Genomic DNA, 45,801 nt, shown 5'->3' on the forward strand with positions numbered 1-45,801 from the left:
ATGGAGCGGTTCGTATGGCGGCCGCTGGAGGATCATACCGAGCGCAATATCCCCAACGTCGTTCGCGTCTTCGGGTCGGTGATTATCTACAGCTTTGCATCCTTCGGCGTCATCGCCTTTGTCTATGATCAGCAATTGACCAGCCTGCTGGCGTCAACCGGCCTTCTTGCCATGATTGTCGGTTTGGCCATCCAGTCCAACATCTCGAATATATTCTCGGGCATCGTCATCAACATGGAGCGTCCGTTCAATGTCGGCGACTGGATCAAGATCGCCGACATGGATGAAGGCAGGGTGGTGGACATCACCTGGCGGACCACCAGGGTAAAAACCACCAACGGATACGTCATCAGCATACCGAACGGCCAGGTCTCGGAATCCCATATCCATAACTACAATTCCTTTGATTGCATGCGTCTGGAACTTTCGATCTATCTTGACGCCTTTCATTCGCCGGCGCCGACGGCCAAGGTCATGGAGGCGGGACTGGCGGTCGTCGGCGATATACTGGACGAGCCGGAGCGGAATGTTCGGTTTAATTCGATCGAATGGAACCACGGGAAGTGGATCGCCAAATACAATATTTCATTCTGGATCGATGATTACGGCATGCGCGAAGACATATCAGAAGACGTCATGGAGAAAATCCATGACGAATTGAGAAAGAACGGCATCGCGCCCGCGCAAATACAGGGAAGCGAAGAACCGGGAAACAACATTCCGCGACAAATAAAGGGAACGAAGGGAGCAAGCTGATGAAATGCCGTGAACTGATCGACATGGAGAAGCGGCAATTGAAAATTGCCACTCGTGAATTGCTGGACGAATTCGACAGCCTCCAGGACGTGGCCAACAAGTGCCGCATGGGCGCGGCGCGACTTTCCCAGTTTCAGAATTTTGATGCGCCGGCATTCATGCCGATTGATGTTATCTTTATCCTGGAACGCGCCGTCGGCAAGCCCATTGTGACTTCGACCGTTTCCAAGATGCACGGCGCCTGTTGGTCCATGCCGAACGGCGACGCCGCCTCGGAAGTCATGGACCTGCCTGCGGCCATGGGGGAGTTGACGACGTTCATCAAGGCGGCGATGTTAAAGGACAGCCCGGGCGGGATGAAATTCACGGAAACGGAAAAACGCAGGTATCACGAGCTGCGGGCGCACCTGGAAAAGGAGCTGCGGGAAGTGGATTTGGCTGTTGAAAACGATCAAAGTCTGCATTTCCCCGGCTTATGAATTAACGCGCTTTATATCCTGGCCATATTGCTTTTTATGATTTGGGTGATTTTGACGGACAGTCGGTCTTCGGCCACCGTTACTTCGCCGCGAGCGATCAACTGATCATTGGCAAAAAGTTCGATGTCCTCGGTCACCATCCGGTCAAGCTGGACAACGGCGCCTCGGCCAAGCTTCAACAGTTGGCTCACCGGCATGAAGGCGGAACCCAAAACAGCGATAACGTCTATGGATACGCCGTATACCGCCCCTTGTTCTTCGCTTGCGTCAGCCATCGGCGTCTCCTTGATCCGAATGTTAACTCTTTCCCCTCCTTGCCAAGGAGGGGTCAGGGGAGGTTGCCGCCGATACCCCCTCCACCTCCCCCTTGAAGCAAGGGGGAGGATTCTTCAGAGTCATTAATATATCACGTTTTGATCAGTAGTTAAAAGCGGTACAAATCATGTCGAGCATTTCCGAACGCCTGTCTCTTGGGTTCTCCTGCATCGGTCATTTGTATTCCCATTTATTCGCGCCCGTTTTTTATGTCGCCGCCCTGACGCTTGAGGGCGATCTGTCGCTAACTCATGGCCGGGTCGTGACTCTTGTCGTGGCCGGCAATTTGCTTTTCGGCGTGGCGGCGCCGCTGGCCGGATGGCTCGGCGACCGCTGGAGTTCCACCGGCATGATGGGGCTGTTTTTTATCGGCGCCGGCCTGGGCATGGTGATGACCGGCTTTTCTTCTTCACCCTTTCAGATCGCCATGTGGCTGACGTTTACCGGGCTGTTCGCTTCTATCTACCATCCGGTAGGCATCGCTTTTTTGATACGAAATTCAGTCAACCGGGGGTTCATGCTCGGCGTCAACGGCGTATTCGGAGGCGTCGGTCCGGGTATAGCCGCGTTAAGCGCCGGCATGCTCATAGAGTTCTTTGACTGGCGGGCCGCTTTCATCGTTCCCGGCGCCGTCATTCTGCTGACGGGGGCGGCTTTTTACGTTCTTCTGGCCCGAGGGATTATTGTCGAGAGTAAAATTGACCGCCGGCAGGACCCACCGAAATCACGGCAGGAGATGGTGCGGGTCTTTCTTGTTTTGACGGTGACAATGTTATGCACAGGAGTCATTTATCAGGCGACCCAGCCGGCCATGCCCAAGCTCTTCCTTGAGCGCATGGGCGATCTCGCCGACGGCGGCGTCCTTGCCGCGTCAACGCTGGTGGCGGTCGTCTATCTATTCGCCGGCGTCATGCAGGTGGCGGCCGGAATAATGGCCGACAGATACCGTCTCAAGGTCATTTACATACTGACCTTTGTCCTTCAGGCGCCGCTTCTGTTTTTCGCCGCCGGCCTGAGCGGGACGGCGCTGGTCGTGGTCACGCTGGTCATGGTTACGATCAACGTCGGCTCGCTGCCCGCTGAAAACAGTTTATTGGCCCGCTACGCTCCCGGCAAATGGCGGGGCCTGGCTTTCGGCATGAAATTCATCCTGGCCTTCGGCGTCAGCAGCATCGGAGTGATGATGGAAGGAGCGCTTTACGATATGACCGGCGGCTTTAACCGTCTGTTCGAGGCGCTTGCCGCCATTGCCGTGGTCGGCATCGCCGCCGGGCTACTTTTACCGGATGAGAGAGAGACCCCCGCCTAACGCTCGGCGATGGATAATACCAGCGGCCATAAAGAGTGACTCTGAAAAATCCTCCCCTTACGAAGGGAGGTCAGGAGGGGTTTTGTTTTTACCTCCCGACGCATCGGCTGCAAGGAAACGCCGTTTTTAAATTTGATATCCGTGTTCATCGGTGTTTATCCGTGGCTTTCTCATTTTATACCAATTCGCTTTCTATAGATCAGCATTAGAAGACGAAGTAGTATAACTCACGCGAAGACGCTAAGACGCCAAGAAAGGCAAAATGAAGAATGGGTCTAAACTTTGCGCCTTTGCGTCTTGGCGTGAGATTGTTTTTGATATTAATTTATAGAAGACAAATTGATATTAGTCAGCCACGGATGCACACTGATAAACGCAGATAGTGATTACATAAAAGACGCTTTTTCAGCAACCTCCCCCTGCCCCCTCCTTGGTAAGGAGGGGAAAGCGCAGGGGCCGCCACGGGTCAGTAATTAAGGCCGATGGCATAAGCAGTATGCACAGGATAAAAATGAGGGAAAAATCCTGAATATCCTGTCTATCCATGTTTGAAATATTTGCCTCGAAAACAGCGCAATCATCCGTCCTTGATGGACCCGAAGGCCTTTTCGTGGGCGTCGAAGGCGGCCTCCATCTTTTCAGTAGCTTCCCGGTGGTCCTGCATATCGCCGCCGATCTGGGTCAGCTCCAGTTCCAGAGCCTCCATCAATAACCGGGCGATCATCTTTTTTTGCTCATCGCAAGCTATCCTGTGAGCGGCTATGGTTGCATCGCTCAGGCGTCGGCTAAACATGGCGGACCTCGTTGTTTCAGTCGAAGATATCAATACGCATAACTATACACCGCTTCGCCGCCCCGGCCAAGGCAAAGCGCGACACAGGGTAGATTGCCGCCTTGTCTAAAACGGCGGAAGCGGTCATGATCGCGGCGCCTGTTAACGGTTTAGGGTCATCATGAAGCCAATCATCGTCGGCATATCGGGGGCCAGCGGCGCGATTTACGGCGTCGAAACATTGAAGGCCCTTAACAGCCTGGGCTGTCCGGCCCATCTGGTGATCAGCGAGGCGGGAGCGCTTACCCTGGCCTATGAGACCGGGCTTGGCATAGACGAAGTGAACGCCCTGGCGACCAAGGTTTACAACGTCAAGGACGTGGGCGCGGCCATCGCCGGCGGCTCTTTCCGCACGGCGGGGATGATTATCGCGCCGTGCTCCATCAAAACGCTGTCGGCCATCGCCAATTCATACGCCGACAACCTGCTGGCCCGCGCCGCCGACGTTACCATTAAGGAAAGGCGTCCGCTGGTGCTGATGGTGCGCGAGACGCCGCTGCACCAGGGACATCTGGAACTGATGGCCAGGGCCGCCGGCCTCGGCGCCCTGATCATGCCTCCCGTGCCGGCTTTCTACGCCAAGCCCCAATCCATCGCCGATATCGTTCGCCACACCGTCGGCCGGGCGCTTGATCTCCTGGGCGTTGAAAATCGGATGACGGAACCTTGGCAGGGTATTTAAGCGTTAACGAACCGGTCGCCGTATTCAGCGTGGGCGGCGGTGTGCCAAGGCTCCTCGACCGGCCACCACCACAGTTTTTCCATGGCGCTGCCCGGATAAGCCTCGACGGCCTTCTTCTTTTTTTTCTTGTCTCCCTGAAACGTGGCGGCGCCGGCGGCGCAGGATGAATAGCCGGTCATGTCGGCGAGCCGGGCGCCGTTCCTGGGCGAATATTGAAATTTCAGGAATTCATAAGCCTGATCGATATTCCCGGCACCGACAGGAATGGAAAGACCGGCCAGCCAGCCGAGCGCTCCCTCCATCGGAGCCATGAAGGCAATGGGATCGCCCTTGCCCGCCAGTCTGGTCGGCGGGCCGTTCCAGGTCTGCCCCAGCACAACGCCGTTGTTCTTGAAACCGTTGATCTGGGATTCGGCGTCTTCCCAGAACATCTTGACCCACGACTTGCGCTTCACCGCGAAGCCGATGATTTCGTCCCAGATGCGCCGCATGCTATCTTCGTCCTTGTAGCAATCCAGCATCCGGTTGGAAGGAACCTTATCGACGCGGTCCAGATAAAGCCCGAGGGCCAACAGCATGGGAATCGGGCTGCCCATGATCTTGCCCTTCATCTCGGGCGTCCACAGATCGCCGTAGGTCAAATCTTTGGCGTCCCTGGACCACTTGTCGGTGCGCCACGCCAATCCCTCGGTTCCCCATACGAAGGGCAACAGATGGACCTTGCCGCCCCACATTCCCGCCGACAGGGCCATGTCGAACATTCGCAGGTCGATGCGGTCCACGGGAACCTTTTCCATGTCCCACGGCTGCAATAATCCGTGTGTTCTCCAATAGCCCATGCGCCTGGACAAAGGGCTGATCAGGTCGAAGCCATGGCCCTTGAATGCCTTGATTCTGTGGAAGAGTTCTTCGTCGGAACCGTAAAGTGTCTGTTTGATATTGATGCCCGTCGCCTTGGTGAAGGCGCCGGAAACGGAGTCAGGCAGAAAGTCCGACCACATCATAATTTTGAGTTCGCCGGAGGAGGAGAAGGCGTCCCTGACAATCCATGGCCCGACGCCGGCGATTGCGCCGGCGGCGACGGCCCCCTTCAGAAGGGTGCGTCGGGTAAATGTCCGCGCCGCCCTGACGGTCGCCTTGGTGGAAAGCCTGTGCCCGGAAACCTTCATCTTCGCAGCCCTTTATGGGTCTTGCCGCCTAATTACTTCCGGTTCAAGTAAAATTCAAGTAAAAAAGGCTGAATTTAATGAGTTTTGGCCCTAATTCTTCTCCGGCGTCCACGCCTTTACGCGCCCGGTGACTTCCTCAACCACGTTCGGGGGCAGTTTTTTAAGCAGGACATTACGGTTTTCCTCGGCGGTTTTGTCTCCCTGATCGGCGGCCAAGGTTATCCAGAACAATGCCTCGGCTTCGTTCTTTTCGACCCCGTCACCCTTGGCGTAACGATTTCCGGCGTAGTTCTGCGCCTTGGCGTAGCCCTGTTTGGCGGCTTTCAGGAACCACCGGGCGGCGGCCTCCTTGTCGACGGGACCGGCGATGCCGTCGCGGCTGATCTTGCCCATGTTGTACTGGGCCTTGTCAAAGCCCTGATTAGCGGCCATTTCGATCCACTTGCGGCCCAATGCTTCGTCCATTTTTACGCCGTGGGCGTGCAGATACATCTTGCCCAGCGAATACTGGGAACGGCTGAGACCAAGTTCGGCGGCGCGAGTCATCCATTCCAGGGCTTTTTTGTGCTCGTTCTCATCGCCGCTGCCGAACAGATAGCCGCCGGCCAGATTGTGCAGAGCCATGGGGAGGTTTTTCTCGGCGGCCTTGAGCCACCATGTTTTGGCCGTCGCCTTGTCTTGTTCAACCCCGTGCCCCCGGTCGTACATGACGCCTATGTTGTACTGGGCGCGGGCGTCGCCGGAATCGGCGAGGGGCTTCCATATCTTCAATGCGGTCGTGAAATCGGTTTGCTGATAGGCGGCGTTGCCTTCCTCGAAGGTTCCGGCCCATGACGCGCCGACGCCGGCAAAGGTCAGAGCCAGAGTCAGGCACGCGGCATTCAGAAATTTCCGCTTGAAATTCAATTTTTTCATATTCCTCCCTCCCCTTAACCGGCCATTGCCGGGAATTTGGAATTACGCATTTTCAGCATCTCGATCAGACCATTGACACCTTGTCGATTAAGAAGGGACTCGAATTCACGTTTCTGGGTTATCAGCATGGAGATGCCCTCAACGTCGATATCGACGATCTTGTACTGGTCATTGACCTTGCGTATGCGCCAGGCGCAGTTGACAGGCTTGCCGCCGTTCGGCTGGTTGATGCGGGTGCGGACGAAGATGTCCTTCTTTCCGCTATCGACGGCGTTGAGGACCTCAAATTCCTGGTCCTTGTAGCCGCCGAGACGGGTCGAATATGACCTCAGTGTCCACTCGCTGAACAGCGTTTGGTATTCGCTCTGCTGTTCCGCGCTCATCTTCTCCCAGTGGGCGCCGACCACATAGCGACCGATGGTATCCATGGCAAAGCCGGCGGACAGCAAAGCGCGTAACCGGGCTTCGCGGGTTTCGAGCGGCTTTTTATCGTCACGCAGCACCATGATTGCCTGTTCAGCCAGACTGCGAACGAACAGCTCCGCCTCTTTCTCATCGGCGGCGGCCGGCGAAATCATGAATAAAACCGCCAGACAGGCCGGAGCCAAAGGCGTAAAGCGCTTAAAAAATTTCACGGATACCTCCAATTTTTGTCCGGTCGGGCCGATAGCCCCCCATATGTCCCGCTTATAACATAATATGCCTTGGAGCGCATCAGGATTGATTAGGTTTTTGGATTGCTTCTAATATAATAGGATGTATAAATCGGTGCGGATGTTCGGGTTTAATTTTAGCGGATGGAGATAAAGCTCGTGTCGGAACATTTCCCGAAGCGGTTGTTCAGTGCTGAAATTCACCGGATGAAATCCCGGGGGCATGTCCTCGGCGCCGGCGCCGGCGCCGTTGTTTCAAACGACAAGGGCGCTATTGAGCGCCATAATCAACTGATGGAGGCCATCAACAGCCTTGGCAATAAAATTTCCGGCATGGGCGAAGTCAGCACGACGGTGGTGGGCGACTTCAAGCGTGAAATCCATGAGGCCGCCGGCCTCAGGCAGCAATTGCAGGAGATGTCCAACGCCATTCTTCAGACCAAGAAGGAAATTGCCGCCTTCGGCCATATCGGAGAGGATGACGATCATATCATCACCATGACCAGTCAATTGGACGCCGTGGTGGCGGATACCGAAAAGGCGACCAATGTCATTCTGTCTGCGGCGGAGAGCATTGACTGTCAGGCGGAAAGGATTCGCGGCCATGTCAAAGATGAAGAAGAGGCCGGATGGGTGGATGAGATCAGGGATCAGGTGGTCAAGGTTTTTGAAGCCTGTAACTTTCAGGACATCACCGGCCAGCGCATTAACAAGGTGGTTACTACCTTGAAGTTCATTGATGAACGGGTGACGATGATGATCGATATCCTTGGCGGGAAGAGTGAGTTCGACGGCCTTCCCCCGCCCGATGAACTGCCGAAGGACGAGGACCAGAAGCTGCTTAACGGCCCACAACTGGATGAAGCAAAAAAGATATCCCAGAACGAAATAGACAATCTTTTTAATTAGATCTGGCCGACCTTATGTTCCTTGCGGGATTTGGCGATCTTGGCGTCGATCTCGGCGTCCATTTTCTTTTTCCTTTCCGCCGCCGCTTTGTCATCAGCCGCCGCCTTGGTGGCGGCGGTCATCTGGGCCGCTTTGGCGGCGCGTATCTTGTCCACCCCGGCTTTATAGGCCGCCCGGTTATGCTCGATTTTTTTCTGAAAAATCACATAGGTCAGTTGGGAGCCGAAATAGGCCAAGGCCGGGGCGGACACCAAGGTTATGGCCCAAAAGATAAAATGGGACATGGTGATTTTTCCGAAAAGCACCGCGTGGAAATAAACCGCGAAAACAAGCACGAATCCCCATCCCAACAGAAGCAGCCGGAAGGATATCCGCTCTTTCAGCGGAACTTCTTTTCGCGGCTTTCCTTGAGCGAGAATGATGCTGTAAAGCAGTCCGCCGCAAAAATTGCTGAGAAGAAAAATAATGCCCAGGTTGGCTATTATGAATTCGTATCTGTGGAATCCAAACAGTTCCCTTACAGATTCAACGACAATATTCATGGCCCACCATAGTATTCTGTCCATGAAATTTGCAAGTACAAATTTCGGTATCGGGACGCTATATGTAGAGACCGGAATAATATCAGATCGCGGACCTTTCGGCCATGGCGTCGTGTATTTCCTTGATGATTGAGCGGATGTCGTAACTGTAGGTCCAATCGGGATAATGCGATTGAAAACGCCGCACGTCGCTGATCCACCAGATGTGGTCGCCGGCGCGGTTGCTCTCGGCGTAGCTCCAGTTCATCGGCCGCCCGGTCAGTTCCTCGCAAATCCTGATCGCTTCGATCATTGAGCAGTTGGAATGGCGCGAGCCGCCGATATTGTAAATTTCAGCCGAACGCGGCTTTTGGAAGACGCGCCAGAAGGCGTTGACCAGATCGAAGGAATGGATGTTGTCGCGGACCTGCTTGCCCTTGTAACCGAACACGGTATAGGCGTCGCCGGTAACGGCGCACTTGACCAGATAGTTGAGAAAACCGTGCAACTGCGCTCCGGAATGATTGGGTCCGGTGAGACAGCCGCCCCGGAAGCAGGCGGTCTTCATGCCGAAGTAGCGACCGTATTCCTGCACCATCAGGTCGGATGCCGCCTTGGATACCCCGAACAACGAGTGCATGGAATTGTCGATGCTCATGCCCTCGTCGATGCCGTGCAGGGCGTAGGCGTGCGTAGACGCCAACTCCCAGCGGGTCTCCATCTCCACCAGCGGCAAGCGGTTGGGGGTGTCGCCATAGACCTTGTTGGTGCTGCAATGGATGAAGGGGGCGTCCGGGCAGTGCTTGCGCGTCGCCTCCAGCAGAGCCAAGGCGCCGTTGGCGTTGACGGTAAAATCGGTGTGGGGATCGCTTGCCGCCCAGTCGTGCGACGGCTGCGCCGCCGTATGGATCACCACCTTGATCGCCTTGCCCAGGCCGGCGAACAAAGCCTCGATCGCCGCAACGTCGCGAATGTCGATGTTCTCGTGACGATAGTTTTTCATATCCGCCTGAAGGCGTTCCAGAGACCGGGCGGTGCTGGCGCCTGCGCCGAAAAACACCCGGCGCATGTCGTTGTCGATGCCGACCACGTCCATGCCCTTCGCATGGAAAAAACGGACGGCTTCGGAGCCGATGAGGCCGGCTGAACCGGTGATGACGGCGATGCTCATAAAATGGACCTTATCATTTCCCGCCGAGATCAGGCAGCCTGGAGAAGCCGAAGTTGGTCATGCGGGCAAAGCGCCACAGCACCCGGACATACCCCCCGCCGGAAGCCAGCACCTTGAATGACGAATGTCCCATATCGAAGGTGCGGTTGATCCACGAAATGGGAACTTCGCGCACTTCCCGCCCAAGCAGCGCCGATTGCAATCCTATTTCGGCGTTGGCGGCGAACCATGGCTCGCTGATGACCAAGCGGCGGGCGATGTCGGCGCTCATGATCCTGAGGTTGTTCGTAATGTCACGGCGTCCGAAACGGAAAATCAGATTGACCAGCAGGTGAAAACAGCGATTGGCGACGATTTTGCCGAACGGATAGTTGATCAGGACGCTGAGCTGCGAAAAACGACTGCCGAATACTACGTCGGCTCCTTCGGCGACGGCATCCATCATATCTTCCATTTCCGGCAGCAGATGCTGAAAATCGCAGTCCATCGACATGACATAACGTCCGGTTGCCGCCATAAAGCCGTCACGCAGGGCGCGACCGACGCCGTTAGGCGGCGAACGGTGAATCGGCGTGATGCGAGGGTCCGCCGCCGCCAGACGGTCAATCGCCTCGCGGGTGGAATCGCTGCTGTTGTCGTTGACCAGCACGATCTGATGAATGTAATCGCCGAAATATGTGCGCAATCCCTCGACCAGCGGGGGAATGTTCATTTCCTCGTTGTGACAGGGAACGATGAACGAAATCGCTCCCATCAGGTCTTTGTGCCGACATAGCGACACCGGGGCGCGAGGAACGATGCGCGGCGGTTTTTGCGCATGAAGTATGATGCGTCCGGCCAGGTTTTGCACCAGCGGAGCGTTTTCCAGTAAAACGGACAGATTATGCATAAACCGGGCGGCCATTGGCGTCGGCGCCAGCGGCGAATAGACAAAATCCGTAAAACGCGAGGAAACCCGGATGAAGCCGATTTCGGAATAAAGCTCGGAAAGCTGCGTCCGGTCCAGCAACGACTGCATATTCCGCAAGCCGAAAATCCGGCGGAAAGCGTTGCGGATCGTGTAGAGAAAATTCCAGGAATTGGACTCGAAGAAGACGGTTCGCCCGCCTTCTTCAAGCAGGTTGAACACTTGTTCAATGAGGGCGCACACGTTACGGCGATCAAGGACGCCGTCGGCGATGATGTAGCGGAAGGTTCGCCCTTCCAGGGCGCCGGGCAACCTGCTTACCGCCAGGGTCTCCACTCCGGGAATGACCGTTGCCGCAGGAGCGGCGGTGATGCTTGTGATCGGATTGCGTCCGCGTGTCATTTTTACAAGCGCGCGCGTAAATATGCCGCCCCCTCCGCCGATCTCCAGAATTGACTCGCCGGGCAGCAGATGCACCAGATGACGGAAGGAATGAGCCTGCCACGATGATCGCTCGGTAGCGATCGGATCACGCTTTTCGCGGTAGTTATCGCGAAATCGTTCACGCTGTAAAAGAATTGCCAGGGTAGGCGAAAGCTCCGTCATCGTACATGTCGGGGAGCGACAACGCTCTGTCCGTCCTCTGAAAAAAGCAATTACGATGATCCTGATTGTGCGGCGCTTCTTCGTAACCGAAAAACACCCCCCGGTCAAATTGACATCCGATGCCTATACGTCTTAACAACAGCGGTTGGTCTTACCGTTGGCGCCGTAACGATTCTCCTGGCGTTCCCTGAAGAACTCCTCGCGGGACATGACCGGCCGGTCGGCGTGACGGGCAAGGCGGTGGCGGACATAGGCGTCGTAATCAGGCAGTCCCACCATCAGAAGCAGGGTTTCCTTGATGTAACTGATCAGGGTCTTCTTGGTCTCAGGCAAGGCCCGCCTCCATCGCCTCTTCGGCCTCGATCACGGTCGGCTCGTCGCTGGTCAGCGACTTGCGCACCGCCAGGACGCCGTGAACCAGAAGGGACGCCGTCACCACGATGAAGACCCCGGTCAGGACGGCGTCGACATGATCGTTGAAGATCACCCGGCGCATCTGGTCGAGGCTCGTGGTCGGGGCCAATATCTCGCCTTCGGCCAAGGCGTCGCTGAACCTGCGGGCGTGGGCCAAAAAGCCGATGGCCGGGTTGTTGTGAAATATCTTCTCCAGGCCGGCGGTGGTGGTGCAGACCACCAGCCAGGCCGCCGGCGCCATCGTCACCCAGGCGTAACGCTGCCGTTTCATCTTGAACAGCACGACGGTGCAGGTGATCAGGGCGATGCCCGCCAGCATCTGGTTGGACATGCCGAACAGCGGCCACAGCGTATTGATTCCGCCGAACGGATCGGTCACGCCGGAGTAGAGGAAATATCCCCACATGGCGACCACGCTGCCGGTAGCGGTCAGGTTGTTGGCCCATGATCGGGTGTTGCGGAACGAGGGCGCCGCCGCGCCTACCATATCCTGCAACATGAACCGGCAGACCCTGGTGCCGGCGTCCAGGGCGGTGAGGATGAACATGGCCTCGAACAGGATGGCGAAATGATACCAGAAAGCCATCATCGCCTTGCCGCCCAGCACATGGGAAAAGATATAGGCCATGCCTACCGCCAGCGTGGGAGCGCCGCCGGTTCGAGACAGTATACTGGTCTCGCCCACGTCCTTGGCCGCCCCCGTCAGCATTTCCGGCGTAACCGTGAAGCCCCATGATGAGATCACCGCCGCCGCCCTGACCGCATCGGCGCCGATCACGGCCGGCGAGCTGTTCATTGCAAAATAGACGCCGGGTTCGATCACCCCGGCCGCCGCCATGGCCATGATCGCCACGAAGGACTCCATCAGCATGGCGCCGTAGCCGATGAAGGGTATCTGGCTCTCGTTCTCCAGCATCTTGGGCGTAGTGCCCGATGAAATAAGGGAGTGGAAGCCGGAAACCGCGCCGCAGGCAATGGTGATGAACAGGAAGGGAAACGGACTGCCCGCGAACACCGGGCCGCTGCCGTCGATGAAGCGGCTGACCGCCGGCATTTTCATCTCGGGCATTACGATAACGATGCCGACGGCCAGTCCGACGACGGCGCCGATCTTGAGGAAGGTCGAGAGGTAGTCCCTCGGCGCCAGCAGCAGCCACACCGGCAGGACCGCCGCGACAAACCCGTAGCCGATGATGATCAGAGCCAGCGGTTCGGCCTTGAAGGTGAACAATCGGGCGAGTTCAGGATGCTCCGACACGGTTCGTCCGCAGACCAGCGCCGTCATCAACAGGACAAAACCGATGGCGCTCATCTCGGCGACGCGCCCCGGCCTGATGAAACGGCCATAGATTCCCATGAGAATGGCGATGGGGACGGTGGCGAACACCGTAAAGGTTCCCCAGGGACTGTCGGCCAGGGCCTTGACCACCACCAGGGCCAGAACCGAAAGCAGGATGATCATGATCAGAAAAATGCCGAGCATGGCGGAGGCGCCGGCGCCCGGCCCCATTTCCCAGCGGATGATCTCGCCCAGTGAGCGACCGTCGCGGCGGGTCGAAATGAACAGCACCATCGAGTCCTGGACCGCTCCGGCAAGAACCACCCCCGCCAGTATCCAGAGCGTCCCCGGCAGATAGCCCATCTGGGCCGCCAGAACCGGCCCGACCAGCGGGCCGGCCCCGGAAATAGCGGCAAAATGGTGGCCGAAAAGCACATAGCGGTTGGTCGGCACATAATCGAGGCCGTCGTTGTAGCGGATTGCCGGCGTGATCCGGGCGGGGTCGATGCCCATGACCCTGGAGCCGATGAACAGGGCATAGAAGCGGAAGGCGACCAGATAGGTGCAGACGGCGGCCGCCACCAGCCAGACGGCGTTGATATTCTCGCCGCGCCTGAGCGCGATCACTCCGAGGGCGACGCCTCCGAGAGCGGAGAGGGCAACCCAGCCGAGTTTTTTGATCTGACTTCCCATGGTGTCTTCCTGAGCGTTCGCCGGACGGCCATTATTGCGGCCTCTCCGGGACGGTTCAAGGGACTTCGTTGAACACGCAAGGCGAAGAAAGGACGCTATCGCCTTCGTCCGGATGAATAAATCATACCAGCGGCCTTAATCATTGACCCATATGGCCCAAGCGCTTTCCCCTCCTTACGAAGGAGGGATTGGGGGAGGTTGCCGCCGATGAATCCGGGAGGCCAAAACCCCTCCTGACCTCCCCTTGGCAAGGGGAGGATTTTTCAGAGTCATTCTTTACAACCGCCGGCATCACATATTACGGCAACTCATCCCCCGAACGCGGCGGGTCGCCCCCGTCGCACGTCAATATGCGCCGAAATTCGGCCATGTCCGCCCGCCCGGCGCGTTTTGCGAAAAAAGCCTCGGTATTCATGGCGGACAGCTTTTCCGCAACCGCCGCCGCCACAAACTGGTTGAGGCTGATGCCTTCTTCCTTGGCGATCTTTTCTACCGCCGCCTTGACGAAACGGGGCAGGCGTAAAGGATAGGTTGATGTCGTTCTCATGGGTTTCCTCCGCAACGCCTCGAAAGGCTTTGCTTGATCATTCGGTCGCTCCCTAAAGGCTTTTCCTAAGAACGGCTTGCGCTTCGGGCGCCAATTCCGGCGGGGCCTTGGCGATTGCAGAAGCGAATAATGCTTCGACCTCGGGCAGGGCTTCTTTTACATCCGCAAGCCCCGGCATTATCTCCTCAATGCCGGGATAGCGGCTGATTATATACCAGCGCGAGGCATAGTCGAGTTTGAAAGGATTGATAACAATGGTTGGCCAGTGTTCTCTCGCCAATACGGCCAATGTTGCAAGGTCATGTGTCTTGCGAATGTCTTGGCGGGCCGCCACTAACAAGGCCTTCAAAATCTTTTCCGCCGCTTGCTGGATATGAAAAGCGGAGTGAGAGATGAACCCTTTTTGAATCAGCGCCCTGGAGACGCCGATATCCTCTGCCGCCCGCTCTAACCAGCGCAGAGCGTCCTGCCACTGGATGATGTCCTGCTCGTCAGCGCCGCTCATAGACCGTTACTCCGTCGCGCAGCACGATATGGGCGAATGAACCGATGGCCCGGGCGCGTGACGCCAGAATAGAGGCGCGGCAGGGAATGATATCGACGGGACGACGGTAGTTCCCACGCGCCGTTCGGATTGCATTTGCCGACAGCATCTCGGGCAAAACATCATCATCCAGTTCAACCAGCAGATCGATGTCGCTGTCGAGTCCGGTTTCGCCGCGCGCCCGTGACCCGAATAGAATGATCCGGCGCGGATGAAAGCAGGCGACGACGGAATCCAGAAGCTCCGAAGGGATTGATGGGCGGCTCATGCGCTACCTCGCCGGTCAGGAAGATTGAAGGCATAACGACAGCACAAAATACGCCACGATTTCATCTTATGCCGCTTGCCTCTGCTCAATGTATCTGATCCCCATCCGGAAAAGAAGAGGCCGTTCAATATGGGGAAGCGGCGGGGTTTTCCTTGACAGCCGCAGACTCCGGTGTAGGGTTCGCGCCCTCAAGGTCGCAAGGAACCCCTCCGTATGTTAAAGATTGTCCGCGCCAAGCTGCATTGCATCCGGATCACCGGCGCCGATCTCAATTACCACGGCTCGATCTCGCTGGACCCGGTTATCTGTGAAAAGGCCGGCATCCTGCCGCTGGAGTTCGTCAACGTCTGGAACAAGCATACGGGAGCGCGCATCAGCACATATGTGATCTACGGCGAGGCGGGATCAAGGTGTTGCGTGCTTAACGGCGCCGCCGCCCGCACCTGCCAGGTGGGCGACGAGGTGATCATCACCGCCGTCGAATATGTGGACCGCCAAAAGCTTTACGACTTCAAGCCGCCTGTGCTTGTCTTCGGCCCCGGCAACATCATCGAGCGCGTATTTCATTACGACGTATATAAAAGCAAAGACCGGGATTTCGACTTTCAGATCACCGAAGACGAAAACGAAGACGAAGATTAAAGCACCAACAGCGCCACGGCGATTAGCGCCAGGGCGATCCAGGCAAGGCCTTGTGTTTTACTCCGCCCGCCCCCTTTTAATGCGCGAACGGTGTCCGGGTGCAGTTTGACGCCGCCCTCGGCGAGCATGGCGAGGCCGTTGCCGATCCCTTCCATAATCTGAGGCAGGCGTTTGACGGCTTGCGCCACCTCCTCCGCAGCCTCGCGGACCCGCGCCTCGGCGCTCATTTTTTCAGCGATCCAGCTCTCGATCAGGGGACGCGCCACGAACCACATATTGGCATCGGGACATAATTTGCGCCCTGTGCCCTCGGCGACCAGCAATGTTTTCTGAAGCAGCAGCAACTGAGGTTGCGTCTCCATTCGGAAAGTCTCGGTGACCTGGAAAAGCTGGCCCAGCAGACGGGCGAAGGAAATCTCGTTCTGCGGCTTGTCCATGATCGGCTCGCCGATGGAGCGGCAAGCCTGGGTGAACGAGTCCAGGGAACGGTGCGACGGCACCCACCCCGCCTCGAAGTGGACCTCGGCGGCGCGACGGTAGTCGCGGTTAAGGAAGGCCAGCAGCATCTCGCCCAGGTGCAGCCGGGTGCGCCGGTCAAGCCGCCCCATGATCCCGAAATCGACAGCCGCCACCGCGCCGTCATTGACAACGAACAGGTTGCCGGCATGAAGGTCGGCATGAAAAAAGCCGTCACGGAACACCTGCATGAAAAAGGCGGAGGCGGCCTTTGACAACACTTCCTTCGGGTCGTGACCGGCGGCGATGACGGCTTCACGATCATCCAGCGGGATTCCGGCAATTCTTTCGGTGGTCAGCACCCGGCGCCCGGTGCGCCCCCAATCAACGGCGGGAATGTTGAAAGTATCGTCATCGGCGAAGTTCCCGGCCAGTTCCACCGCCGCCGCCGCCTCGAAGCGCAGGTCCATCTCGATGATCACCGACTCGGCCAAGGTCTTTACCGATTCGACGGGTTTGAGGCGCCGCATTTCGGGGCGCATGGCTTCGATCGACTCCGCCACCCAGAAGAAAAAGTCGAGGTCGCGGGCGAACGCCGCCTCGATGCCGGGGCGCAAGACCTTGACCGCCACCTCCCGGCCCTCGGCAGTGACCGCGAAATGGACCTGGGCGATGGAAGCGGCGGCGACCGCCTGATCGTTGAAAGCGGAAAACATGGCCTCAACCGGACAACCGAACTCGGCTTCTATGGCGGCGCGGGCTTCCATACCGCTGAACGGCTCCAGGCGGTCCTGAAGGTCTGACAGATCGGCGGCCAGTTCCTCGCCCAACAGGTCGGAGCGGGTGGACAACGCCTGACCCAGCTTGATGAAGCTCGGCCCCGCTTCCTGCAAGGCGCGGGCAAGCCGTTGTCCGGGCCGGCCTGGTTCATGGCGCCGGGAAAAAAGCCGCGCCGCCGATACGACGGCATCGGCGACTTCGAGTTTCTCAAGCAGAAACAAGGCGTCATGGCGGGCCAGGGTGCGGGCGATGCCGAGCAAACGCGCAATATTTTTAAGCGAGCGCAACATGTTAGGGCCAAAACTCATTAAATTCGTGAAATTCTGTGACATCAAAATGACTGAGGGACAAGGAGAATCGGCGAAGGCGGGCCTGAAGGCCCCCGGCGAGCCGATTTTCCGCCGTCCATTCGGTCATTCTGATGTCACCCTTCTCGGGCGCGGCGGAAAAGGCGACCGGACGTCTTCAAAGGCCTCAACCGTAGCAAATACTACGCTTTTCGGCCTTTTCATAGCCGGGCCGCCTTTTCCGCTTCGCGCAGAATTCATGGATTTAGTGAGTCTTGACCCTAAAGACGCCAGGCCGAGTGGATGGCGGCGATCCCGCCGGACAGATCGTGATATTTAACCCTATCCAGGCCGGCGGCGGCGATCATCCCGGCGAAAGTATCCTGATCGGGAAAGCGGCGAATGCTCTCCGCCAGATAGCGGTAGGCGCCGGCGTCATCGGCGACCCACGCGCCGAGCGCCGGCAGCACCCGGAAAGAGTAAGCATCGTACAAGCCCTTCAGCAGCGGTTCGGCGACATGACTGAATTCAAGGCACAGAAAGCGGCCTCCGGGCTTTAGCACGCGACGCGCTTCGTCAAGCGCCCTGTCGATCCGGGTGACGTTGCGTATGCAAAAAGCGATGGTGTAGGCGTCAAAGGAAGCATCGGGGACGGGCAGGTTTTCGGCGTCGCCGGCAAGCCATAAGATGCCCTTCAGGTATCCCTTGTCGATGGCGCGCTCACGTCCGGTTTCCAGCATCGCGGCGTTAACGTCGCAGACGGTGACATAAGCGCCGCCGCGATCAAGAAAGCGGAAGGCGATGTCGCCGGTGCCGCCGCCCACATCAACAAGACGCATGTCCTTGGTGGGATTAAGCCGGTTAATAAAGGCCGCTTTCCATAGCCTGTGAACGCCCAGACTCATCAGGTCGTTCATCAGGTCATAGCGGGAGGCGACGCTGTCAAAGACGTTGCGCACGCGGGAAGCCTTCTCTTTCTCGGATACGGTCTCGAACCCGAAATGAGTAGTTTTTTCAGCCGTGGAGCTGTGATGGTTTCGTGACATGACGCGCAACCATAGCCTAAGAGATTATCTTGCGCTACTTTGCCATATGCCTGAATTGCCTGAAGTCGAAAACGTGCGGCTGGGCCTCAAGCCGATACTTGAGGGCCGGGTGCTGGCGCGGGTCATCCTGCGGCGTCCGTCCCTGCGCCTTCCCTTCCCGCCCGACTTCGTTAAACGCCTGGAAGGACGCCGGGTTCTCAAGGTTGACAGGCGCGGCAAGTACCTGCTGTTCAGGCTTGACGACGGGTCGGCGCTGATAGCCCATTTAGGCATGTCAGGGCGGTTTTTGTTTTTTAACGGCGAGGCTCCGCCTCCCGGCGCCCACGATCATGTGATCATGGAGACCGACCGGAGCGTCGTCATTTACTATAACGATCCCCGCCGCTTCGGCCTGATGACGTTGGCCGAGGCGGATGAGTTGGACCGCCACCCTCTGCTTGCCAAGCTGGGGGCGGAGCCTCTCGACGGGGAAATCAACGGCGACTATCTGGCGGCGCATATAAAAAAACGCGGCGGACCCATAAAGGCGGCGCTTCTGGACCAGGGGATCGTTGCCGGAATCGGCAATATCTACGCCTCGGAAATTTTATTCAGGGCCGGAATTTCGCCGACGCGCCCGGCTAATTCTATCGACGGCGCCTGCGCCGAGCGCCTTGCCGCAGCAATCAAGGAAGTCCTGTCCGAGGCCGTTGCCGCCGGGGGATCGACCCTGCGCGACTACCGCACGCCGAACGGAGAATCGGGGTCTTTCCAGCAAAGCTTTGCTGTTTACGGGCGCTCCGGCAAACCTTGTTCCGGGTGCGACTGTGATCTGACGCGAACCGGCGGCGTCAAGCGCATCACGCAGTCGGGACGGTCCACTTTCTATTGTGCGGAGAGACAGCGTTAGTGGTATAGCAACCGTCATGAAGAGACGTTTTTTAAGATCGCTGTCCATTGCTGTCGTTGTTATCCTGACAGGGATGATGGCTGCTCCCGCCCATGCCGACGACGCTTTCGTCACCGGCATTGACGGGCTTCCCCTGATGCCGGGGCTGACCGAAAGCCCAGGGGCAGGAATGATCTTTGACACCCCTGCGGGGAGGATCGTCGAGGCCTACGCCACGGGTAACGTCGCCCGCAATCCGGTGATTGATTTTTACGCATCAACCTTGCCGCAATTAGGTTGGCGACATGACAAAGAGACCACCTTCAGCCGCGAGGATGAGGCGTTGACGCTGGAATTAAGCGGCGACGACAAACTATTGACTATCCGCTTTGCGCTGTCGCCGACCGGGTCATCCTTGAAGTAGTTAAAGATCAGGGCAATCGACTGAAAGGACTTGATCCTGTTTTACCGTCATGGCCGGGCGAAGACCCGGCCATCCACGTCTTCATCATGCTTTCGCGTCTTCGCGTGAAATATGATCGGTCACGCGAAGGCGCAAAGGCGCCAAGTCATTTTGGCCGCCGTCAAGTCCGCGCCGGGCCGAGCCTTGCCGTCTTTGCGAGGAGTGGAGCGACGAAGCAATCCAGTCCGCAAAGCCGCCACTGGATGATAAGCCTTGAATTGACATCCCGCCCGCAGGGGCGCAGGATAACGGGCATGGATAGTGATGTTAATGACCGTCTCTCCCGCATGGAAAGCAGCGTTTCCGATATCAAGGCTACGCTGGCCCGTCTTGAGCCGATGTTGGTCAAGGTTTTGGAGGCTCAGGCGGAAATGCGGGGCGAGGTTCATGGACAGTTCCATCAGATCGGACAGCGCATCAGTGATTTGAATGTTCGCTTGCCGGTGGCTCTCGGCGTCTTTGATCCTCCCGCCGGCAAGAAACGCGCCTGAGTTGCCGCCGTGTTGCAAAGGATTGACGGGGATTGTCGCCGGCTATATAAACCGGCCTTCGCTTTAATGATTTTCTTGGATAACGGGTTTCGCAACAGATGGCTAATATCAAATCGGCAAAGAAAAGAGATCGGCAGATCAAGCGGCGCGATGCGGTCAACGGCATGTGCGTGAGCCGCTTGCGCACTTATTTAAGAAAGGTCGAAGAAGCCATCGACGGCGGCGACAAGGCGGTTGCTGAAGCCGCCTTCCGCGCCGCCCAGCCGGAATTGATGCGCAGCGCTCAAAAAGGCCTTATTCATCGCAACCTCGTGGCGCGAAAGCTGTCGCGGCTGACGGCCAGAGTCAAGGCCATGGCGGCCTGACGCTCAGTAGACAATAAGGCTTTGTTTATGACCGCGATCCGAATGGGTCGCGGTTTTTTTTATGGGGCTTTTTCAGCGTATGGCGACTGCTTAATCCATGGATTTGGAGTCAAGCGGTTTATTTCGGTTTCTTTTTGAATTTTTCTTTTTGATTTTGTTGCCATGACCGGGTGCGCTGTGTAAGTTTGAGTCATCGGCGGCGGGGGGAGCAGGGTCTGGTGGGGGCGGCAAATGGCGACCGGCCTGCTGCAACTGGTAGTTTTAGTGGTAATTTGCAATTTTGATTCTTGGTCAATAATGCCGGAGCGGTAATGCCGGGCGGGGTTGTCTGCTTGGGACGGCGGGTTGTTTATTCATTTTTTGCATGAAAACGAAGGCGGCTAGGCAAAATGGCAAGCGGAACGGCAGACACCCAGGTCAGTGAACAATGGGAGCGTGTTTGTGCTCACATGCGGGTGGAGATCGGCGAGGCGGCCTTTCAGAGCTGGCTTAAACCGATGTCGGTTCGTGAAATTTCCGACGGCGTTGTAAGGATTTCCGCGCCTACCCGTTTTATGCGCGACTGGGTTGTCGCCCACTTTATTGACCGTCTGTGCGTTCTTTGGCGCAACGAAAATCCGGAAATTCATGCCGTTGACGTTTTTATTCAGCCGGAGCGCAGTCAACAGCGGGCGTCTGCGGCCAAGAGCGAGGCGCCGGCGCCTGTCATCGTCAAGGAAAAATCCGGACGCAGCGGGAGCGGCGAGAGTTACAGCGATGACATCAGCGCGCCGCTGGATTCGCGCTTTACCTTCGAGAAATTCGTCATCGGCAAATCCAACGAGTTTGCCTACGCCGCCGCCCAGCGCATAGCGGAAGCGTCGAGGGTGACATTCAATCCGCTGTTTCTATACGGCGGGGTAGGTCTCGGCAAAACCCATCTTATGCACGCCACGGCGTGGCGCATTCGCAAATCCACCCCTTCGCGCACCGTCATATATCTTTCCGCCGAGAAGTTCATGTACCGCTTCATCCGCTCCCTGCGGGAACAGAAGATCGTGGACTTCAAGGAGATGTTCCGCTCGGTTGATGTGCTGATGATTGACGATGTTCAATTCATCGGCGGCAAAGGCTCTACCCAGGAAGAATTCTTCCACACCTTCAATTCCCTGGTTGACCAGGGCCGCCAGATCATCATCTCCGCCGACAAGTCGCCCTCTGACCTGGAAGGCATGGAAGAGCGCCTGAAGTCACGACTTAACTGCGGCTTGGTGGCGGACATACACGCCACCACCTATGAACTGCGCTTGGGCATTCTTCAGTCCAAATCCGAACAGCTTGGGGTCGAAATACCGTGCAAGGTTATGGAGTTTATCGCTCACAAGATCACCTCCAACGTGCGTGAGCTGGAAGGCGCCCTGCACAGAGTCGTTGCCCATGCCCAACTGGTGGGGCGCGATATATCGCTGGAGACCGCCCAGGAAGTTCTTCACGACCTGTTGCGCTCCAATGATCGCCGCGTCACCATTGAGGAGATTCAGAAGCGGGTAGCCGCCCACTTCAATATCCGTATTTCCGACATGCATTCGGCGCGTCGCGCGCGTTCCGTCGCCCGTCCGCGTCAGGTGGCCATGTATTTGGCCAAGCAGTTGACCTCGCGCTCATTGCCGGAGATCGGACGCAAATTCGGCGGTCGCGATCATACCACCGTGATGCACGCGGTGCGCAAAGTTGATGAACTTCGTGAGAGCGACGCCGCCTTCACCGAGGATGTAGAACTTTTGCGGCGGATGCTTGAAGGCTGAAGGTATTGGTGTCAGGAATGAAACTTACCATTGAACGGGCGGCGTTGCTGAAGGGGCTGGGGCATGTGCAAAGCGTTGTCGAGCGCCGCAACACGATTCCCATTCTCTCCAACGTCAAAATGGAGGCGCGTGACGGTCGCCTGACCATGAACGCCACCGACATGGACCTCGAAATTGTTGACGGGGTCGAAGCCGAGGTGATCGCATCCGGGGCGACCACGGCGCCGGCTCATACTCTTTACGACATCGCACGCAAACTGCCCGATGGGTCCCAGGTAGAACTGGAAAGCAGCGATAACGGAAACATGACGCTGCGTTCCGGACGCTCCAGGTTCATTCTTTCCTGCCTGCCCTGCGAAGATTTTCCGGTGATGTCCGGGGGTGATCTTCCTCACGCTTTCCAGATCGCCGCCGGTGATTTGTGCTCTCTTATTAACCGTACGCGCTTCGCCATCTCTACTGAAGAGACGCGATACTACCTTAACGGCATCTATCTGCACGCCGCCAAGCGTGACGGCATTGATGTCCTTCGCGCCGTCGCCACCGACGGCCATCGGCTGGCCAGCGTCGAGGCGCCGTTGCCGGAAGGCGCCGCCGACATGCCCGGCGTCATCGTTCCCCGCAAGACTGTCGCCGAGTTGTATAAACTCATTGAGGGAATCAGCGACGATGTGGAAATCAACCTTTCAGAAAGCAAAATCCGGTTCTCCTTCGGCAATGCGACGCTGACTTCCAAACTGATCGACGGCACTTTCCCCGATTATGAGCGCGTTATCCCGTCCGGCAACGACAAGGAATGGGACATTGACCGCAAGCTTTTCGCCGAGGCCGTGGACAGGGTATCCGCCATTTCCATTGAGAAATCACGCGCCATCAAGCTCTGCCTGAGCCGGGGCGCTCTGGTGCTTTCCGCCAGCAGCCAGGACAGCGGCAGCGCCACCGAGGAACTGGAGGTCGGCTACGATGGAGATACCATCGAGATCGGGTTTAATGCGCGTTACCTGCTCGAAATCATTCAGCAGATCGAAGGAGACAACGCCCGTTTCATTATGGCCGACGCCGCCTCGCCGGCAATCCTTTGCGACGCCGGCGACGCCGGCGCTCTTTATGTGCTCATGCCCATGCGTATATGAGGAGGAAGTGAACTGACCGGTTCACAAGGCTCGGCTATTCTTGAACGGCATACGGAATTTCCGCCCGGCAACATCCGTAACGGATGGCCCCTTTCCGTATCCCGCCTGACGCTTACCGACTTCCGTTGCTACCGCTGCCAAAGAATAGAGACCGACCCGCGTCCGGTAGTGCTTACCGGATCGAACGGCGCCGGCAAGACAAACCTTCTGGAAGCATTGTCTTTTTTGGTTCCCGGCCAGGGCCTCAGAAGGGCGCGTCTGGACGAAGTGGCGCGCCGCGAGTCCGGATTCGCCGATGGAGCCGGTAAGAGACGACCGTGGGCGGTGGCCGTGCGCGTGAACACGCCCGACGGTGAAATTGATATCGGCACCGGATGCGAAGCGATCTCAAATAACGTTGTCATGAACAGACGAATCGTTCACGTCGACGGTCAGGTCCGCAAGAGTCAGGCGGTGCTTTCCGAACTGCTCAGCGTTTACTGGCTGACTCCGTACATGGACAGGCTGTTCACCGATAGCTCCGCTTCCCGGCGGCGGTTTGTTGATCGTTTGGTATTCGGCTTTGATCCCGCCCATGCCGGTCGCGTCAGCGCCTATAACCACGCCTTGAGGGAAAGGGCGCGACTTTTGCGCCATGGACGCGCCGACCCGGAATGGCTGGCCGCCCTGGAAGACACTATGGCAAGGAAGGGCATTGCCGTCGCCGCAGCGCGGCGCGAGACGGTTTCGCGCCTTGATAACATATGCTCGAAAGAAACCGGCCCCTTTCCCGGCGCCGGTCTGGCGGTTACGGGCGATATCGAGAATTGGCTTGACGAGGGGCCGGCGCTTGAGGCCGAGGACCGTCTGCGCGCGGCGCTGGCCAAGGCGCGCCGTACAGACATGGAAAGCGGCGGCGCCGGGCCGGGCGCTCACAGGAGCGATCTTGTGGTAAGGCATCTGGCCAAGGAATGTCCGGCGGATCAGTGCTCGACGGGCGAACAGAAGGCGCTGCTGATTGCCGTCGTATTGGCCAATACGCGCCTCCAGGCGGCGGAACGGGGAAAGATTCCAATTCTGCTGCTGGATGAAGTGGCGGCGCACCTTGATATTCGCCGCCGCGAAGCCCTGTTCTCGGAAATTATGGCGCTCGGCTCCCAGGCGTGGCTCACCGGCGCCGATGCTGGTTTGTTCTCAAGCATTTACGGCAAGGCGCAATTTTTCAATATTGAAGACGGCGTTGTGACACCGACGATCCGATAGTGCATAATGACCCGAAATTAACTGTATTGAAGATTATCAGATGACTGAAGAAACAACGGAAAGCGCCGCCGAATCTTATGATGCCGATTCCATCAAGGTATTGCGCGGTCTTGACGCCGTGCGCAAGCGCCCCGGCATGTATATCGGCGACACCGACGACGGCTCAGGCCTGCATCACATGGTCTATGAGGCGGTGGACAACGCCATCGACGAGGCCCTGGCCGGATACTGTGACATCGTCAAGGTCGTTCTCAACGGCGACGGCTCGGTAACGGTTACCGACAACGGTCGCGGCATTCCCGTCGATATTCACCTCGAAGAAGGAGTGTCGGCGGCGGAAGTGATCATGACCCAGCTTCACGCCGGCGGAAAATTCGACCAGAACTCGTACAAGGTGTCGGGCGGCCTGCATGGAGTCGGGATTTCCGTGGTCAACGCCCTTTCCGACTGGCTGGACCTGCACATATGGCGCAAAGGCAAGGAATATTTCGTCAGGTTCGTCGGCGGCGAGGCCGAGGCGCCGCTGAAGGAAACGGGCGACGCGCCTATGGTTGACGGCAAGTTCAAGACAGGCACCATGATCACGTTCCTGCCTTCGACCAAGACCTTCACGATGACTGAATTCGACTTCCCGACGTTGGAGCACAGGCTTCGTGAACTCGCTTTTCTCAATTCAGGCGTCGCCCTCAGGCTGACGGACGCCCGGCATGTCAAGGAACAGACGGTTGATCTGCACTATGAAGGCGGGCTGGTGGCCTTTGTCGAGTTTCTGGACCGTTCCAAGACCGCTATTTTTTCGCCGCCGATAATCGTTTGCGGAGAACGCGACGGCGCGACCGTCGAAGTGGCCATGCAGTGGAACGACAGCTATCATGAAACAACCCATTGCTTTACGAATAACATTCCTCAGCGTGACGGCGGCACTCATCTGGCCGGATTGCGCGGCGCCCTGACGCGAACCATCAATGCCTACGCCAATTCCAGCGGCATCGCCAAGAAGGAAAAGACCGCCATCACCGGAGATGACGCCCGCGAGGGCTTGACCTGCGTTCTGTCGATCAAGGTGCCGGACCCCAAGTTCTCGTCCCAGACCAAGGATAAATTGGTATCCTCGGAGGTGCGGCCCATCGTTGAGGGCATCGTCGGCGAGCAACTGGATCGCTGGTTCGAAGAGCATCCGGCGGACGCCAGGAAGATCATCGGCAAAATTTACGAGGCGGCGGCGGCGCGTGAGGCCGCCCGCAAGGCTCGCGAACTCACCAGACGCAAAGGGGCGCTTGATATTTCCACTCTGCCCGGCAAACTCGCTGATTGCCAGGAACGCGACCCGGCCTTAAGCGAGTTGTTCATCGTCGAGGGCGACTCGGCGGGAGGGTCGGCAAAACAAGGGCGCAATCGCGCCAATCAGGCCATCCTGCCGCTCCGGGGCAAGATTCTGAATGTCGAGCGCGCACGCTTTGACAAGATGTTAAGCTCGGCGGAAATCGGCACCCTGATCGCGGCGCTCGGCACCGGCATCGGACCCGAGGATTTCAACATCGAAAAATGCCGCTATCACAAGATCATCATCATGACCGACGCCGATGTTGACGGCAGTCATATTCGCACCCTGTTGCTTACCTTCTTTTACCGGCAGATGGTGGAGATCATAAACAAGGGCTATCTCTATATCGCCCAGCCGCCATTGTACCGCGCCAAGAAGGGAAATTCGGAAGTCTATCTGAAGGACGATAATGCGCTGGAGCATCACCTGCTCGGCGCCGCGATTAATGAGGGAGCCGTGCTCACCACCTTCAGCGGCGTCAGGATGGCCGGCGCCGACCTGAACATCCTGGTCGAGGAATCCCGCACGGCGAAAACGCTTCTCAGTCATCTCGCCCAGCATGTGCCGTTGGCGATGGTGGAACAGGCGGCGATCCTGGGGGTGCTCAACCCATTGATATTATCCGATGAAACCCATGCCGGCGAAGTCGCCTCCGTCATCGCCAAACGCCTTGATGCGCTGGCTGTCTTCGAGGAACGCGGCTGGCGAGGAGTGGTGCTTAACGACGGCGGGCTGGAGTTCAAGCGCACCCTGAGAGGCGTTGACGAGCGCCACATCCTTGACAGCGCGCTCATCCGCAGCTCTGAAGCCCGGCAACTGGATAAAATGGCGGCAAGGCTCCAGGAGATATTCGCCCGCCACGGCGCCCTTGTCGTCAAGGATGACGAACATATTATCACCGGCCCGGTATCCCTGGTCGATGTCGTCATGGAGCTGGGACGCAAGGGAATAAGCATCCAGCGTTACAAGGGACTGGGCGAAATGAATCCGGGACAACTTTGGGAGACGACGCTGGACCCGGAAGCCCGCGCCTTGTTGCAGGTCAAGGAAAGCCACACCGGCGCCGCCGATGAAGTCTTTTCCACTCTGATGGGCGATGTCGTCGAACCGCGCCGCGAGTTCATCCAGAACAATGCGTTGAAAGTGGTCAACCTCGATGTTTAGCGACCGAATTCATTAACTCAATTCTAACCGTAATCATTGATCATTATTCCCATGACCGCCAAAGGGAATAAGAGGACAGCCGCCTGTCGGCATCGGCTCGGGTCCGCGCTTAAGTCGGTCGCAACCTGGACGACCGTCGCCGCCGTTTGGGGCATCGTCGCCGCCATAGTGCTGACGGCGTGGTACGCCTATGACCTTCCTGACGTGGACAAGGCGCTGGCGGCGACGCGCCGGCCCACCGTTACCGTCATCGCCGCCGACGGCTTTGAATTGGCAACCTTCGGCGATCTTTACGGAATGCCGGTAACCGTCAAGAACTTGCCGCCGGCCCTGCCGCAGGCGGTCATCGCCACCGAGGATCGGCGTTATTACAGTCATTTCGGACTCGACGTAATCGGCCTTGCCCGCGCCGCAACAGCCAATGTTTTCGCCGGGCGCATCGTCCAGGGGGGCAGCACCATTACCCAACAGGTGGCCAAGAACCTGTTTCTGACGCCCGAGCGCACCATCAAACGCAAGGTTCAGGAGTTGCTTTTGGCGCTGTGGCTTGAGCGCAAGTTCAGCAAGGATCAGATACTTACCGTCTATCTCAACCGGGTCTATCTGGGCAACGGCGTCTACGGCGTTCAAGCGGCGGCGCAAAAATATTTCGGCGTATCGGCGCAAAATCTTTCCACCTATCAGGCGGCGTTGCTGGCCGGTCTTTTGAAAGCGCCGTCGCGCTATAACCCGATCGCCAACCCCGGTTCGGCGGCTGACCGCACCGAGCAGGTTCTGGCCAACATGGTCGCCGCCGGATATCTCTCCCGCCGGGAAGCGGATAACGCCAAAGCACAAAAAGGCCGCGCCACGGCTGTTTTCAGAGGGCAGCATTACGCCCGCCACTTCGCCGACTGGGTGATGGAACAGGTTTCCGATTATGTGTCTCCCGGCGACAAGGATGTCGTGGTGATCACCACCCTTGACGCGGATATGCAGCGGCTGGCGGAAGCAAAAGCAAAAGACCTGCTGGTCAGGGACGGGGATAAGTTCGGAGTCTCCGAAACAGCGCTGGTGGCGATGACGCCCGACGGCGCCATACGCGCCATGGTGGGAGGGGGCGACTATGAACTGAGCCAGTTCAACAGGGCCACCCAGTCCCTGCGTCAGCCGGGATCGGCCTTCAAGCCGTTTGTCTATCTGGCCGGCCTGGAAGCCGGGCTTACTCCCGAAACCCGCTTGATGGATACGCCGCTGCGGGTGGAAGGCTGGAGTCCCAAGAACTTTGCGCGGCATTTTGAGGGCGAGGTGAGCATGAGCGACGCCCTTGCCCGCTCCATTAACACGGTAGCCGTGCAGGTGGCCGAGAAAGCCGGTCGCAGTCAGGTCATCGCGGCGGCGCGACGGCTGGGACTGACCTCGAATCTCAAGGCTGACCCCAGCCTGGCGCTGGGGTCCGGCGAGGTCAGCCTGATCGAATTGACGGCGGCTTATGCCGCCTTCGCCAACGGCGGATACGGCGTATGGCCCCATGCCATCGAGGAAATCCGCGATGCGTCCGGCCATGTGCTTTACCGGCGTCTGGGATCGGGTCCGGGGCGGGTGATGAGCGCAAGCCATGCCGCCGCCATGACCGCCATGCTCTCAAGCGTAATCACTTCCGGCACCGGCCATGCCGCCGCCCTGTCGAGGCCGGCGGCCGGCAAGACAGGCACCAGCCAGAATTTCCGCGACGCATGGTTCGTCGGCTATTCAGCCGAACTGGTTACCGGGGTGTGGATGGGCAACGATGACGGACGGGCCATGAAAAAGGTAACCGGCGGCGGCCTTCCGGCGCATTTGTGGCGCGGCTTCATGGAGGCGGCCCTTGTCAACTCGCCGGCAAGCCCGTTGCCGGGCGTGGACCGGCCGCCGGAGGCGGAACCCGTTGTCGAGAAAGGATTCTGGAGCAAGCTGCTCACCGATATCTCCGGCGGCAAAAGGTGATTTTTTATAAAGCACGCCATTTCCATGGGATAAAGGCCGGGACCTTTCGGCGGTAGTCGGCGTAATCCGCGCCGTAGGTTTTCAGCAGGCGGCGCTCCTCGAAGCAGGCTCCGACAGCCAGATAAAGCGACGCCCATGCCGCCGTCGCCAAGCCGAACTCGTCATCCACCCGCCCCCAGATGATCAGCAAGGCCCCGGCATAGAGGGGATGGCGCACATAACGGTGCAGGCCGTCGGTCAGCAGCGGCTCGTTTTCGGACCCGGTCGCCGTTCCCGCCAGCCGGCCGAGATCGTAGCCTTTGAGCGCCCACAGGAACGCCGCCCAGCCGAGAACATATATCGTCGTCAATGTGAATTGCGCCCACGGCGCCAATAAAAATGCCTTGCCGTCGGCGAACAAATAAGCGCCGACGGCAAAAACCAGGGCAATGTGCACGGCGGCGAACAGATTATAGCCAAGGCGGTAGTAAGCCCCGAATGTCGGCGTCAGGCGTCTTTTTGCCCTATCGTCGGCAAGTAACGAATGAACGAAACCGAAACTGACCCAGGCCAGGGCGTAAAGCGCGTGAGCGACAAAGGTGTTCACGCCGCCTATTTCGCCATGCGGGCGATGGCGCCGGTAGTGCTGTGTCCGGGTTTGAGTTCGGCAAGCAGCACCCGACCGCCATAGCTTTGCACCAGGTCCGCTCCCACCACCTTGTCCAGTTCATAATCGGAACCCTTGACCAGCACGTCGGGACGGATCGCCTCGATCAGTTTCAGCGGCGTATCCTCGCCGAAGATAATAACCATATCGACGGCGGCCAGCGACGCCATGACCGTGGCGCGGGCCGTTTCCATCTGGATCGGGCGGTCGTCGCCTTTGCCCAGACGCTTGACCGAGGAATCGCTGTTCAGCCCCACCACCAGCCGGTCACAGGCCTCCCTTGCCTGGGCCAGCAGCGAAATATGTCCCGGATGCAGCAGATCGAAGCAGCCGTTGGTGAAGCCTACTTTCAGGCCTTTGCGCCGCCATTGGCCGATACGATCAAGGGCCTGCTTCAGCGCCATGACCTTGGCCTCGGCCCCGGACAAATCATGATGGTGCAGGGCGCTGATGATATCTTCGGGGTAAACTACCGCCGTCCCCACCTTGCCGACGACGATGCCGGCGGCGGTGTTGGCCAGCGCAGCGGCGTCGGACAAACCGGCGCCCACGCCCAAAGCGGCGGCAAGAGTCGCCGCCACGGTATCGCCGGCGCCCGACACATCGAAAACCTCCAACGCTTCGGTCGCCAGAAGAGCGTTGTCGCCGTCGGCGGCGACCAGGGCCATGCCGTCGCGGCCCAGCGTCACCAGGATCGCCTCGAACCCATGTTTGTTAATCAGGGCGCGGGCGGCTTTGATAACTTCATCGCTGCCGCCCACCGGCAGATGCGTCGCCTCGCCCAGTTCGCGGCGGTTGGGGGTAATCACGTCGGCGCCCTTATAGCGTCCGTAATCGGCGCCCTTGGGATCGACGATAACGGTTTTGCCGGCCTTGCGGGCGGCGGCGATAATCTTGGCGGCAACGCCGTCATCAAGCACCCCCTTGCCGTAGTCGGAGAGAACGACAAGGGCGCAATCGCTCATGGCCTCAACGGCGGCGGCAATCAGCTTTTCCCTGACCTTGGCGCCGAGCGGAGCGACGGTCTCTCTGTCGGCGCGCAGCATCTGCTGGCCGGCGGCGAGATAGCGGGTCTTTACCGAAGTTTTCCGTTCGTCATCAATCAGCGGAACATCGACGATCCCCGCCTTGGCGATTTCCCCGGCTATTTTTTCGCCTTCGTGATCGGCGCCGACAACGGTAATGAAGCGGGCTTTGGCGCCGAGCGCCGCCAGGTTGCGCACGACGTTACCCGCGCCGCCGAGCATCGTGTCCTCGCGTTCCAGTCTCAGCACCGGGATCGGCGCTTCGGGGGAGATGCGCTCGACCGCGCCGTGGTGAAAGTGATCAAGGATAACGTCGCCGACGCACAAAACACGAGCCTTGGTCAGCGCCTCGGCCAGGGAAACAAGAACTTCCGTCATAACAACCCCAACTCGCTTTCCAGCGCCCCGCACAGCATATGGCCCAGGGTAATGTGCATTTCCTGAATACGCGCCGTGTCGCCGGACGGCACCAGCAAAATAAGATCGCAGATATCAGCCATGGCGCCGCCCTTGCCGGCGCCGAAACCGACGGCCACGGCGCCGATTTTTTTGGCCGCGATAAGTCCGTTGATGACGTTTATGCTGGTTCCCGAAGTGGAAAAGCCGATAACCACGTCGCCGGGACGAACATTGGCCTGGACCTGACGGGCAAACAGTTGGTCAAAACCGAAGTCATTGCCGATGGCGGTCAGGGTGGAGGTATCGGTAGTCAACGCCAGCGCCGGAATCGGAGCGCGGTCTTTTTTGAAGCGAACGGTCAGTTCGGTGGCCAAATGCTGGGCGTCGGCGGCGCTGCCTCCGTTACCGAAAAAAACGATCTTGTCGCCGGCCTTTGCCGCCATAAGGCATGCCTTGACCAGCTTTGCAAACGGTTCGCCCAAGGCATCGCGGGTGGCGGCCAACACCCTTTCATGTTCATCCAGTTGCGACTTGAAGAAAACGTTTAAGTCCATCTCTACATTTCCCTAAAGGTCGATCCGTCCGCCGGTGCGTAAAGATTCAAGAACGGCGATGGTGGCGATGGATGTTTCTATCAGTTCCGCTTCATCCGTCGGGGCCGGCCCGCCGGCGGCGGAAGCCGCCGTGAAGGCTTTGAGAGCCGCCTTGAACCCCTTGTCCTGACTCTTGCGTTTGCCGACGGAGACCTTGCCGTTGCCGGCAACGGAGAGCGAGCGGAAGTTGTCGATGGTGATCACGCTTCCGCCGGCATAGGCTTCGATCAGCTCTTTGCCCATGGCGTCATCGCCCAGGCCGGTGTAGACGACGGTGGCGAGGCTGCCGTCGGCGAAGCGCAGGGTCGCCGACAAATCCTCACAGCCCCCGGAAACGGCGGCGGTGGCGGTCGCCTGGAGCGAAACAATCGGCGAAGCGACAAGAAAGCGGGCAAGATCAACGAAGTGACAGACCTCGCCGAGAATGCGTCCGCCGCCCTCCTCGCCGTCATTGATCCAACTGTCGGCGGGCAGGCCGCCGGCATTCACCCTGAGCAGCACGAATTTCGGCCCGCGCATCCCGGCCAGATGGTCGTGGGCCTCGATCGACATGGGAGCGAAACGGCGGTTGAACCCGACCTGAAAGAAGGCGTTTGATCCGTTGCGGGCCTCGACGATCCCGGCAATCTCTTCACGGTTCAGCCCCAGCGGCTTTTCCACCAGCACCGCCTTGCCCGCCTTCAGGGCGCGAGCCGTCAATTCGGCATGACTGTCATGACGGGTGGCGATCAGCACGGCGTTGATGTCTTTATTGTCCAGCACCGCCGATTCATCGGCGGCGGCGTGAGCAAAACCAAAGGCGTCTCCGGTTTGCCCGGCGGACGGTCCATGCCGGGTGACAATAGTGTGAAGGGTCACATTATCCAGCTTTTTCAGTTCCGGCAGCAGCACCGCCTTGGCGAAGTTGCCGGCGCCGATGACCCCCAGCACGCAGCCGCCGACCCGCTTGACCTTCGGCGCCGCAAAGGCGGGCCGTGGATTCGACGGCGCCTTGTCCTCGTAGGTGAGAACGACGCCGAGATGAGGCTCGTCGGAATCGGTGACCAGGGCGTAGGCCGCTTCGGCCTCCTCCAGATCAAAACGATGGGTAATCAGCTTGCCGACATCGAGACGCCGGGGGGGCTTCAGCGACATCAGGCGCAGACACTCGACCATATTTTCGGTTTCCGTCCACCGCACCCAGCCCTCCGGGTACTTGACGCCGCGCTTTTCATAGTCGGCGTCATAGCGGCCCGGCCCATAGGAGCGCGAGACCACGATATTCAGTTCCTTCTTCATAAACTCCCGGAAGGGGATGGTGGTCCCCGTCATTCCCGCCAGACAAACGACGGCCCGATCACGGGCAATGGCGGCGGCGGTCTCCAGCGGTTCGTTGGATTTTGTAGCGGCGGCAATAAGGACGCTGTCGCAGCCGAGGCCGCCGGTCAACGCCGATATTGCCGCTTCCGGCCCGCCGTCGTTGAGATTAAAGACCGCTTCCGCGCCGCATTGACGCGCCAACTCCAGGCGCCCCGGCAGGTAATCAAGAGCCACGACGCGAACTCCGGAAAGGGCCAGAAGCTGCACCGACAGTTGACCGAGAAGCCCGACTCCGATCACCGCCGTTACGTCGCCGAGGCCGGGGTTCAGGTTGCGCGTCGCATGCAGGGCGATTGCGCCCATGGTGGCGAAACAGGCCTCATCGTCGGGAACGCCGTCGGGAATGACGGCGGCCAGATTTCGCGGCACGACGTTGATCTCGGCATGATTGGCGAAGCCTGCTCCGGCGATGGCCACCCGTTGTCCGGGGAAAAACAATCCTTCCAGTCCGGCCCCGACTTCGATCACTTCGCCGGCGGCCGAATAGCCCAGCGGCAAAGGTTCATCCAGCCTCGCCCTGACCGCCGCCACGGCGGCGCCGATGCCGTCGCGCCTCGCTTTGGCCAGAACCTTCTTGACCAGATCGGGACGCTCCTTGGCCTTGCCGGCCAGACTCTTGCGGGCGAACGACACCACGGAGCGCTCGGTCCCCGCCGAAATCAGGGAGGACTGCGTTCTGACCAGCAGGCAGCCGGCCCTTACTTTAGGCTCCGGCGCTTCGCGCAACGAGAGTTTGCCGCTACGGGCGCTCTGAACAACTTGCTTCATGATGATGTTTTACCCTGATTTCATTGCCGGATGCAAAGACGGCGGTATGGTAAAAAGGCTTTATTCTTTAACTCATAGCCGGTTATGTATAAACATGTGTGGTCTTGTCGCTATATTCGCCTACCGGGACAACGCGCCGCCGGTGGCAAAAACCGAGCTTGTCGCCGCCGGCGAAGCGATGCGCACCCGTGGTCCCGACGGCCATGGGCATTGGATTGCCGGCGACGGACGGGTAGGCATGGCGCACCGGCGGCTGGCGATTATCGACCTCAGCGACGCCGCCGCCCAGCCGATGGTCGCCGAAGACGGGCGCTGCCGGATCGTCTACAACGGTGAAATATATAACTTCCGCGCCCTGCGCGAAGAGCTGGAAGCCAAGGGCTGCGTCTTCACGACCCAGTCCGACACCGAGGTGTTGCTGCATCTTTACCGGGCCGAGGGCGAGGCGATGGTTAACCGTCTGCGCGGCATGTACGCCTTCGCCATCTGGGACGAGGAACGGCGCGGCATGTTTTGCGCCCGCGATCCCTTCGGCATCAAGCCGCTCTATTATGCCGATGACGGCAACACGCTGAGAGTCGCCTCCCAGGTCAAGGCGTTGACGGCCGGCGGTTTTGCCGGCAAGGGGGATAACGCCGCCGGACACGCCGGTTTTTTCCTTTTCGGATATGTGCCGGAGCCGCACACGCTTTACGAAGACATCAGAGCGCTGGAAGCAGGATGCAGCTTATGGGTCGATGCCGACGGCGCCCGCAAGATAAAGCGGTTCTTCGATGTTGCCTCGCTGCTGGCCGACGCGAATGCGGTCGGCAAGGAGCCGGTGGACCTGCGGGAGCTGCTCAGGGACAGCGTGAAGCATCACCTGATTGCCGACGTTCCGGTCGGCATTTTTCTGTCGGCGGGCCTGGATTCGTCGGTTTTGACCGGTCTGGCCTCCGAGATGGCGAACAGCCGCCTCGAAACGATGACTCTCGGCTTCGGCGAGTTCAAGGATACCGGCTTCGATGAAACGCCGCTGGCCGAGGCGATAGCCGCCACCTACGGCGCGGCGCACACCACGCGGTGGGTGACAGGAAGCCATTTTCATAACGATATGCAGGCGCTTATGAAGGCGATGGACCAGCCGACCATCGACGGCGTCAACACCTATTTCGTCGCCAAGGAGGCCGCCGCCCTTGGCCTCAAGGTGGCGCTGTCGGGACTCGGCGGGGATGAATTGTTCGGCGGCTACAGCGGTTTCCGCCAGATTCCGTTTCTGGTCAATATCCTTGGCTCCATCCCCGGCGTGCGTTCTTTCGGCAAGGCCGTGCGCGTGGTGACGGCGCCCATCGCCAGGCGGATGACCTCGCCCAAGTACGCCGGTCTATTGGAGTACGGCGCCCGCTACGGCGATGCTTATCTGCTGCGCCGGGGTTTGTTCATGCCCTGGGAATTGCCGACGGTGCTGGGCGCCGATATGGCCGAGGCCGGATGGATGGAGCTGGAGCCGCTGCTCCGTCTTGAGGACTGCCACAAGCCGATATCCGAGCCGCGCCGCAAGGTGGCGGCGTTGGAGATGTCCTGGTACATGCGTAACCAGTTGCTGCGCGACGCCGACTGGGCCGGCATGGCTCATTCTCTTGAAATCCGAACGCCTTTTGTGGACGTTGAATTGTTCAGCCGTCTGGCTCCGACGCTGTGCCGCCACAACGGCCCCGGCAAGCAGGAAATGGCGCGCACCCCCAAAGAGCCGTTGCCGGAGGCGGTTCTTACCCGTCCCAAAACCGGATTTTTTGTGCCGATACAGGACTGGCTTCAGGGAGAAAACAACAACGCCGAGGAACGGGGACTGCGGGGCTGGGCCAAACAGGTGTACGCGGCGCAAACTTAGGGGAGCTTACCGGCGTTAGAACCGTTCAGCATCTTGGCGAAGCCGCCGTTTTTATCCAGCAGACCGTTGTTGACGGGCGCTTCGTTTTGAGAGCCTTCGGCGTCGGGGAAGTATATGCCGAGGTTGCGGATGGTGTTGCGCCGCCACTTTTTCAGTTCTTCCTGCGATACCCCGGCCATGCGGGCGAAGCGCTCCCTTTTTTCCGGAGTCTTGAAATTGATGCGGTCCCATTCCAGCGCCCTTAACATATGCAATTCCTCGGCCCGGAACTCGTCGGTGTTGATCACGCCCTTTCCGAAACCGAAGAACGCGGCGTTGCCGAAATCAAAACCGGCGGGAAGAAGCCCTTCCTTCTCGGCTATGCGGTAGAGTTCGGTTGTCGGCAGCGGGGTGGAGATATGGAACAACACCATGTCCACGTCCAGTTCTTCGGCGAAGCGGAAGGTCTCGCGGATTTCGTCCCATGTTTCGCCGGGACTGCCGATGATGAAGTCGGCCGCCGTCTCGAATCCCAGCTCTCTGGCTTTGGCGACAACGGCGGGCGCCTTGTCGATTTTGAGCGGTTTCTTGAGAACCTCGTCAAGGACGCGCTGGCTGCCTGATTCGATAGCCAGGATAAGCTGATAGCATTTGCTTTCTTTCATCAACTCCAGGAGTTCATCATCGAGCAGGAAGGTGGCGAGGTTCAGCGATTTCCAATGCAGATCGTAATCGCGTTCGATGAGGCCGTTCAGGATATTTATAAAACGAGGCCTGTTGAGGACCAGATTGTCGTCAAGGAAATTTATTTCTTTAACCCCGAACTCTCCAACCAGCCGATCAATCTCGGCCAGCACGCTCTTGGCCGAACGCCAACGCACCTTCCTGCCGTCGATGGCGTGGGTGGAGCAGTAGATGCACTTATAGGGGCAGCCGCGACTGGTCATCATGAAAGCGTAGGGTTGATAACGGGCGTTGGCGACGACGGCGTACTGGTTGTTGGTGGAGAAATAGTCGACAAATCCGACCTTGGCGTAATCGGGGAAAGGGACTTCGTCCAGGTCTTTGATGAAAGTAACTATGGGGTTGGCGATGATTTCGCCGTTCTTGCGATAGGCGAGGCCGTCGAAGGCGGAGATGTCGTCTTCTCCGCCGTCCAGCATTTTCAACAGGCGGGGAAAGCGGCGCTCGCCTTCTCCGAGAACGGCGAAATCCACGATCCCGTCGCGCATCGCCAGATCGGGCGAGGTAGTGGCGTAGACGCCGCCGACGACAATGACGGCCTGCGGCGCGGCTTTCCTGACGGCGGCGGCGAGCTTGTGAAGGCTGGGGGCGTACTCCAGAGACAGACAGGTAATCGCCACCACTTGCGAATCCGAGGCGGCGATCAGGGAAACCGTCTCGTCAAACCCCAGGTCGTTCCTGTTGGGATCAAGAACGCTTGTTTCGTAGTGATCGGGAACAATCGCCGCCAGGAGTCCCAGCGTCAGCGGCGGCGCGATCCAGCGGCGCTTGCCGAACCAGCCGGTGTTCGGGGTGGTTATCAGAATCCGGTTAATCGGTTTCATTTAACGCCATCGACACGTTAATTATTGATCTATGAATGATAATCTGAAAAATTCTCCCCCTTGTTTAAGGGGGAGTTAGAGGGGGTCGTTGCAGCAATCGAAGAGGGAATTATCGGCCTGTGTGTTTTGACCACAGAGGCACAGAGGCGCAGAGAATATTTTTCTCTGCTTTTTCTTTTTTCTCTATACCTCCTCTGTGTCTCTGAGCCTCTGTAGTTCATAAAACAGTGCTTATTCCAGTCAACGCGCCGGGCGTTAGGGGCATCGGCAGCAACCTCCCCTGGCCCCTCCTTGGTAAGGAGGGGAAAGCGCCGGGGTTGCCACGGGTCAATAATTAAGGCCACCGGCATAATCCCTGAAAAAAGCATTCACCAGTCCGCTTATATGGCGGATTTGATCTTCGGTCAGGAATTGGTGGTGGGGCAAAGACAGGATGCGCTTGGACTGGCGTTCGATTACCGGGAAGTCGCCCGGCTTGCCGCCGTACCGACGGGCCGCCGGTTGCAGGTGAATGGGCGTCGGATAGTGAACGCCGGTGGCGACTCCGTTGTCCTTCAGGTAGCTCTGAAGTTCATCGCGCCGGTCAAACTGGGCGACGAACATGGTGAAGGTGTTGTCTTCGTAGTCCTTGGCGGGCGGGATAAAAGCGTAATTCGGATCAAGCAGTTCCCGATAGACGGCGGCGTTGCGCTTGCGTATGGCGATTGTGCGACCAAGGCGCGGCAGGCGATAGCGCAGAATCTCCGCCTGGAGGACATCCATTCGCGAAACGTAGCCGAACTCCACCACCGTATCGCGGTCGATCAGTCCGTGGTTGCGCAGATGGCGGATGCGCTCGGCAATTTTATCATCGTTGGTAGTGGCCAAGCCGCCGTCGCCGCAAGAATTGAATATCTTTAACGGGTGCGCCGAAAAGCAGCCGACATTGCCGATCGACCCGGCCCTGCGCCCCTTGTACGCGGCGCCCATGGCCTGGGCCGCGTCCTCGATCACCGTCAGTCCGTGCTTGTCGGCCAGGGCGAGAACGGGGTCCATGTCGCAAACTCTTCCCGTCAGGTGTACCGGCATGATCGCCCTGGTTTTCGGCGTGATCGCGGCCTCGATAAGGGAGACGTCAATGTTCTGGTCGGGGCCTGCGTCGACGAACACCGGCACGGCGCCGAGGTTGGCGATAGCGGCGGTGGAAGCGATGAATGAGTTGGGCGGGGTGATCACCTCGTCGCCGGGACCGATGCCGAGGCATTTCATGCCCAGCATCAGGGCGTCGGTTCCGGAATTGAGGGCGACGCAGTGCTTGACGCCGACGAAGCGGGCGACCTCTTCTTCCAGGCGGTCGATGGCCGGGCCGCCAACATAGTTGCCGCCGGCGAGAACGCTTTCGATGATCGGCATGATATCGTCGCGTTCGTCGGCGAACTGTTCGGCGATGGCGACGTATGAAATCTGCTTCGGTTCTTTCATCTCATTTCCCCTGATAGAATTCGCCGACGGTCTTTATCACATAATCCTGTTGCTCTTTGCCGAGGTGTTGATCGACCGGGAAAGTGATCATTTCGCGGGCATGCCTGTCGGTCACCGGGAAGTCGCCCGACTTGTAGCCGAATTGACGCAGACCTTCCTGTTGATAGAGGGGGATCGGGTAATGGACCTTGGCCTCGATTCCCTTTCCCAGGCAGAATTTCAGCAGGCGGTCCCGATCTTCGGCGAAGACGATATAAAGCAGAAAAATGTTGCGAACTTCGGGCTGTCTGGCCGGAATGCGGATTTGCGGTATTGCCGCCAGTCCCGCGTCGTAGTAGCGGGCGCGTTCAATGCGTCGGGCAACGATATCCTCGGCCCTGGCCAGCATCCACGAACCGACTATGGCTTGCAGGGAATCCAGCCGGGTGTTGCAGCCCATGATCTCGATTTCATCGCGGGACTTGAGGCCGTGATTGCGCAGCAGACGGAGCTTGCGGTTCATCTCATCGTCGTTGGTGACGGATATGCCGGCGTCGCCCCATACGTTGATCAGTTTCAAGGGGTGCATGGAAATGCCGCCGGCTACTCCCCACGTTCCGGCCCTCTTGCCGTTATACTCTCCGAGCATGGATTGGCAGGCGTCTTCGATCACCGGCAACCCGTGACGATCGGCGATCTCCATCAGCCGGGGCATGTTGACCATGTAGCCGGTCATGTGCACAGGCATGATCGCCCTGGTTTTCGGCGTGATCGCCTCTTCCAGATAGCCCAGGTCCATGCAGAAGGTGTCGTCGCAGTCAATGAATACGGGGCGGGCGCCGGTCTCGTGGATGGCGCCGACGGTGGCGATGAAGGTGTGGGCGCAGGTGATCACTTCGTCGCCATGGCCGATGTCCAGCGCCTTCAGGGGCAGCTTCAGGGAATCGGTGCCGGTGCCGACGCCGACGGCATGTTTGACGCCGAGCAGTTTCTCGAATGATCTCTCGAACTCGTCCACCGGCTTGCCCAGGGTGAAGTCGCCGCTGCGCACCAGTTCGCGGATGCGATCTATGATCTCTTCGGGATCGGCAAACTGCTGGGCCAGAGGAGAATAGCGGACCTTGATGTTCGGGTCGGTTGTCATAACGTTGTTTTCACGGATATGCATGAATATGTCCGATTTTATAAGTTTGGTCCTGCGCGAAGTAACCGCCTATTTGCCGGTCATCACCCATACGCCCTTCCAGTCTTCGGGCGGGTTGGCCTCAAGGTGTTCGCACCGTTCTATATAGGTTTCCGACAAGGCGTCCTCGGGGTTTCCTTTAAGGCATTCTTTGAAGCAATGGACGGCTTTTTGCCAGTTGCCGGCGCGGTATTGTTTGCGGCCTTCGTTAAAATAATTAACCACGTCCATCAGGTTGGGGAAGGTTTTGTCGGTGTGGTAGTCCAGCACCTCGTGCACCCCCACCGGCTCGGTCTTGCCCTTGACCACCACGTCGTCGATGTAGCGGATGCGGTAAGTTCCCTTCAGTTTTCTGAAGGTATGCTCACTGATCAGCATTTTCGCCGAGTACTGCTTGCAGGCGCTTTCCAGACGCGCCGCGAGGTTCACCCCGTCGCCGATCAACGTATAGTCCATGCGTTTGGGCGAGCCGATATTGCCCGACACCACCTTGTCGGTGTTGATGCCCAGCCCCATCAGCACCGGCGGCAGGCCTTTGGCCTGGCGCGTCGCATTCCATTCATCCAGGCTGGTCAACATGCTGATGCCGGCGCGCACGCTGCGATCCTCGTCATCGGCGTGGGGGATGGGCAGGCCGAAGGCGCACATGATGGCGTCGCCGATAAACTTGTCCAGCATGCCGCCCTCGTTGGTGATGCAATCGACCATGATGGTGAAATACTCATTGAGCAGGGCGACCGTGCCCTGGGCGCCCAGTTGCTCGGTCAGGGTGGTGAAACTGCGCACGTCGGAGAACAACACGGATACCTCGCTGACGGCGCCGCCCAGCACGTCCTCGCCCTTGCCCTTGCCCAGCAACTGTTCGGCAATCGCCGGGTCCATGTAACGCGACATGGTTGATTTCATGCGTTTCTCGGTGCTGATGTCCTCGATCATCAACAGGGCGCCCAGCATCTTTTTTTCGGCGTTGACCAGGGGCAGGATGGTGAGGTTGACCGAGATTTTCTCTTTTTCCTCGCCCGTTTCCTCATCGTCCATGCCGACCATCAGCGTGGCGTCCATCCAGATGCTTGCCTCGTGGCTGACGTTCACCTGTTTGATCTTTTCCATCACCCATTCGTTAGGTCCGGCAAAAAAAGCCTCGGCCTGAACTCCGATAATTTCGGCGTCCTTGACCTTCAGGATGCGTTGGCCGGCGGCGTTGCAGGTGGCGATCTTGCCCTCGTCGTCCAGGGTGACGACGCCGTTGGACATGCTTTCCAGCATGCTTTCGGCGTATTTTTTCATATTTTGAACATCGTCAAACAGCTTGGCGTTCTCAAGAGCGATGGAAACCTGGCTGGTGAAGGCCTTGAGGCGCGATTCGTCTTCATCGGTAAAGGGGCCGCCGCGCTTGTTCAGCACCTGGGTGACGCCGATGGTCTGGCCTTTCTTGTTGACCACGGGCACGCACAGGATCGAGCGGGTGAAATAGCCGGTTTTCTTGTCGAAGGCGGGATTGAAGCGAAGGTCGGCATAGGCGTAGGGAATATTGACCGACTTGCCCGAAGTGTAAACGGCGCCGGCGATGCCGGCGGTGTTGGGAAGCCTGATCTGGATGGCGGTCAGGCCGTCGCCCACCTGTGACCATAATTCGCCGGTCTTGTTGTCGTTGAGGAACAGTGTCGAGCGGTCGGCCTTCAACATCCGCGTCGCCTCGCCCATCACCCTTTGCAGCAGGGCGCTGAGGTCGATCTCGGAAGTGACGTCGGAAACGATGTCGAGGAATTCCAGCTCGGTCTCGCGGGATTTCCTCATCTTCTCCACATACTGGGTGCTTTGCAGGGCGACGGCGGCCTGGGTGGTCATCGCTTCCAGCAAAGCCAGATCGTCCTCGGTGTATTTGCCTTCCTTTTTGTTGAGGGCCTGGGCGACGCCGATAATATCGCCCTTGGCCGTGCGGATGGGGGCGCAAAGAACCTGCCTTGTTTCAAACCCGGTCTGCTGATCGACGGAACGGTTGAAACGCTCGTCGGAATAGGCGTCATTAACGATCAGCCCCAAGCCGGTGGTGAACACATGGCCGGCGATGCCGCTGGTGTTCATTATCCTGATTTCACGACGGATTTCTCCCTGGGCGAAGCGCGAGTAAAGCTCTCCTGACTGCTCGTTGTTAAGGAAGATGGTGCCGCGTTCGGAGTTTGTCTCCTTGGTGGTGATGTCAACCAGCGTCGCCAGCACCTCGTCCACCGTCTCGATGCCCGCCACCTGCCTGGAAACATCCAGCAGCATTCTGGCCCGGCGCAGTTCATGGCCGTGGATATCGACCGCGCTCTTTTTCTTGAGAGCCTTGCCGTGATCTTTGACCTCGACCTCTTTCTTGAGGGCGCCGATCATCTTTTTCAGCCTTTTCCTGCCGGAATCATCCGCATGAGGGACAGGGGCGGATTGCGCGCCCTTTGTATTATCGGCCATCCGGTTTCTCCAGTTGGCCTCGAAGAGCCGAGACCGTCTCCTGCAAGTGCTTCGTTTCACTGCGAAAATCACGACTCATGTCGGACATCCGCTGCTGGTGGCTTGAATCGACTCGTTCCAGTTGAGTGCGCAGTTCACGAGCCGTTTCCTTGAGTTGAATAATTTCGGCGCCGGTTTCGGCGATGACCTTCTGAACGCTTTCCTGCTTGTCGATTTTCATCTTCTCCATCTCGTCGCGCAAGGCCTGAACCGTAGCTTTGAGCTGAATTATTTCCGAGCTGTACTCGGCAATCGTCTTCTGAACGCTTTCCTGCTTGTCGATCTGCATCTTTTCCAGCTCGCCGCGTAATGCCTGCGCCGTGGCCTTGAGCTGAATTATTTCCGAGCTGTGCTCGGCGATCGCCTTCTGGACGCTTTCCTGCTTGTTGACCTGCGCGGCTTCCAGTTCATGGCGCAGGGCGCGGATGGTATCGACGTGATGGCGGTTTTCAATTTGAGCCTGATAAAGCTCGCTTGAATTTTCCTGAAGTTCCATTTAGAGCCTACTTGTGCTATCCGAGCGGATTCCTTCGCTATGATAATGATAATACGTTATTTTCCATAGTCCGCTAATTTAGTGTTAAACGATTCCAATAAATTTTTCGGCGCCAAGCAATGACCCCGGCAACAGTGATTTTACGAATAGCGATCATAATCTTCCTTGCGGAAGGCATGGTCATGTTCGGCCTTTCGGTGACCGGGTCGATTTTCTCGCAAAATGTCGAGGCCCTGGTCGATGCCGTCGTCTTGACCGTGCTTTCCACGCCTTTTATATATTTTTGGGTCATCAAGCCCTTTATCGAAGCCCGCAACCAGGCAATCAACGATATACAGAAGGCCCATGACAAGCTGGAGGCGCGGGTCGAGGAGCGAACCTTTGAATTGGCGGTGGCGCGTGACGGAGCCGAGATGGCGAGCCGCGCCAAGTCGTCCTTCCTCGCCGCGATGAGCCATGAGTTGCGCACGCCGCTCAACGCCATCATCGGCTTTTCCGAAATGATGAGCCGAAAGACCTTCGGCCCCCTCGGCGATTCCCGTTACGCTGACTACGCCAATGACATCAGGGCAAGCGGCCTGTATCTGCTGGACATGATCAACGACATCCTCGACCTGTCCAAGGTGGAAGCCGGCAAGCAGGCGCTGCTGGAGGAGGAATTGAATGTATCGAGCATCGTTTCCTCGTCTTTGGAAATGGTCAGGGAACGCGCCAAAGACGCCAAGGTGGAAATGACGGCGGAATTGCCGGCGGATACGCCGAGGCTGCTTGCCGACGGCCGCATGTTCAAACAGATCATGCTAAATTTATTGACCAACGCCATAAAGTTCACCCCGGAGGGGGGCAAGGTGACGATCAGCGGGGATATCGGCGGAGACGGCAGCTTCTCGCTGAGGGTGACCGATTCCGGCATCGGCATCGCCGAGGAAGACCTGGCGGTGATTCTGTCGCCCTTCGGTCAGGTGGACAACGAGTACACCCGCAGGCACAAGGGATCCGGCCTCGGCATACCCTTGGTCAAGGAATTGATCGAGATGCACGGCGGCGCGCTAAAAATTGAAAGCGCTGTCGGGATCGGCACCACCATCATCATCAATCTGCCGGCATGGCGCATTATCAACCTCCCCGTAATTCCAACCTCCCCGTAATTCCTACAAATCTATTTATCCGACTGTGATGTCCGTCACATACAAAGCTTCTTTGATATGGGATCATACGGTCAGTCTTAGGATTTCCCCTCCCGAGACGTTCCCCCCTCTCTCCCCGGCGCCCGAAAGGTTCCGGGGAGTTTTCTTTCGGCGTTTATGAACGCCGGATGAACGGAGCGCTCAGGGCCGGTTCATGGCGGCTTGTTATTATCCGCCGATTATCGCTGCCATCCTCCTCCCCCCCCCCAACCCGATGGCAGCTAAAACCCCGCCTCCCCAAGGCGGGGTTTTTTCTTTCGGCGCTCCACCTTACAGCCCGAACTTGTTTCTTACCGCGTCGGCGAGGGCGGCGGCATCGGCGATGGCTTCCTCGCGGGCTTGCAAAGAGGGGTCTTTGCCGGCCTCCAGCAGGGCTTTGGCCTTGAGAAGTTTCTTGAGGCGTTTTTCTTCGCCCTTGAGTTCGATTTCCATCTTGCGGATGCGTTTGTTCAGACCCTCTACCCGGTGGAGCGTTCGCGCCCGATTTCCGGCGGCGCGGCGGCGGAAGTATTTGCGTAACGGCCACTCGCCGATGACGGCGAACAGCCAGACGCCGGTGATCCCGAAGATAATGGCGACCACCAGAAAGCTTGCCTTCTGGAAAGCCATGACGGTTCCCCAAAAGCCGATGGTGACGGTGGCCGAGGCGATGGTAAACAACAGACGACGGGTGACGATGTAGTCATCCTGATAAGTTTGTTCGGCCTCGACAATGGCGCCGGCGATCTCGCTGCGCGCCATATCCTGCCATTGCTTGAAGTTCATCCCCTCGGAAATGGTGCGTCCGTCGCGGATGAATTGCTCTAACCGTTTAAGCACGAATTCAGCCCTCTGCTCGGGTGTCGGATGTCCGCCCTTGCCGGGAAGGTTCTTGGGGTCGTCCTGAAGAAGGTCAAATTCGTCCTTTGCCATCCTGTGATTATAACAAAGCAGTTTGACGAATTGCGATGTTTAATAAAATTTTATGTAAATAAGTAATTAAATTTAAATTGAAGTATAGATAAAATAATAATAAATAAAATTGTTGACAAAAACGATTATTAATTATACAATTCCCATGTTGATCTGGAATATCTAACTAAGTGGAGCGCACAATGGTCCGCAATGATTTCTTGGTAACCACTGTTTTGGCCATGGCGATTACCGTGGGAATCGCGGCTCACCTGATATACAGCAGTAAGTCCGCCGTTCAGGTGAATGTCGTTTCACAGGAAAGGGCGGCGATAAGCGACAAGGCGCTCAGCGCCGGAATCAGCCCCGGCGCCGGCAATAAACTCAGGCGGGCAAGCAGCATTCTTCTGGAGGATGTTTCCGTCATGGTGGTGAACAGCATTTGACGCCGATGAATAAACCGTGACATTCCCCAAAAATTTCAGCAAAAGCCGAAGGCAAGCTGAGGCGGGGCGTTGGGACGACCCCCGGACTGAAAGTCAGGGATGCCGAAGATGCGCTTCCGTCATTGCGACCGCGAGCGTCAGCGACGCGGGAAGCAATCCAGATGACAACTAACGCTCCATGGATTGCTTCGTCGGCTTCGCCTCCTCGCAATGACGGGCGGCTGGAAGAGTCTCCCCGAAAAATCGTCGTTTCACTTCAAAAAGGCAGATTCCAGAATCACTTCAATGACTTGAATGTTTTGGGCTTAAGTTTTTGGGGAAGGTTCTGGATGAATAAACGGATTGACAGCCTGTCCGGTCGAAGCCCCTCCTGACCTCCCCTTTGTAAGGCTATCGTATTCACACATCTTCGATTTTGATTCGAAATGGAACCCCTGATGGCCTTTTTCGATTCTTTTTGGAATGTGTAGCGCATGAGC

At 58.2% G+C, this 45,801-nt stretch carries 41 protein-coding genes and 1 pseudogene (1 of these 42 running past the window's edge); 18 read left to right on the forward strand and 24 right to left on the reverse strand.

What is annotated here, in order from left to right; all coding sequences use genetic code 11:
• A pseudogene (locus A3H92_11050) lies at positions 1–756 on the forward strand (hypothetical protein); it begins 2,157 nt to the left of the window's first position.
• Positions 756–1,235: a hypothetical protein gene (locus tag A3H92_11055; GenBank protein ID OHC73996.1), complete on the forward strand. Its 480-nt coding sequence runs from the start codon at positions 756–758 to the stop codon at positions 1,233–1,235. Before A3H92_11050 ends, A3H92_11055 begins: the two are co-directional and overlap by 1 nt.
• Before the next feature lie 11 nt (positions 1,236–1,246).
• Here A3H92_11055 and A3H92_11060 read toward each other — a convergent pair whose 3' ends face one another.
• The gene (locus A3H92_11060) at positions 1,247–1,567 is read right to left on the reverse strand and encodes a hypothetical protein (GenBank protein OHC73997.1); all 321 of its coding nucleotides are present in this window, start codon (positions 1,565–1,567) and stop codon (positions 1,247–1,249) included.
• A 110-nt stretch (positions 1,568–1,677) separates the two neighbouring features.
• On the opposite strand from A3H92_11060, the gene A3H92_11065 reads away from it, so the two are divergent.
• Both A3H92_11065 and A3H92_11070 read left to right on the forward strand, forming a co-directional pair.
• Positions 1,678–2,859 carry an MFS transporter permease gene (locus A3H92_11065; protein OHC73998.1) on the forward strand — a complete coding sequence of 394 codons (1,182 nt, stop codon included), beginning with the start codon at positions 1,678–1,680 and terminating at the stop codon, positions 2,857–2,859.
• Between the two features lie 953 nt (positions 2,860–3,812).
• The gene (locus A3H92_11070; GenBank protein OHC73999.1) at positions 3,813–4,373 is read left to right on the forward strand and encodes a hypothetical protein; all 561 of its coding nucleotides are present in this window, start codon (positions 3,813–3,815) and stop codon (positions 4,371–4,373) included.
• Here the strand turns inward: A3H92_11070 and A3H92_11075 are convergent.
• The 3 genes from A3H92_11075 to A3H92_11085 all read right to left on the reverse strand — a co-directional run bounded on the left by A3H92_11075 (position 4,370) and on the right by A3H92_11085 (position 7,104).
• Positions 4,370–5,542, reverse strand: coding sequence for a hypothetical protein (locus tag A3H92_11075; protein ID OHC74000.1), 1,173 nt, complete (start codon positions 5,540–5,542; stop codon positions 4,370–4,372). The two genes, A3H92_11070 and A3H92_11075, sit on opposite strands and share 4 nt — an antisense overlap.
• A gap of 90 nt (positions 5,543–5,632) precedes the next feature.
• Complete coding sequence (locus A3H92_11080) at positions 5,633–6,457, reverse strand: hypothetical protein (GenBank protein ID OHC74001.1); 825 nt, start codon at positions 6,455–6,457, stop codon at positions 5,633–5,635.
• Positions 6,458–6,471: 14 nt separating this feature from the next.
• On the reverse strand, positions 6,472–7,104 hold the full coding sequence (locus tag A3H92_11085) for a hypothetical protein (GenBank protein OHC74002.1): 633 nt from the start codon (positions 7,102–7,104) through the stop codon (positions 6,472–6,474).
• A gap of 150 nt (positions 7,105–7,254) precedes the next feature.
• Here A3H92_11085 and A3H92_11090 point away from each other — a divergent pair, with 150 nt between their 5' ends.
• Positions 7,255–8,019, forward strand: coding sequence for a hypothetical protein (locus A3H92_11090; protein ID OHC74003.1), 765 nt, complete (start codon positions 7,255–7,257; stop codon positions 8,017–8,019).
• On the opposite strand, the gene A3H92_11095 is transcribed toward A3H92_11090, so the two are convergent.
• From A3H92_11095 to A3H92_11130, 8 genes are all read right to left on the reverse strand, one after another.
• Complete coding sequence (locus A3H92_11095; protein ID OHC74004.1) at positions 8,016–8,561, reverse strand: hypothetical protein; 546 nt, start codon at positions 8,559–8,561, stop codon at positions 8,016–8,018. The genes A3H92_11090 and A3H92_11095 overlap by 4 nt on opposite strands.
• A gap of 82 nt (positions 8,562–8,643) precedes the next feature.
• Positions 8,644–9,711, reverse strand: a complete 1,068-nt coding sequence (locus tag A3H92_11100) for an NAD-dependent epimerase (protein OHC74005.1) — start codon at positions 9,709–9,711, stop codon at positions 8,644–8,646.
• Positions 9,712–9,724: 13 nt separating this feature from the next.
• Positions 9,725–11,224 carry a hypothetical protein gene (locus A3H92_11105; GenBank protein ID OHC74006.1) on the reverse strand — a complete coding sequence of 500 codons (1,500 nt, stop codon included), beginning with the start codon at positions 11,222–11,224 and terminating at the stop codon, positions 9,725–9,727.
• Between the two features lie 132 nt (positions 11,225–11,356).
• Positions 11,357–11,557, reverse strand: coding sequence for a hypothetical protein (locus A3H92_11110; protein ID OHC74007.1), 201 nt, complete (start codon positions 11,555–11,557; stop codon positions 11,357–11,359).
• Positions 11,550–13,610: a carbon starvation protein A gene (locus A3H92_11115; GenBank protein ID OHC74008.1), complete on the reverse strand. Its 2,061-nt coding sequence runs from the start codon at positions 13,608–13,610 to the stop codon at positions 11,550–11,552. Before A3H92_11115 ends, A3H92_11110 begins: the two co-directional genes overlap by 8 nt.
• 298 nt (positions 13,611–13,908) lie before the next feature.
• Positions 13,909–14,157, reverse strand: a complete 249-nt coding sequence (locus A3H92_11120) for a hypothetical protein (GenBank protein OHC74009.1) — start codon at positions 14,155–14,157, stop codon at positions 13,909–13,911.
• Positions 14,158–14,209: 52 nt separating this feature from the next.
• Complete coding sequence (locus A3H92_11125; GenBank protein OHC74010.1) at positions 14,210–14,662, reverse strand: hypothetical protein; 453 nt, start codon at positions 14,660–14,662, stop codon at positions 14,210–14,212.
• Positions 14,649–14,969 carry a hypothetical protein gene (locus tag A3H92_11130; GenBank protein OHC74011.1) on the reverse strand — a complete coding sequence of 107 codons (321 nt, stop codon included), beginning with the start codon at positions 14,967–14,969 and terminating at the stop codon, positions 14,649–14,651. Before A3H92_11130 ends, A3H92_11125 begins: the two co-directional genes overlap by 14 nt.
• A gap of 213 nt (positions 14,970–15,182) precedes the next feature.
• Here A3H92_11130 and A3H92_11135 point away from each other — a divergent pair, with 213 nt between their 5' ends.
• Positions 15,183–15,611 (forward strand): aspartate 1-decarboxylase, encoded by a 429-nt coding sequence (locus A3H92_11135; protein ID OHC74012.1) that lies wholly within the window; start codon positions 15,183–15,185, stop codon positions 15,609–15,611.
• Here A3H92_11135 and A3H92_11140 read toward each other — a convergent pair.
• Together A3H92_11140 and ubiE are read right to left on the reverse strand one after the other, a co-directional pair.
• Positions 15,608–17,137: a 2-polyprenylphenol 6-hydroxylase gene (locus A3H92_11140; protein OHC74013.1), complete on the reverse strand. Its 1,530-nt coding sequence runs from the start codon at positions 17,135–17,137 to the stop codon at positions 15,608–15,610. The genes A3H92_11135 and A3H92_11140 overlap by 4 nt on opposite strands.
• A gap of 278 nt (positions 17,138–17,415) precedes the next feature.
• Positions 17,416–18,180 (reverse strand): bifunctional demethylmenaquinone methyltransferase/2-methoxy-6-polyprenyl-1,4-benzoquinol methylase, encoded by a 765-nt coding sequence (gene ubiE / locus A3H92_11145; GenBank protein OHC74014.1) that lies wholly within the window; start codon positions 18,178–18,180, stop codon positions 17,416–17,418.
• A gap of 46 nt (positions 18,181–18,226) precedes the next feature.
• Here ubiE and A3H92_11150 point away from each other — a divergent pair, with 46 nt between their 5' ends.
• From A3H92_11150 to A3H92_11190, 9 genes are all read left to right on the forward strand, one after another.
• Positions 18,227–19,069 (forward strand): DNA-formamidopyrimidine glycosylase, encoded by an 843-nt coding sequence (locus tag A3H92_11150; protein OHC74015.1) that lies wholly within the window; start codon positions 18,227–18,229, stop codon positions 19,067–19,069.
• A 16-nt stretch (positions 19,070–19,085) separates the two neighbouring features.
• Positions 19,086–19,472 (forward strand): hypothetical protein, encoded by a 387-nt coding sequence (locus A3H92_11155; GenBank protein ID OHC74016.1) that lies wholly within the window; start codon positions 19,086–19,088, stop codon positions 19,470–19,472.
• 242 nt (positions 19,473–19,714) lie between these two features.
• Positions 19,715–20,002 carry a hypothetical protein gene (locus A3H92_11160; GenBank protein OHC74017.1) on the forward strand — a complete coding sequence of 96 codons (288 nt, stop codon included), beginning with the start codon at positions 19,715–19,717 and terminating at the stop codon, positions 20,000–20,002.
• Positions 20,003–20,100: 98 nt separating this feature from the next.
• The gene (locus tag A3H92_11165) at positions 20,101–20,367 is read left to right on the forward strand and encodes a 30S ribosomal protein S20 (protein ID OHC74018.1); all 267 of its coding nucleotides are present in this window, start codon (positions 20,101–20,103) and stop codon (positions 20,365–20,367) included.
• Between the two features lie 389 nt (positions 20,368–20,756).
• Positions 20,757–22,151 carry a chromosomal replication initiation protein DnaA gene (locus A3H92_11170; GenBank protein ID OHC74019.1) on the forward strand — a complete coding sequence of 465 codons (1,395 nt, stop codon included), beginning with the start codon at positions 20,757–20,759 and terminating at the stop codon, positions 22,149–22,151.
• 17 nt (positions 22,152–22,168) lie between these two features.
• Positions 22,169–23,284, forward strand: coding sequence for a DNA polymerase III subunit beta (locus tag A3H92_11175; protein ID OHC74020.1), 1,116 nt, complete (start codon positions 22,169–22,171; stop codon positions 23,282–23,284).
• Positions 23,285–23,356: 72 nt separating this feature from the next.
• The gene (locus A3H92_11180; protein ID OHC74021.1) at positions 23,357–24,526 is read left to right on the forward strand and encodes a DNA replication/repair protein RecF; all 1,170 of its coding nucleotides are present in this window, start codon (positions 23,357–23,359) and stop codon (positions 24,524–24,526) included.
• Between the two features lie 40 nt (positions 24,527–24,566).
• Positions 24,567–27,014, forward strand: a complete 2,448-nt coding sequence (locus tag A3H92_11185; GenBank protein ID OHC74022.1) for a DNA gyrase subunit B — start codon at positions 24,567–24,569, stop codon at positions 27,012–27,014.
• Between the two features lie 36 nt (positions 27,015–27,050).
• Positions 27,051–28,979 (forward strand): hypothetical protein, encoded by a 1,929-nt coding sequence (locus A3H92_11190; GenBank protein ID OHC74023.1) that lies wholly within the window; start codon positions 27,051–27,053, stop codon positions 28,977–28,979.
• A gap of 4 nt (positions 28,980–28,983) precedes the next feature.
• Here A3H92_11190 and A3H92_11195 read toward each other — a convergent pair whose 3' ends face one another.
• The 4 genes from A3H92_11195 to A3H92_11210 are packed head-to-tail and all read right to left on the reverse strand — an operon-like array spanning position 28,984 to position 33,769.
• Entirely contained in the window at positions 28,984–29,565 is a 582-nt protein-coding gene (locus tag A3H92_11195) for a hypothetical protein (protein OHC74024.1), read from the reverse strand.
• A gap of 5 nt (positions 29,566–29,570) precedes the next feature.
• Entirely contained in the window at positions 29,571–31,028 is a 1,458-nt protein-coding gene (locus tag A3H92_11200) for a bifunctional heptose 7-phosphate kinase/heptose 1-phosphate adenyltransferase (protein ID OHC74025.1), read from the reverse strand.
• Positions 31,025–31,603: a phosphoheptose isomerase gene (locus tag A3H92_11205; GenBank protein OHC74026.1), complete on the reverse strand. Its 579-nt coding sequence runs from the start codon at positions 31,601–31,603 to the stop codon at positions 31,025–31,027. Before A3H92_11205 ends, A3H92_11200 begins: the two co-directional genes overlap by 4 nt.
• A 12-nt stretch (positions 31,604–31,615) precedes the next feature.
• A complete protein-coding gene (locus A3H92_11210) occupies positions 31,616–33,769 on the reverse strand; it encodes a theronine dehydrogenase (GenBank protein ID OHC74027.1) in 2,154 nt (717 codons plus the stop codon).
• 94 nt (positions 33,770–33,863) lie between these two features.
• Here A3H92_11210 and A3H92_11215 point away from each other — a divergent pair, with 94 nt between their 5' ends.
• A complete protein-coding gene (locus A3H92_11215; GenBank protein OHC74038.1) occupies positions 33,864–35,639 on the forward strand; it encodes an asparagine synthase (glutamine-hydrolyzing) in 1,776 nt (591 codons plus the stop codon).
• On the opposite strand, the gene A3H92_11220 is transcribed toward A3H92_11215, so the two are convergent.
• The 5 genes from A3H92_11220 to A3H92_11240 all read right to left on the reverse strand — a co-directional run bounded on the left by A3H92_11220 (position 35,636) and on the right by A3H92_11240 (position 42,798).
• Positions 35,636–37,186 (reverse strand): hypothetical protein, encoded by a 1,551-nt coding sequence (locus tag A3H92_11220; GenBank protein OHC74028.1) that lies wholly within the window; start codon positions 37,184–37,186, stop codon positions 35,636–35,638. The genes A3H92_11215 and A3H92_11220 overlap by 4 nt on opposite strands.
• A 327-nt stretch (positions 37,187–37,513) precedes the next feature.
• Positions 37,514–38,647, reverse strand: coding sequence for a transcriptional regulator (locus tag A3H92_11225; protein OHC74029.1), 1,134 nt, complete (start codon positions 38,645–38,647; stop codon positions 37,514–37,516).
• A 1-nt stretch (position 38,648) separates the two neighbouring features.
• Positions 38,649–39,752: a transcriptional regulator gene (locus A3H92_11230; GenBank protein ID OHC74039.1), complete on the reverse strand. Its 1,104-nt coding sequence runs from the start codon at positions 39,750–39,752 to the stop codon at positions 38,649–38,651.
• A gap of 87 nt (positions 39,753–39,839) precedes the next feature.
• Positions 39,840–42,080, reverse strand: coding sequence for a guanylate cyclase (locus A3H92_11235; protein ID OHC74040.1), 2,241 nt, complete (start codon positions 42,078–42,080; stop codon positions 39,840–39,842).
• 172 nt (positions 42,081–42,252) lie between these two features.
• Positions 42,253–42,798 carry a hypothetical protein gene (locus tag A3H92_11240; protein ID OHC74030.1) on the reverse strand — a complete coding sequence of 182 codons (546 nt, stop codon included), beginning with the start codon at positions 42,796–42,798 and terminating at the stop codon, positions 42,253–42,255.
• 176 nt (positions 42,799–42,974) lie between these two features.
• Between A3H92_11240 and A3H92_11245 the strand changes: the two genes are divergently transcribed.
• Positions 42,975–43,946, forward strand: a complete 972-nt coding sequence (locus A3H92_11245) for a hypothetical protein (GenBank protein ID OHC74031.1) — start codon at positions 42,975–42,977, stop codon at positions 43,944–43,946.
• Positions 43,947–44,255: 309 nt separating this feature from the next.
• On the opposite strand, the gene A3H92_11250 is transcribed toward A3H92_11245, so the two are convergent.
• The gene (locus A3H92_11250; protein ID OHC74032.1) at positions 44,256–44,897 is read right to left on the reverse strand and encodes a hypothetical protein; all 642 of its coding nucleotides are present in this window, start codon (positions 44,895–44,897) and stop codon (positions 44,256–44,258) included.
• Positions 44,898–45,079: 182 nt separating this feature from the next.
• Here A3H92_11250 and A3H92_11255 point away from each other — a divergent pair, with 182 nt between their 5' ends.
• Positions 45,080–45,322, forward strand: a complete 243-nt coding sequence (locus A3H92_11255; protein OHC74033.1) for a hypothetical protein — start codon at positions 45,080–45,082, stop codon at positions 45,320–45,322.
• Positions 45,323–45,801: the final 479 nt, after the last annotated feature.

The sequence above is a fragment of the Rhodospirillales bacterium RIFCSPLOWO2_02_FULL_58_16 genome (genome assembly GCA_001830425.1).
In the GTDB taxonomy this organism is placed as follows: Bacteria; Pseudomonadota; Alphaproteobacteria; order Rhodospirillales; family 2-02-FULL-58-16; genus 2-02-FULL-58-16.

Coding starts and splice junctions, on each gene's coding strand:
- A3H92_11165 (OHC74018.1), top strand. CDS start 20,101: ATGGCTAATATCAAATCGGCAAAGAAAAGAGATCGGCAGATCAAGCGG.
- A3H92_11075 (OHC74000.1), bottom strand. CDS start 5,542: ATGAAGGTTTCCGGGCACAGGCTTTCCACCAAGGCGACCGTCAGGGCG.
- A3H92_11235 (OHC74040.1), bottom strand. CDS start 42,080: ATGCTGCTGGATGTTTCCAGGCAGGTGGCGGGCATCGAGACGGTGGAC.
- A3H92_11210 (OHC74027.1), bottom strand. CDS start 33,769: ATGAAGCAAGTTGTTCAGAGCGCCCGTAGCGGCAAACTCTCGTTGCGC.
- A3H92_11115 (OHC74008.1), bottom strand. CDS start 13,610: ATGGGAAGTCAGATCAAAAAACTCGGCTGGGTTGCCCTCTCCGCTCTC.
- A3H92_11240 (OHC74030.1), bottom strand. CDS start 42,798: ATGGAACTTCAGGAAAATTCAAGCGAGCTTTATCAGGCTCAAATTGAA.
- A3H92_11070 (OHC73999.1), top strand. CDS start 3,813: ATGAAGCCAATCATCGTCGGCATATCGGGGGCCAGCGGCGCGATTTAC.
- A3H92_11120 (OHC74009.1), bottom strand. CDS start 14,157: ATGAGAACGACATCAACCTATCCTTTACGCCTGCCCCGTTTCGTCAAG.
- A3H92_11160 (OHC74017.1), top strand. CDS start 19,715: ATGATAAGCCTTGAATTGACATCCCGCCCGCAGGGGCGCAGGATAACG.
- A3H92_11140 (OHC74013.1), bottom strand. CDS start 17,137: ATGTTGCGCTCGCTTAAAAATATTGCGCGTTTGCTCGGCATCGCCCGC.
- A3H92_11055 (OHC73996.1), top strand. CDS start 756: ATGAAATGCCGTGAACTGATCGACATGGAGAAGCGGCAATTGAAAATT.
- A3H92_11135 (OHC74012.1), top strand. CDS start 15,183: ATGTTAAAGATTGTCCGCGCCAAGCTGCATTGCATCCGGATCACCGGC.
- A3H92_11225 (OHC74029.1), bottom strand. CDS start 38,647: ATGAAAGAACCGAAGCAGATTTCATACGTCGCCATCGCCGAACAGTTC.
- A3H92_11170 (OHC74019.1), top strand. CDS start 20,757: ATGGCAAGCGGAACGGCAGACACCCAGGTCAGTGAACAATGGGAGCGT.
- A3H92_11200 (OHC74025.1), bottom strand. CDS start 31,028: ATGACGGAAGTTCTTGTTTCCCTGGCCGAGGCGCTGACCAAGGCTCGT.
- A3H92_11175 (OHC74020.1), top strand. CDS start 22,169: ATGAAACTTACCATTGAACGGGCGGCGTTGCTGAAGGGGCTGGGGCAT.
- A3H92_11205 (OHC74026.1), bottom strand. CDS start 31,603: ATGGACTTAAACGTTTTCTTCAAGTCGCAACTGGATGAACATGAAAGG.
- A3H92_11255 (OHC74033.1), top strand. CDS start 45,080: ATGGTCCGCAATGATTTCTTGGTAACCACTGTTTTGGCCATGGCGATT.
- A3H92_11080 (OHC74001.1), bottom strand. CDS start 6,457: ATGAAAAAATTGAATTTCAAGCGGAAATTTCTGAATGCCGCGTGCCTG.
- A3H92_11100 (OHC74005.1), bottom strand. CDS start 9,711: ATGAGCATCGCCGTCATCACCGGTTCAGCCGGCCTCATCGGCTCCGAA.
- A3H92_11105 (OHC74006.1), bottom strand. CDS start 11,224: ATGACGGAGCTTTCGCCTACCCTGGCAATTCTTTTACAGCGTGAACGA.
- A3H92_11155 (OHC74016.1), top strand. CDS start 19,086: ATGAAGAGACGTTTTTTAAGATCGCTGTCCATTGCTGTCGTTGTTATC.
- ubiE (OHC74014.1), bottom strand. CDS start 18,180: ATGTCACGAAACCATCACAGCTCCACGGCTGAAAAAACTACTCATTTC.
- A3H92_11250 (OHC74032.1), bottom strand. CDS start 44,897: ATGGCAAAGGACGAATTTGACCTTCTTCAGGACGACCCCAAGAACCTT.
- A3H92_11065 (OHC73998.1), top strand. CDS start 1,678: ATGTCGAGCATTTCCGAACGCCTGTCTCTTGGGTTCTCCTGCATCGGT.
- A3H92_11095 (OHC74004.1), bottom strand. CDS start 8,561: ATGAATATTGTCGTTGAATCTGTAAGGGAACTGTTTGGATTCCACAGA.
- A3H92_11130 (OHC74011.1), bottom strand. CDS start 14,969: ATGAGCCGCCCATCAATCCCTTCGGAGCTTCTGGATTCCGTCGTCGCC.
- A3H92_11090 (OHC74003.1), top strand. CDS start 7,255: ATGGAGATAAAGCTCGTGTCGGAACATTTCCCGAAGCGGTTGTTCAGT.
- A3H92_11245 (OHC74031.1), top strand. CDS start 42,975: ATGGTCATGTTCGGCCTTTCGGTGACCGGGTCGATTTTCTCGCAAAAT.
- A3H92_11215 (OHC74038.1), top strand. CDS start 33,864: ATGTGTGGTCTTGTCGCTATATTCGCCTACCGGGACAACGCGCCGCCG.
- A3H92_11150 (OHC74015.1), top strand. CDS start 18,227: ATGCCTGAATTGCCTGAAGTCGAAAACGTGCGGCTGGGCCTCAAGCCG.
- A3H92_11220 (OHC74028.1), bottom strand. CDS start 37,186: ATGAAACCGATTAACCGGATTCTGATAACCACCCCGAACACCGGCTGG.
- A3H92_11125 (OHC74010.1), bottom strand. CDS start 14,662: ATGAGCGGCGCTGACGAGCAGGACATCATCCAGTGGCAGGACGCTCTG.
- A3H92_11185 (OHC74022.1), top strand. CDS start 24,567: ATGACTGAAGAAACAACGGAAAGCGCCGCCGAATCTTATGATGCCGAT.